The organism is Agriterribacter humi (genome assembly GCF_009192765.1).
Taxonomy (GTDB): Bacteria; Bacteroidota; Bacteroidia; order Chitinophagales; family Chitinophagaceae; genus Agriterribacter; species Agriterribacter humi.
On the sequence record NZ_VOHQ01000011.1, the window covers coordinates 57,672 to 115,342 of the forward strand.

The 57,671-nt window shown below is 41.4% G+C and carries 48 protein-coding genes (2 of these 48 cut by a window edge); 30 read left to right on the forward strand and 18 right to left on the reverse strand.

Annotated elements, in window-relative coordinates:
- Nucleotides 1-733: the 3' portion of a DUF1501 domain-containing protein gene (locus FRX45_RS17125; protein WP_152269678.1), read on the forward strand. Its footprint begins 707 nt before the window's first position; only the last 733 of its 1,440 coding nucleotides appear in the window; its start codon lies off the left edge, out of view; it ends in the stop codon at nucleotides 731-733.
- A gap of 207 nt (nucleotides 734-940) precedes the next feature.
- On the opposite strand, the gene FRX45_RS17130 is transcribed toward FRX45_RS17125, so the two are convergent.
- Complete coding sequence (locus FRX45_RS17130) at nucleotides 941-5,821, reverse strand: DEAD/DEAH box helicase (protein ID WP_152269679.1); 4,881 nt, start codon at nucleotides 5,819-5,821, stop codon at nucleotides 941-943.
- 161 nt (nucleotides 5,822-5,982) lie between these two features.
- Between FRX45_RS17130 and FRX45_RS17135 the strand changes: the two genes are divergently transcribed.
- The 3 genes from FRX45_RS17135 to FRX45_RS17145 all read left to right on the forward strand — a co-directional run bounded on the left by FRX45_RS17135 (nucleotide 5,983) and on the right by FRX45_RS17145 (nucleotide 8,387).
- Nucleotides 5,983-6,345, forward strand: a complete 363-nt coding sequence (locus FRX45_RS17135; protein ID WP_193311750.1) for a helix-turn-helix domain-containing protein — start codon at nucleotides 5,983-5,985, stop codon at nucleotides 6,343-6,345.
- A gap of 164 nt (nucleotides 6,346-6,509) precedes the next feature.
- The gene (locus tag FRX45_RS17140; RefSeq protein ID WP_152269681.1) at nucleotides 6,510-7,049 is read left to right on the forward strand and encodes a glycosyl-4,4'-diaponeurosporenoate acyltransferase CrtO family protein; all 540 of its coding nucleotides are present in this window, start codon (nucleotides 6,510-6,512) and stop codon (nucleotides 7,047-7,049) included.
- A 21-nt stretch (nucleotides 7,050-7,070) separates the two neighbouring features.
- On the forward strand, nucleotides 7,071-8,387 hold the full coding sequence (locus tag FRX45_RS17145) for an alpha/beta hydrolase family protein (RefSeq protein WP_193311751.1): 1,317 nt from the start codon (nucleotides 7,071-7,073) through the stop codon (nucleotides 8,385-8,387).
- A 21-nt stretch (nucleotides 8,388-8,408) separates the two neighbouring features.
- Here FRX45_RS17145 and FRX45_RS17150 read toward each other — a convergent pair whose 3' ends face one another.
- A complete protein-coding gene (locus FRX45_RS17150; RefSeq protein WP_152269682.1) occupies nucleotides 8,409-8,693 on the reverse strand; it encodes a hypothetical protein in 285 nt (94 codons plus the stop codon).
- Nucleotides 8,693-8,911, reverse strand: coding sequence for a hypothetical protein (locus FRX45_RS17155; protein ID WP_152269683.1), 219 nt, complete (start codon nucleotides 8,909-8,911; stop codon nucleotides 8,693-8,695). The genes FRX45_RS17150 and FRX45_RS17155 overlap by 1 nt, the downstream gene beginning before the upstream one ends.
- A 177-nt stretch (nucleotides 8,912-9,088) precedes the next feature.
- Between FRX45_RS17155 and FRX45_RS17160 the strand changes: the two genes are divergently transcribed.
- From FRX45_RS17160 to FRX45_RS17195, 8 genes are all read left to right on the forward strand, one after another.
- Complete coding sequence (locus FRX45_RS17160) at nucleotides 9,089-9,832, forward strand: glucosamine-6-phosphate deaminase (RefSeq protein WP_152269684.1); 744 nt, start codon at nucleotides 9,089-9,091, stop codon at nucleotides 9,830-9,832.
- A 33-nt stretch (nucleotides 9,833-9,865) separates the two neighbouring features.
- On the forward strand, nucleotides 9,866-11,191 hold the full coding sequence (locus tag FRX45_RS17165; RefSeq protein WP_152269685.1) for a sugar MFS transporter: 1,326 nt from the start codon (nucleotides 9,866-9,868) through the stop codon (nucleotides 11,189-11,191).
- 36 nt (nucleotides 11,192-11,227) lie between these two features.
- Nucleotides 11,228-12,412 carry an N-acetylglucosamine-6-phosphate deacetylase gene (gene nagA, locus FRX45_RS17170; RefSeq protein WP_152269686.1) on the forward strand — a complete coding sequence of 395 codons (1,185 nt, stop codon included), beginning with the start codon at nucleotides 11,228-11,230 and terminating at the stop codon, nucleotides 12,410-12,412.
- A gap of 120 nt (nucleotides 12,413-12,532) precedes the next feature.
- The gene (locus FRX45_RS17175; protein WP_152269687.1) at nucleotides 12,533-14,797 is read left to right on the forward strand and encodes a DUF7133 domain-containing protein; all 2,265 of its coding nucleotides are present in this window, start codon (nucleotides 12,533-12,535) and stop codon (nucleotides 14,795-14,797) included.
- Between the two features lie 94 nt (nucleotides 14,798-14,891).
- Entirely contained in the window at nucleotides 14,892-15,923 is a 1,032-nt protein-coding gene (locus FRX45_RS17180; protein ID WP_152269688.1) for a GntR family transcriptional regulator, read from the forward strand.
- A 407-nt stretch (nucleotides 15,924-16,330) separates the two neighbouring features.
- A complete protein-coding gene (locus FRX45_RS17185; RefSeq protein ID WP_193311752.1) occupies nucleotides 16,331-17,122 on the forward strand; it encodes a sensor histidine kinase in 792 nt (263 codons plus the stop codon).
- Nucleotides 17,119-17,826 carry a LytR/AlgR family response regulator transcription factor gene (locus FRX45_RS17190; RefSeq protein WP_152269690.1) on the forward strand — a complete coding sequence of 236 codons (708 nt, stop codon included), beginning with the start codon at nucleotides 17,119-17,121 and terminating at the stop codon, nucleotides 17,824-17,826. The genes FRX45_RS17185 and FRX45_RS17190 overlap by 4 nt, the downstream gene beginning before the upstream one ends.
- Nucleotides 17,827-17,970: 144 nt before the next feature.
- Complete coding sequence (locus FRX45_RS17195; protein ID WP_152269691.1) at nucleotides 17,971-18,351, forward strand: LytR/AlgR family response regulator transcription factor; 381 nt, start codon at nucleotides 17,971-17,973, stop codon at nucleotides 18,349-18,351.
- A 7-nt stretch (nucleotides 18,352-18,358) separates the two neighbouring features.
- Here the strand turns inward: FRX45_RS17195 and FRX45_RS17200 are convergent, their stop codons facing one another.
- Both FRX45_RS17200 and FRX45_RS17205 read right to left on the reverse strand, forming a co-directional pair.
- Nucleotides 18,359-18,706 (reverse strand): DUF4907 domain-containing protein, encoded by a 348-nt coding sequence (locus FRX45_RS17200; protein ID WP_193311753.1) that lies wholly within the window; start codon nucleotides 18,704-18,706, stop codon nucleotides 18,359-18,361.
- Nucleotides 18,693-19,721: a Kelch repeat-containing protein gene (locus FRX45_RS17205; RefSeq protein ID WP_152269693.1), complete on the reverse strand. Its 1,029-nt coding sequence runs from the start codon at nucleotides 19,719-19,721 to the stop codon at nucleotides 18,693-18,695. The genes FRX45_RS17200 and FRX45_RS17205 overlap by 14 nt, the downstream gene beginning before the upstream one ends.
- A gap of 323 nt (nucleotides 19,722-20,044) precedes the next feature.
- Between FRX45_RS17205 and FRX45_RS17210 the strand changes: the two genes are divergently transcribed.
- The gene (locus FRX45_RS17210) at nucleotides 20,045-21,373 is read left to right on the forward strand and encodes a DUF4270 family protein (protein WP_152269694.1); all 1,329 of its coding nucleotides are present in this window, start codon (nucleotides 20,045-20,047) and stop codon (nucleotides 21,371-21,373) included.
- Between the two features lie 12 nt (nucleotides 21,374-21,385).
- Nucleotides 21,386-22,642, forward strand: coding sequence for a hypothetical protein (locus tag FRX45_RS17215; RefSeq protein WP_152269695.1), 1,257 nt, complete (start codon nucleotides 21,386-21,388; stop codon nucleotides 22,640-22,642).
- 110 nt (nucleotides 22,643-22,752) lie between these two features.
- Here the strand turns inward: FRX45_RS17215 and FRX45_RS17220 are convergent, their stop codons facing one another.
- Both FRX45_RS17220 and FRX45_RS17225 read right to left on the reverse strand, forming a co-directional pair.
- Nucleotides 22,753-23,658: a glycosyltransferase family 2 protein gene (locus FRX45_RS17220; RefSeq protein WP_152269696.1), complete on the reverse strand. Its 906-nt coding sequence runs from the start codon at nucleotides 23,656-23,658 to the stop codon at nucleotides 22,753-22,755.
- Nucleotides 23,659-23,846: 188 nt separating this feature from the next.
- Complete coding sequence (locus tag FRX45_RS17225; protein ID WP_152269697.1) at nucleotides 23,847-26,291, reverse strand: TonB-dependent receptor; 2,445 nt, start codon at nucleotides 26,289-26,291, stop codon at nucleotides 23,847-23,849.
- A gap of 164 nt (nucleotides 26,292-26,455) precedes the next feature.
- Between FRX45_RS17225 and FRX45_RS17230 the strand changes: the two genes are divergently transcribed.
- The 4 genes from FRX45_RS17230 to FRX45_RS17245 all read left to right on the forward strand — a co-directional run bounded on the left by FRX45_RS17230 (nucleotide 26,456) and on the right by FRX45_RS17245 (nucleotide 33,453).
- Complete coding sequence (locus FRX45_RS17230; protein ID WP_152269698.1) at nucleotides 26,456-26,677, forward strand: hypothetical protein; 222 nt, start codon at nucleotides 26,456-26,458, stop codon at nucleotides 26,675-26,677.
- A gap of 269 nt (nucleotides 26,678-26,946) precedes the next feature.
- Entirely contained in the window at nucleotides 26,947-27,306 is a 360-nt protein-coding gene (locus tag FRX45_RS23625) for an SEC-C metal-binding domain-containing protein (protein ID WP_226805428.1), read from the forward strand.
- Nucleotides 27,307-28,177: 871 nt separating this feature from the next.
- The gene (locus tag FRX45_RS17240; RefSeq protein ID WP_152269699.1) at nucleotides 28,178-31,453 is read left to right on the forward strand and encodes a protein O-mannosyl-transferase family; all 3,276 of its coding nucleotides are present in this window, start codon (nucleotides 28,178-28,180) and stop codon (nucleotides 31,451-31,453) included.
- Between the two features lie 17 nt (nucleotides 31,454-31,470).
- A complete protein-coding gene (locus FRX45_RS17245; RefSeq protein WP_152269700.1) occupies nucleotides 31,471-33,453 on the forward strand; it encodes an ABC-F family ATP-binding cassette domain-containing protein in 1,983 nt (660 codons plus the stop codon).
- Nucleotides 33,454-34,090: 637 nt separating this feature from the next.
- Here the strand turns inward: FRX45_RS17245 and FRX45_RS17250 are convergent.
- Nucleotides 34,091-35,503 carry an MATE family efflux transporter gene (locus tag FRX45_RS17250; RefSeq protein ID WP_152269701.1) on the reverse strand — a complete coding sequence of 471 codons (1,413 nt, stop codon included), beginning with the start codon at nucleotides 35,501-35,503 and terminating at the stop codon, nucleotides 34,091-34,093.
- Nucleotides 35,504-35,838: 335 nt separating this feature from the next.
- On the opposite strand from FRX45_RS17250, the gene FRX45_RS17255 reads away from it, so the two are divergent.
- Both FRX45_RS17255 and FRX45_RS17260 read left to right on the forward strand, forming a co-directional pair.
- Nucleotides 35,839-37,059 (forward strand): MFS transporter, encoded by a 1,221-nt coding sequence (locus FRX45_RS17255; protein ID WP_152269702.1) that lies wholly within the window; start codon nucleotides 35,839-35,841, stop codon nucleotides 37,057-37,059.
- Nucleotides 37,060-37,153: 94 nt separating this feature from the next.
- Entirely contained in the window at nucleotides 37,154-38,347 is a 1,194-nt protein-coding gene (locus FRX45_RS17260; protein ID WP_152269703.1) for a Gfo/Idh/MocA family protein, read from the forward strand.
- Nucleotides 38,348-38,432: 85 nt separating this feature from the next.
- On the opposite strand, the gene FRX45_RS17265 is transcribed toward FRX45_RS17260, so the two are convergent.
- The gene (locus FRX45_RS17265) at nucleotides 38,433-39,755 is read right to left on the reverse strand and encodes an aspartate kinase (RefSeq protein WP_152269704.1); all 1,323 of its coding nucleotides are present in this window, start codon (nucleotides 39,753-39,755) and stop codon (nucleotides 38,433-38,435) included.
- Nucleotides 39,756-40,173: 418 nt separating this feature from the next.
- Nucleotides 40,174-40,596 carry a single-stranded DNA-binding protein gene (locus tag FRX45_RS17270; protein WP_152269705.1) on the reverse strand — a complete coding sequence of 141 codons (423 nt, stop codon included), beginning with the start codon at nucleotides 40,594-40,596 and terminating at the stop codon, nucleotides 40,174-40,176.
- A gap of 208 nt (nucleotides 40,597-40,804) precedes the next feature.
- Between FRX45_RS17270 and FRX45_RS17275 the strand changes: the two genes are divergently transcribed.
- From FRX45_RS17275 to FRX45_RS17315, 9 genes are all read left to right on the forward strand, one after another.
- Nucleotides 40,805-41,335 carry a YceI family protein gene (locus FRX45_RS17275; protein WP_152269706.1) on the forward strand — a complete coding sequence of 177 codons (531 nt, stop codon included), beginning with the start codon at nucleotides 40,805-40,807 and terminating at the stop codon, nucleotides 41,333-41,335.
- A gap of 149 nt (nucleotides 41,336-41,484) precedes the next feature.
- Nucleotides 41,485-41,967, forward strand: a complete 483-nt coding sequence (locus tag FRX45_RS17280; RefSeq protein WP_152269707.1) for a GtrA family protein — start codon at nucleotides 41,485-41,487, stop codon at nucleotides 41,965-41,967.
- A 598-nt stretch (nucleotides 41,968-42,565) separates the two neighbouring features.
- A complete protein-coding gene (locus FRX45_RS17285; RefSeq protein ID WP_152269708.1) occupies nucleotides 42,566-43,063 on the forward strand; it encodes a hypothetical protein in 498 nt (165 codons plus the stop codon).
- Nucleotides 43,064-43,155: 92 nt separating this feature from the next.
- Nucleotides 43,156-43,803: a hypothetical protein gene (locus FRX45_RS17290; RefSeq protein ID WP_152269709.1), complete on the forward strand. Its 648-nt coding sequence runs from the start codon at nucleotides 43,156-43,158 to the stop codon at nucleotides 43,801-43,803.
- Nucleotides 43,770-44,588, forward strand: coding sequence for a sensor histidine kinase (locus FRX45_RS17295; protein ID WP_152269710.1), 819 nt, complete (start codon nucleotides 43,770-43,772; stop codon nucleotides 44,586-44,588). The genes FRX45_RS17290 and FRX45_RS17295 overlap by 34 nt, the downstream gene beginning before the upstream one ends.
- Nucleotides 44,589-44,594: 6 nt before the next feature.
- Nucleotides 44,595-45,254, forward strand: coding sequence for a response regulator transcription factor (locus tag FRX45_RS17300; protein ID WP_152269711.1), 660 nt, complete (start codon nucleotides 44,595-44,597; stop codon nucleotides 45,252-45,254).
- A 231-nt stretch (nucleotides 45,255-45,485) separates the two neighbouring features.
- A complete protein-coding gene (gene dnaK / locus FRX45_RS17305) occupies nucleotides 45,486-47,393 on the forward strand; it encodes a molecular chaperone DnaK (RefSeq protein WP_152269712.1) in 1,908 nt (635 codons plus the stop codon).
- 191 nt (nucleotides 47,394-47,584) lie between these two features.
- Nucleotides 47,585-48,754, forward strand: a complete 1,170-nt coding sequence (locus FRX45_RS17310; protein ID WP_226805429.1) for a cytochrome-c peroxidase — start codon at nucleotides 47,585-47,587, stop codon at nucleotides 48,752-48,754.
- Between the two features lie 36 nt (nucleotides 48,755-48,790).
- Nucleotides 48,791-49,297 (forward strand): metallophosphoesterase family protein, encoded by a 507-nt coding sequence (locus FRX45_RS17315; protein ID WP_152269713.1) that lies wholly within the window; start codon nucleotides 48,791-48,793, stop codon nucleotides 49,295-49,297.
- 34 nt (nucleotides 49,298-49,331) lie between these two features.
- On the opposite strand, the gene FRX45_RS17320 is transcribed toward FRX45_RS17315, so the two are convergent.
- The 6 genes from FRX45_RS17320 to rpsF form a co-directional block, all read right to left on the reverse strand.
- Nucleotides 49,332-50,192 (reverse strand): universal stress protein, encoded by an 861-nt coding sequence (locus FRX45_RS17320; RefSeq protein ID WP_152269714.1) that lies wholly within the window; start codon nucleotides 50,190-50,192, stop codon nucleotides 49,332-49,334.
- A 56-nt stretch (nucleotides 50,193-50,248) separates the two neighbouring features.
- Complete coding sequence (locus FRX45_RS17325) at nucleotides 50,249-51,625, reverse strand: glycosyltransferase (protein WP_152269715.1); 1,377 nt, start codon at nucleotides 51,623-51,625, stop codon at nucleotides 50,249-50,251.
- Nucleotides 51,626-51,866: 241 nt separating this feature from the next.
- A complete protein-coding gene (locus FRX45_RS17330; protein ID WP_152269716.1) occupies nucleotides 51,867-52,259 on the reverse strand; it encodes an RNA recognition motif domain-containing protein in 393 nt (130 codons plus the stop codon).
- Nucleotides 52,260-52,528: 269 nt separating this feature from the next.
- Complete coding sequence (gene rplI, locus FRX45_RS17335; RefSeq protein WP_152269717.1) at nucleotides 52,529-52,975, reverse strand: 50S ribosomal protein L9; 447 nt, start codon at nucleotides 52,973-52,975, stop codon at nucleotides 52,529-52,531.
- 10 nt (nucleotides 52,976-52,985) lie between these two features.
- The gene (gene rpsR / locus FRX45_RS17340) at nucleotides 52,986-53,252 is read right to left on the reverse strand and encodes a 30S ribosomal protein S18 (RefSeq protein ID WP_152269718.1); all 267 of its coding nucleotides are present in this window, start codon (nucleotides 53,250-53,252) and stop codon (nucleotides 52,986-52,988) included.
- Between the two features lies 1 nt (nucleotide 53,253).
- Nucleotides 53,254-53,610 carry a 30S ribosomal protein S6 gene (gene rpsF, locus FRX45_RS17345; protein ID WP_152269719.1) on the reverse strand — a complete coding sequence of 119 codons (357 nt, stop codon included), beginning with the start codon at nucleotides 53,608-53,610 and terminating at the stop codon, nucleotides 53,254-53,256.
- A 332-nt stretch (nucleotides 53,611-53,942) separates the two neighbouring features.
- Between rpsF and htpG the strand changes: the two genes are divergently transcribed.
- Nucleotides 53,943-55,793 carry a molecular chaperone HtpG gene (htpG, locus tag FRX45_RS17350; protein ID WP_193311755.1) on the forward strand — a complete coding sequence of 617 codons (1,851 nt, stop codon included), beginning with the start codon at nucleotides 53,943-53,945 and terminating at the stop codon, nucleotides 55,791-55,793.
- 210 nt (nucleotides 55,794-56,003) lie between these two features.
- Here htpG and FRX45_RS17355 read toward each other — a convergent pair whose 3' ends face one another.
- Together FRX45_RS17355 and recJ are read right to left on the reverse strand one after the other, a co-directional pair.
- Nucleotides 56,004-56,660 (reverse strand): methyltransferase domain-containing protein, encoded by a 657-nt coding sequence (locus tag FRX45_RS17355; RefSeq protein WP_193311756.1) that lies wholly within the window; start codon nucleotides 56,658-56,660, stop codon nucleotides 56,004-56,006.
- Nucleotides 56,661-56,683: 23 nt separating this feature from the next.
- On the reverse strand, nucleotides 56,684-57,671 hold the 3' portion of the coding sequence (gene recJ, locus FRX45_RS17360; protein ID WP_152269721.1) for a single-stranded-DNA-specific exonuclease RecJ. The gene runs 722 nt beyond the window's last position; only the last 988 of its 1,710 coding nucleotides appear in the window; its start codon lies off the right edge, out of view — the gene reads right to left on this strand; its stop codon occupies nucleotides 56,684-56,686.

Genomic DNA, 57,671 nt, shown 5'->3' on the forward strand with positions numbered 1-57,671 from the left:
CGCTATAGGCGACCTGGGAAGCGATTACCAGAAAGAATCGCTTAAAAGATCCATGGAGCAGGCCTATATGCTGCTCAATTCGCCGGAGGCAAAGGCATTCGATCTGAGTTTAGAACCCAAAGAAGTGTACGATGTGTATAATACCGGCCGTTTTGGTTTGGGCTGTTTGCTGGCAAGGCGGCTTACCGAACAAGGCGCAAGGTTTATAAGCGTTACCACCGAATACGAGCCTTTTAAAGGATTTGATACCCATGAGAACGGTCATACCCGCATGGTGGATATGAAAAAAATGGTAGACGGACCTATTGCCCAACTGGTTAAAGACCTGGATAAGAGCGGCCACCTTGATCGTACCATGATCATTGTAGCCAGCGAGTTCAGCAGGGATATGATGGTGGAAGGACGGCCCGATGCCAAAGTAAAGGAACAGGTAAACCAGCCTGATATTTTGAACGACATGAAATTTTACGGTATGCACCGCCACTTTACAGATGGCTGTTCCATACTGATGTTTGGCGGTGGCATCAAAAAAGGATTTGTATATGGTAAAACGGCCGATGAACGCCCATGCAAAACAATTGAGAATCCCATAAAAATAGACCAGATCCATCAAACCATTTACCACGCCCTGGGCATTCCGCCCGATACCAACTACGTAGTGGAAAAAAGGCCTTTTTATACTACGCCCGATGGCGATGGTAAGATAGCAAAGGAGTTGCTGATAAAAGTGTAGGGGTTACAAGTTGCAGGGTACAGGTTACAGGGACAGGTTGCAAGTTATCTACATGTTCATGTGCAGGTACTGGCTTGTCCGGGTAATTGATGAAGGCAGACTTTCGGAATGGGTGTGTCAGCTCAAAGGGGTAAGCGCCCGTGAAAGGCCGGATTGATGCATTACGGGCAGGCGCCAGGAGCCTCCACAATTTCTTTAAGGATACATTTATTCAAACTTTACTTCAGGTAGCGCATTTACAATATCTACTGTTTGCACACTTACATTGATGATGCTTAAAAGCAGGTCGGGAATATAGCGTGGATTACCCACTTCTGCCGCCCAGTCATTGGGATTGTTGGTGATGCCGCTTTCTTTGTGTGTGGTTACCTGGTAGCGCTCCATGATCCATTCAATGGCGGATTTGCCGTTTACCACATATTCGTAGGCCTTTGCAGGAATGTTGGAAACCGTGATCCGGCTGTTGTAAATGATGGTATCCTTCTGACCTTTTTTAGGAAAGCGCATTTTCTTTACCGTATAAAGCCCCTCCAAAGAGGAGAGCGCATCTTCCTCAACTTTTACATCAGGATGAGGGGGTACTGTTTCATAATTCAAATGCAGCTCCGCCAATTGCCTGCCTGCTTTGCTGAATGCCCAGAAATCTTTTACTGACTCTACCAATGGCAACCGAGGCAGCATTTTCTTTAAATCGTTGGCAAAGGTTTCCCGGTATTGTTTGCTTTGCAGGAAGCCGTATACATAATAAAAAATATCTTCCCTGGTTACGTTCTTTCCGTACTGTTTTTTGGCTCTTTCAAAAATGAAATCACTAATGGCATCCCTGCGGGTATATTGTTGGTCGTTGTCTTCGTCAAATAATCCTTTTTGGATGGAATTGTTTTTTTCGTAGTAGTAGAGTGGGAAGCACTGACCATTAAACTGCATTTGTCGATCTGGAATACAGTTTGTAAGAATTGTCGAAAAATCTTTTGTTCCTCCTGATCCAGAAATACAAATTAATAGATTCTTTGAATCGTCTGTAGGAATTAATGATGGCAATTGATAACGACTCCAATTAAGATTTTTATTAAAATACAAATTCTGTTTAAAAAAGGGACGATATAATCCAATTCTTAATGATTGAGCTTCATAATTTAATTTCCGAAGTTTTATGGCTTCTTCCATTAAACCTTGATCCCACTTAATTCTTTTCGGATCTTTTGATACTATTGTATCAATTTTCGTATTCGTATTTATTTTTAGCGTCTCAGCGAGTTTGTCCACTTCGCCATTATAGTAGTCAATCAATGCTGTTACTTGTAACTTTAGCTTATTGAGTGAAAAAGAATAAACCCAAGACTCTCTATTAGTAATTACACCAGCAGAGTATTTAATGAAAATAGTTTTTTTATCGTGTTTTTTGTCCCCAAGTGAAATAAATGACTCAAATAAATTATTACGCATACTTATCCAGTCTCCATGTTCATTTGGTGTTAAATGCACCAATTGTAAATTGGAACTGAGAAAAGATTTATAATTTTTGATAATTTGTAGCTTTTCTTCTCTTCCCAAATAGCCACCAATATCATGATAATGTATAGTTGCCTTGTTTTTAACAGACGCAGGATTTTTTACCAACAATGTTATAGCTATAGGAGTGCGTGAACCACTACCAAATATTTTACCACCTTCTTTTCTACTCAATTCTCCGCTGGTACGTTGGTTTCCTCTTAAATTAAAAGCATATATGGATGTAAACTCTTTTTCAATAGATTTTCTAAAACCATCGGTGGCTTGACCATCAATCCAGGAACCATTTGAAACAAAACAAATAATACCTCCATTCTTGTCTAACCTGTCAGTACTCCATCGAAATGCTTTTATATAAGCATCATAAACTGCCCTTTTCATCGATTTCGTTTCTGCAGCATAAGTACTACCAATCCTTGTGTCCAATTTTGGATAAATTTGATTCTGAGCATCGTCATGAAAATCCTTCTGCCCTACTGAATATGGCGGATTCCCCATAATAATTTTCAATGGAGCTTTTTTTTGCCGCTGCACTCTTTCCGAATTTTGAGGGAACATTTCAGAAAATAGCTTTTCGCTGTCTTCCGTTTCACCCAGTTGAAAGGTATCGGTTAAACAAATTCCCTGGAATGCTTTATAACTGTCATTCATATCTTCCGGAGGAGCATCAGAAAGAATGATGTCATGATATGCATTTTCAATATTTACGGCTGCAATGTAATAGGCCAATAAAACAATTTCGTTACAATGAATTTCATGGTTGTATTTGCGCTCCATATCTTCTTTCCTGATCAGTCCGCTTTGCAATAAGCGTGTAATGAATGTGCCGGTACCCGTAAAGGGGTCAAGGATATGTATGTTTTCATCAGAGATGCTACGGTTAAATTCTTTTTGTAAAATATCGCTCACAGAATGAATAATGAAGTCCACTACTTCAATGGGCGTATAAACAATGCCCAGCCTTTCCACCATTTTTGGGAAAGCGGTTTTAAAGAACCTGTCGTATAATTCAATAATGATGCGCTGCTTTCCTTCCGCATTGTCAATACCGGAGGCCCTTGTTTTTACGGATGCATAAAACTTTTCAAGAACCAGAGCATCTTTTTCCAGCGATTGCTCTTCCAGTAAGTCCAGCATCTTTTGCATAGACTGGCTTACCGGGTTGTTCCGTACAAATGAATAATTTTCAAACAGGGCGTCAAATACAGGCCGTGTAATGATATGCTGCGAAAGCATTTCGTTGGCTTCCGCCTGTGTAATGGAAGTATTGATGTTTTTATGCAGCCCTTTTAAAAAATTGTCAAATGCCTGGTGATGCCTGCTGTCTTCATTAATGATCCTTGTTATCCGCTCTGTTTGCCGTTGTGCAATTTCGGCTACTGACTTTGCCCATTGTTCCCAATACCTGCGGTCGCCTACTTTTTGCACCAGCCTTGCAAACATTACGTTTTGCAGTTGCTCAAACTGCAAGCTCATTTGCTGGCTGATGCTCCTGGTATTATAAGGCGCTTCATCTTCGTTTACCATAGACGGCATACCATCATCATCAAAAGTATATTCAGGTCTGCCAACAAGGATATTGTTCGGTTTGCGTTTATTAAGCTCTATTTTATTGATCGTTGCATTAAAACGGTCGTCATGTGCACGGAGTGCGTTCAGCACGGTCCATACCACCTTATAGCGGGCGTTATCATCCAGTGCACTTGCGGCATCTACATCGGATGGAACAACAACCGGTATAATGATATAACCATATTTTTTCCCCGGCGCCTTTCGCATAACACGGCCAACGGATTGCACCACATCCACCTGTGAATTGCGTGCCGAAAGGAACATTACCGCATCAAGAGATGGCACATCCACACCTTCGCTCAGACAACGCACGTTGGTAAGCACACGGCATTCATTGCCATCGCTGTCTGCTTTCAACCAGCTTAATAATTCATCTCTTTGAGGGGCAGCCATCGTACCATCAATATGTTTGGATGCCACCGATACCATTTGCTCCTTTTTTTGATATGGTAATGCGTCAAGATAAACATCTGCGGTGCTGTTGTAGGCATCGGTAATTTTTTTTGAAACTGCAATGCTGGAACAGAATGCAACCGCCTTACGCATAGGTTCGGGGTCGGTAGATTGTATTATTCCTTCATCACCGAGAATTTGTTTTGACAACGCATTGATGCAGCCGATAAGCTTTGAAGCGTCATCAGTATTGATCTCACTTTTTTTATCAGCAATGATTTCCTGCACGGCAGGCGGTATATCTTTATCACTAAGGGTAAGGATCAGCACTTTGTAATCGCTGAGCAAATTTTTTTCTACCGCTTCGCCAAAACCTATCCGGTAAATCTCTTTTCCGTATAACCGCTCATCATCCATTGAGCATAAAACCGCCTCCGCCTGTGCAGCTTTGCTTTTTGTATCATCGTTGTACAGGCGTGGGGTGGCAGTCATGTACAGCCGCTTCCTGGCTTTGATGAAATGATTATCATGCACTTTGGTAAAGGCAGATTCATCTTCATCGTATAGGGTTACACCTGTGGTTCTGTGCGCTTCGTCACAAATGATCAAATCAAATTCGCCAAACCCGTTCTTGATGATCTCTTTTTGCGCTTCGGCTATTACTTTAATGGACTGATAGGTGGAAAACACTACCGTCATTCCCGCCGGGGGATTGGTCCGGATATGGTTGAATTGTCGGATGATATCCCCCTTGTTGGTGGAGGCGGGTAAAGCCAGGTCTACAACACTGAAATTATCACTATCATCATTCTCCGTTTTCTTTTTGGTGATTTCCGGGTCTGAACAGATACAAATGGCATGGATCGGCTCATTGGCATCTGAGGACCACTCCCTGAGCGTTTGCCCTAATAAAGCAATGGAAGGAACTAAAAATAAAACCAGCCCTTTGCCATTGGTTTCGTTTTCAGCAATACGTAACGAATTCAAAGTTTTACCGGTTCCGCAAGCCATAATAAGCTGGCCGCGGTCGGCAGTTTTGAAATATTGGTGTGTACTATTGAGCGCTTCTTTCTGGTGTGGGCGCAGCGATTTTTTAGGTGTGCGGGAAGCGTCGCCATGAATACCTTTATCTAATTTTTCCCAGTCAACCGGCGCTTCCTGTAAATCGTGAAGATTCAGCCTGGTTACGGCAGGGTGCTGGTTCCGGATGGCTTCTGTTGCGTTCGGCCCCCATTTGTTGCTTGTTGAGATCCAAAGCCGGTGGGAGAAACCGACTGTCTGCAAGTCTTCACTTTTGAACTTCCTGCCCGATGTGGACAGAAAGCTGTCAACTGCAGGTTTGTCAATCACTGCGTTTTCCTGGAAGCATTTGCATTGTATTGCCCAGTAATCACCATCAAGCGTTTGAGCAACCAGGTCAATGCCTGTGTCGCTTCCGCCCAAATCATTCCTGCCATGAAATTCATTCCATAGCCAAACCTTTTTCAAACGGTTCGCATACTGAGGATCGGTAAGCAGGTATGCCTGCATCAATCTTTCAAATCGTTCGCCTTTATCTTTCTCTGAAAAAGAGATAGTACGGTATTTGTCAAGCAGTGTATTAAAAGTCATTCGAATTGTTGATGTGGGATTTGGCTTATGGGATTTCGTTCAGTTACAATTTGTGTCGTAAAAGAGCAAAAATATACTTTAAAGATAATTTATCAACTTTAAAGAAATATAAAGGTTATTAAAGGAAAAAATCTGTGCTTACCTGAAAGGAAATTTGTGAGGTGAAGTACAAAATAGGATACCGGATAAGAAAGCTGCGGGAAAGCAAAGATTATAGCCAGCAAAATATGGCGGGCGAATTAGGCATTTCTACCAGCGCTTATTCCAAAATAGAAACAGGCAAAACTGATCCTTCTATCGGAAGGGTTGAGGAAATAGCAGAAATTCTTGAAGTAGATGTCTCCTATTTTTTCCAGGAGCAGAACATCGAAAGTAAAGTAGAAGATCCTAATAAAGCTTACGGTTTTGCCACTAAAAGTGATATTGAAGAATTGATGTCACTGATTGATGGCTTAAAGCGGGAAATTGAAAATTTAAAAGCGCGCTTTCAAAATCTTACAACTGCCAAAAGAAAGAAGAGATAAAGACTTTACTCAGATTTTCGTGGGACATTTATCTCCCGCGGATTTCCGCGGATTTGTTTTCAGCGTTCATCTTCGGGATACTATTCCACCTCGGGATATGCCATTCCATTAAGTCTGTTTTAGCCGAAAGCATTCATTTTACAGAAATTCAGTAAATTAATGGCGTGTACTCATCCGAAAAACTTGCAGCGGGTTATAATATGATACCCAACCTGGTGTGGTCTGTTATTCACCTGACACCCATTACCGTATATTGTTTTACGGAGATGGACCGGGTATGGGTGTATATTTTTTTAGGATTGAGTGTATTGGCAGCATTTGTGCCTAACCGTTTTTTTGACCGTATGCAATTGAGCAAAACAACGAAATTCTATAGAAAACTTGGCATCCTAACGGTAAGAAGGTTTAGCCAGGATGGTGATATGATCAACAGGCTGATCAGGAAAAAATACCCGGAACACAGGATCATCCGCGGCTATAAAAACAGGGAGGCATATATACAGCGTACTTATTTTTACGAAAGATTTCATTTTATAGTATTGGTGTTTATGCTGGCCGCATCCGTTTATGCCTTCCTGCAATTTGATTACTGGTGGGCGCTGACATTTATCATCAGCAATATATTATACAACATCTACCCCATGTTCCTGCAGCAATATAACCGTATGAGAATTGAGATGCTGGTTAAGCGGCAGAATACGTAATTTCATTCAACAATAATGACTATGCAAAACAAACGCAGAAAATTTTTAAAGTTAACCGGGCTTACGGGGCTTGGTGTTGCAGGAAGTAGCCTGTTAAAAGGGGCTGCTGCAGTAAAGGATTTTTCTGATCAATTGAACTCACCCTTTTCAAATATCAATAGGATGTCTGCTGAAAAAAATAACGCATTTGATGAAACGCAACTGAGTATGATCGGCATTTATGGCTCATGGGCTGCCGGTTTAACACAAAACAAGTTACCTGCTTTTTCTTTCCGCAAAAAGGAATGGAAACATATTGGTGAGTGGAGAAAAGCTGCGCGAACCCGGTTGCGGGAACGGTTAGCCATTCCTGTTATTGAAGGGGCGCCTGCTGTGAATGTAAAAAAACAATATGAGTATGATGGTCTGCATATTGAGGAAATAAGCTGGCAGTTACCTTATGGCAGGCCAACAGAGGCCATAGTATTAAAACCCCTGAACCAAAAAGGGCGTTTGCCCGGCATCCTGGCGTTTCATGACCATGGCGGCAATAAATATTTCGGCACCCGCAAAATAACCCGAACTTCCGATGAACGCCATCCCTTAGACGTTGCGCATCAGCAGGAATCTTATGAAGGTACTGCCTGGGCAAATGAAGTGGCTAAAAAAGGGTATGTGGTAATGGTTTCGGATGCCTTTCCTTTTGCCAGCCGCAGGGTAATGCTGCAGGATGTGCCTGAGCATTTGCGCAAAGGGTTAAATGACAATGATCCGGAGAAACCTGAAAACATAGAAGCGTATAACAAATGGGCTGCGGAACACGAGCATATCATGGCTAAATCGTTATTCAGCGCCGGCACTACCTGGCCCGGTGTATTTTTTGCAGAAGATCAGAAAGCCTTAGATGTATTGTGTGCACGAAAAGATGTGGATGCCAGTCGCATTGGCTGTGGGGGGTTATCGGGTGGCGGTATGCGTACCGTATTCATGGGCGGGTTAGATGAAAGGATCAAATGCGCGGTTTGTGTTGGTTTTATGACTACCTGGAAAGATTTTCTTTTACATAAATCATTTACCCATACCTGGATGACCTATGTACCCCTGCTACCAAATGAGCTGGATTTCCCGGAAATACTGGGGTTAAGGGCGCCGCTGCCCACTATGGTTTTAAATGACAATGAAGATGAGCTGTATACCCTGTCTGAAATGAAAAGAGCGGATGAAATACTGCAACAGGTGTATAAAAAAGCAGGTGCGCAAGACCGTTATAAATGTTCTTATTACCCCGGTCCGCACAAATTTGATAAGCAAATGCAGGGAGAGGCCTTTGCCTGGTTCGACCGGTGGCTGAAAGGGTGAGTGTTATTTTTATGTAATGTTTTACCAGAAAGGTTGCTGGTGGGTATTAAAAATCCGAAGTATGATAATAAGATTATCCGGAGCAATAGTGAAATGAATAGTGAATGGGAAGGTATCAATAAACTTCACCCGTACATTATCATAGCGAATAGCAGAAGCGGTTGGTACACTGACAATCTTTTTGAAATAAATATCCAGCGTATTTACAAATTCGAGACCGAGTCCATTGGAAAGTTCGTCATAATATTTGACCGCCTTATCAATATCTTCAGTCGCCTCTTCTGAAAGGACGATAACGTTAAGCATCAGGCGGTTTTATATTTTTGCCTCACAACATTCCAGGCCTGTAATGAGCCGGGGTTCTGTTGGGCCTGCAGTAACGTTTTTCGAACTGCGTCCTTTTGCCATTCGGGAATTTCAGTTACGGGTTCTTCAACAATCTCAATAGCTTCTTCTTTTCGCAAATGTTCAATCAAAGAAGCTGCATATGCTTTTTTTATGATTAAATGCAATACTTCAGACATAGGAGATAGTTTTTTAATTAGACACTTTTACCGGAAACAAACCTTTTATTTTATGAAAAATGCTTAAACAAATCTACAATTTTCTGATGTCTTTCTAAAAAGCTTTTCCCCGGTTTGTTTAAAGTCAGGTTTTCCACTATATTTAACGGGCTGCATTCAATGAAAATTACTGTTAGAATGAATATAAAAACCTTCAATTCCCCCCGGCAATTGGGCGAAGCAGCCGGTAAAGATGCTGCGGTTCTCATTTGTGAAGCCATTGAAAAGAATGGCGGCGCTAATATCATCCTGGCTACAGGCGCCAGCCAGTTTGAGACCCTTAATCAATTGATAGCAGAGAAAAGTATTGACTGGAGTAAAGTGGTCATGTTTCATCTCGATGAATATATCGGGCTACCGGTAACGCACAATGCCAGTTTCAGAAAATATTTGCAGGAAAGATTTCTGGCCAAGGTGCCGCCGCTCAAAGCTGCATATTTGGTAAACGGCGAAACGGATCCCATAGCCGAATGTGAACGCCTTGGCGAACTGATCGCGAAGCATCCCATTGATGTGGCGCTTGTAGGTATAGGGGAGAACGGGCATCTTGCTTTCAATGATCCGCCTGCTGATTTTGAAACAGAAGAGCCATATATTGTGGTTGAGCTGGATGAAATGTGTCGCAAACAACAGATGGGAGAGGGGTGGTTTGCCGCTGTTGAGGAAGTACCAAAGCAAGCTATCAGCATGTCTGTAAAGCAAATATTAAAATCAAAGCATATCATTTGTTCGGTGCCCGATGGCCGCAAAGCCGCTGCTGTAAGAAATACAGTGGAACAAAAGGTAAGTAATATCTACCCCGCAAGCATATTGCAAACGCATGTTGCCTGTACCTGTTACTTAGACAGGATGTCGGCTGCATTTCTTTCCAACAGCAATTAACCCCTTTTTAAAAGAATTGTTACTATTTATATTATGAGTACTGCTTTAACCAAAACCGTAGATGTTAGCGCTTTAACCAAACGCGATACGGTTATTTCCATATTGATCATCGGGCTGCTGTTTTTTATTTTCGGATTTGTTTCGTGGATCAACGCTATCCTTATTCCTTATTTTAAAATAGCTTGTGAGCTAACGAACTTTGAGTCTTACCTTGTTGCATTTGCGTTTTATATTTCCTATTTGGTAATGTCGGTTCCATCATCCTTCCTGTTAAAAAAAATAGGATTCAAAAAAGGCATCATGGTGGGGTTTTGGGTAATGGCGGCAGGAGCGTTTATTTTTTTGCCGGCAGCCCTGAGCAGAACCTATGAGATATTTCTTATCGGATTGTTTACCATTGGTACAGGACTTTCCATTCTTCAAACAGCAGCCAATCCTTATATTACTGTTTTAGGTCCTAAAGAAAGTGCGGCGCAGCGCATCAGCATTATGGGCATATGTAATAAGGGCGCAGGTATTTTGGCTCCGCTGCTGTTTGCTGCGGTAGTATTAAAAGCAACAGATACGGAATTGTTCAACGCCATAGGCACGATGAGTGAAATGGAAAAAAGTGCCGCTTTGGATGAGCTGATCAGGCGGGTGATTGTTCCTTATGCCTGTGTGGGCACGGTATTGCTGGCCCTGGGACTGGTGGTACGTTATTCGCCATTGCCGGAAATTAATACGGAGCAGGAAAGTACAGCAGTGGCTGCGGCTAACGCTGGTAAGAAAAGTATATTTCAATTTCCATACCTCATTCTCGGTGCGGTGGCCATTTTTTTGCATGTAGGTACACAGGTTATCGCTATTGATACCATCATCGGTTATGCCAATTCCATGCATATCAATTTGCTGGAAGCCAAAGTTTTTCCTTCTTATACCTTATTTGCTACCATTTGTGGTTATATACTGGGCATTATTTGCATTCCCAAATACATCAGCCAGGTAACTGTATTAAGGTTGTGTACCCTGCTGGGACTGTCCTTAACATTGCTTATCATTTTTGTAAACGGTCAAATTACAATGTTGGGGCATACGGCTGATATTTCCATATGGTTTGTGGTGCTGCTTGGTTTGGCCAATTCACTGGTATGGGCGGGCATATGGCCTTTGGCATTAGATGGTTTGGGGCGATTTACAAAGCTGGGGGCTTCGGTGCTCATCATGGGCTTATGCGGTAATGCTATTCTGCCGCTTTTTTATGGATGGATGGCCGATGTATACGATGTTCGCACAGCCTACTGGGTATTGTTTCCCTGCTATTTGTACCTTGTGTTTTATGCTTTTTACGGGCATCGTGTAAAAAGATGGTCTTTATAAAAAGGCTGCTATTTTTTAAAGATTAAAAACCGGATCATGCAAGGGTTGAAAATATACAACGGCAAAATAATAACCCCCGGGGGAATTATTAATAATGGTTCGGTACTGGTTACAGGAGATACGATTACTGCTGTTAGTGAAAATAATATAGAAGTAGAAAATGTTGCTGCCATAGATGCGAAGGGATTATATGTTTCACCCGGGTTTATTGATATACATGTACATGGCGGCGGCGGGCACGACTTTATGGATAATAGTGTGGAAGCCTTTTTGGCCATTGCTGAAACACATGCCCGCTATGGAACTACCGCCATGTGGCCAACCAGTCTTACCAGCAATAAGGAAGGTATTCTTCAAACGCTTGATACTTACGAAGCGGCAAAAGATAAAAATATCAATGGCGCACAGTTTATGGGCATGCACCTTGAAGGTCCTTATTTTGCCATGAACCAGCGGGGGGCGCAGGACCCGCGCTATATACGCAATCCCGACCCGGAGGAATATAAAGAAATTCTTGCTCATTCTTCTTCCATTAAACGATGGAGTGCTGCGCCGGAATTGAAAGGCGCGATTGAGTTTGGAAGATATATCCGGACCAAAGGTATACTGCCTGCCATGGCACATACCGATGCCATATATGAAGAAGCGTACGAAGCGTTTAAAGCGGGTTATTCGCTGGCTACACATTTGTACTCTGCCATGTCGGGCGTTACCAGGCGTAATGCTTTTCGCTATGCAGGCGTAATTGAAGCCGCTTTTCTCACCGATGATATGGATGTGGAGATCATTGCAGATGGTGTTCACCTGCCAGCTCCGTTGCTGAAGCTGGTATATAAAATTAAAGGCGCCGGCCGAACGGCTTTAATTACGGATGCTATGCGTGCTGCGGGTATGCCTGAAGGTGAGAGCGTGCTGGGCAATATTAACGATGGTATAAAAGTAATTGTGGAAGATGGGGTAGCAAAACTGCCCGACCGCACTTCATTTGCAGGCAGCGTAGCAACGGCCGACCGTCTCGTAAGGACTATGATCAATATGGCGGAACTGCCCCTGGAAAAAGCCATACAAATGATTACTGCTACCCCTGCGCGGATTATGGGCTTGCAGGATAAAAAAGGAGCGCTTGAGGCTGGTAAAGATGCTGATATTGTTTTATTTGATAAGAATATTCGGATTGAAATGACAATAATAAAAGGAAGGGTGGTGTACCAGCGTAAATGATAAAGAATAAACCGTATAAAATTTACATGGAGGTACAGGATGCATATTAAACGGTTTTTATGTACTTTGTAGCATGTATTATCCTCTGGGTTAGTTCATATAAATTTCACCCCTTCCCGAATGAATAAAACAAATTTTGTTTTTATTTTTTTATTGATTGCCACAACTTTCAATTGTAAAAATACAGATAACAACATTCCTGAAAAACCTGTACTACAACCGCCCGTTATCCAAAATCCTTCACCAGTAGCACTTTCCCCGGAAGAGAGCATGAAAGCCATGCATCTTCCGGAGGGCTACCGGATTGAGCTGGTAGCCGGCGAGCCTATGGTTGAAGAACCGGTTGCTGTTGTTTGGGATGGCAATGGAAGAATGTATGTGGCTGAAATGCTTACCTACATGCAGGATATTGAGGCTACCAATGAAAATGCGCCCCTTAGCCAGATCATCCGGCTGGAAGATACAAACGCCGATGGCAAAATGGATAAAAGAACAGTGTTTGTTGACAGCCTGGTGTTACCCCGCATGATGCTTACATTAGATGACAGGCTGATTGTACAGGAAACCTACTCAAACAATTTATACACTTACAGGGATACAACGAACGATGGTATAGCCGATGAAAAAGTGCGGGTATACCACAACGATACTCCTGATACCCGTAACCTTGAGCACCAGAAAAGCGGGTTGGTATGGAATCTGGATAACTGGATATATACCAGCCGGCAAATCAGGTATAAATGGACTGGTGACCAGTTAAAGATTGACAGTCTTACTGATGTACCCGGCGGGCAATGGGGATTAGGCAACGATGATTATGGAAGATTATTCCTTTCTTCGGCCGGTGGTGAAGTGGCGGCATTGGGTTTTCAGCAAATGCCAGCCTATGGCGAGCTTGATTTTGAGAACGATCAGTATGAAGGCGATTTTCACTCTCCCTGGCCTATAATAGCCACTCCCGATGTGGAAGGTGGTAGCAAACGCTTGCGTGCCGACAGTACACTAAATCATTTTACGGCTACATGCGGACAAACTATTTTTCGGGGCGACAGGCTTCCGGCAGGCATGAAAGGCGATCTCTTTATTTGCGAACCTGTGGGCAGGTTGATCCGCCGTGCAAAAGTGCTGAACAAAAATGGCATACGGGTAGTGAAGAATGCATATGATAAAGCTGAATTTATAGCTTCCACCGACATGAATTTTCGTCCGGTAAATATGACAACCGGTCCAGACGGTTGCCTGTATATTGTTGACATGTACAGGGGTATTATACAGGAAGGAAACTGGACAGGCCCCAAATCCTATCTTCGGCCGCAGATACAACGTTTTGGTTTGGATAAGAATATTGGCAGGGGAAGAATATACCGGGTTGTTCATGAAGCTATTCCGCCTGATGCGCGAAAACCAAACATGCTGAATGCATCGGCGGCACAATTGGTAAAATACCTTTCACATCCCAATGGCTGGTGGCGCGACAATGCACAGAAATTACTCATCGTCCGTAATGAACAATCTGTTGTTCCGGCATTAAAACAAATGGTGCTGGATGAACCTTCTTTTGGGGATGATCTTATGTTCTGGAAGGATAAGCCTTCGTTACTCGGGCGTATACACGCTTTATGGACGCTGGAGGGATTACAGGCCGTAGACAGGTCCTTTTTATGGCAGGTGATGAAGGATAAATCACCGGAACTGAGGCGCATGGCTGTATGGATCAGCGAAGCTTATATTAAAACGAAAGGCCAGGATGTGTATTTGCATTTAACCAAATTGATCAACGATCCTGATACAGATGTGCGCACACAACTGGCACAATCATTACGTTACAGTACACCCGAAAAAGCAAAGCCGATGCTTGAGGTGATGATTAAAACAGACAGCAATCGTAAGGGTATGGTGTACCAGGCCGCTCAAATGACCATTGGACATCTTACTACAAGCCTGCCTGTAGAGGTACAAACCGATCACCTTAAGCAGGCAGACAGGGCCTTAGTATTAAAGGGTGCGGAAAATTTCAAATCTCTTTGTTCTTCCTGCCACGGAGCCAATGGCAAAGGACTGCAATTTGGCGGATCAGGAATGATAGCGCCACCATTAGCAGGTTCAAAACGTGTGAACGGTGATCCCGGAAAACTGATCCGCATCGTTTTAAGCGGATTAACCGGTCCTGTAGATGGAAAAGATTATCCCAGCATTATGCCGCCCATGTTAAATAGTGATGATGAATGGCTGGCTGCTGTACTCAGTTATTTACGCACCAATCTCGGCAATTCGGCTTCAGTTATACAGCCCGCAGATATAAAAAAGGTGCGTGATGTGGTAGGAAGAAGATGGGATCCCTGGACGCTGGAAGAATTGGAAAAAGAAGGAAGCTCAAAAAAGTAGGCCTGTGCAGGCTGGAATGCTTCTACACTGTTAACCCATATAACAGGCACATACTTTATATTTGCTGTTTATATAAGAAACATAAAATATAGGGATGAAATTCAGTCATTTTTTTGAGCATGTGCATGTTGATGAATTTTCCGCTACACCCAAGTACCTGCAGCTTACCCACTCCATATTGAATGCTATAGAAGCAGGAAAATTAAAAAAAGATGACCTGGTACCTTCTATCAATGAGCTCAGTTTTGAACTGGAGATATCGAGAGATACTGCCGAAAAGGGATATAAGCATCTTAAAAAAATGGGTGTGTTGGGTTCAGTTCCCGGTAAAGGATACTATATTGTTAATGATGATATTAAACAAACCCAGCATGTAATGCTGTTGTTTAATAAGTTGAGTGCCCATAAAAAAATTATATACGATGGTTTTGTGGAAACATTGGGTGAGCATGTTGCTATTGATTTTTACATTTATAATAATGATTTCGCCCTTTTTAAAAAGTTATTGGGGAATGCCAAAGAAGATTATTCGCATTTTGTGATTATCCCGCATTTTATTGAAGGGGGCGAAAATGCGCATGAAATCATCAATACCATCCCCAGGCATAAGCTGATATTATTGGATAAAAAAATCTCTGGCGTAAATGGCGAATATGGCGCGGTATATGAAAATTTTGAGAACGATATTTATAATGCGCTGGAGCAGGCATTGAAGCAGTTGGCCAAATACCATACACTAAAAATTATTTTCCCTGAAAAAAGTTATTATCCCAAAGGAATATTAAAAGGGTTCAACCGGTTTTGCCAGGAATACGCCTTTACACATAAAGTGGTACACGATATTGCAAAAGAGCCCATCAATAGCGGCGAAGTGTACATTAATGTTATGGAAGCCGACCTTGTTATACTCATTGAAAGGCTTATTTCCATGAAATATAAAATAGGCAAGCACATTGGTGTTATTTCTTATAATGAAACCGTTATGAAAAAAATAATTTTAAACGGAATAACCACCATATCAACAGATTTTCATCAAATGGGTGTAAAAGCGGCCGAACTAATATTATCCGGCGCCAAGGAACATATTGAAGTGCCCTTTAAACTTACGCTGAGAGCGTCGTTGTAATTCCCGGAATTATTCATAGGTATGTTTATTGGTTTGATCTGTACATTTCCGGCGTTTATCTATAAACGCCTGCTTACATATGGCTTTCTTTATTTTTGATATATTTTGAAAGAGGTATCATGAACAAGCGGGCGATTACAATTGTTATACATATTACTTGCTGGGCATTATATCTTTTGCTGCCTGTTATTTTTTCTCCTGGTTTCAGTACGGGGACCAAAGAATTTGCACATATATTTGGCTATCCGCTCTGGTTTTTAGCCATCAATCTTTTTTTGGTTCCACTCTTTTATTTCAACGCTTATTTTTTGGTTCCGAAGTTTTTTTTTTATAAAAAACCGCTTCTCTATTTCGGATGCACATTTTTATTGTTGATTTTATTCCTTCTGATCCCGGAACCCGGCAGGATGATAATAACGGACTTTCGCGATATTCCATCCCCCTTTCAGCACCCGGAACGGCTGGAATTTATGCGCAACCGTCCGAATCGTTCTTTTATTGTGGGTTTCAGGATGACACCACGCATATTTTCTTTTTGCCTGGTATGGCTGCTGGGAATCCTGATTCAGGCAATTGAGCGGTGGCGGGTGGCTGATAAGCGCTCGAAAGAAAATGAACTGGAAAAGGTAAATGCGGAACTGTCGTATCTGAAATTGCAGATCAATCCTCATTTCCTGTTTAATACATTGAATAATATTTACTCATTGGCTTCGGCACAAAGCCCGCAAACGCCGGCCGCTGTAATGAAGTTATCTGAGATCATGCGCTATGTTACGCAGGAGGCCCAGGCAGATACAGTGCCACTAGAAAATGAGATCCGGTATATCGCTAATTACATAGAACTTCAGAAAATGAGGAGTAATGATAAGCTGGAACTCCGTTTTACGACCTCCGGTAATTTTTCATCCTGTTATATTGCGCCCCTGCTGCTGATATCTTTTATTGAAAATGCATTTAAGTATGGTACCAGCAATCATGAAAAAAGCATGATCACTATTGGTATCAGTGAAAACCAGAATGTGCTTTTTATGCATGTCCGCAACTCAATATTTGAACGCCCGGAAAACCGGAACACTTCCAGTATCGGCATATCGAATACACGAAGAAGGCTGTCCTTGTTATACCCCGGGAAATATTCACTGGATGCCGGCAAAAAAGATAATATTTTTAATGTTGAGCTCAAAATTGAGTTATTATGATTAAGTGTGTAGTAGTAGATGATGAACCATTAGCTATTTCTTTGCTCCATCAATACATCAGGCAATACCAGGGACTTGAAATGCTGGACGGATTTACAGATGCCATTGAAAGCATTGAATACATCAACAACAATCATATAGATATCCTGTTCCTGGATATACTGATGCCCGATATAACAGGAATAGAGGTACTTAAGAGGCTCAATAAAAAACCTGCTATAATATTTACCTCCGCCCACCGCGACTTTGCGGTGGATGGTTATGAAATGGGGGTGGCCGATTACCTGTTGAAGCCCTTTAGTTTTAACAGGTTCAAAAAGGCCGTAGAAAGAGCTGTAGATTTTATAAGGTTGAAAGAAAAAGACAATGGCGATTTGTTGCCAGGCATATTTATAAAATCGGAATATAAACTGGTGAAGATAAATTTCCAGGATATCATTTATGTAGAGAGCATGGATGATTATATTCGTATTCACCTGGAAGATAGCCGGCCTGCTATTACGCTGATGCGGCTGAAATCCTTTATTGAAAAGCTGCCGCCTGCAGATTTTCAGCGGGTACACCGCCGTTATATAGTGGCGGTAAAAAAAATTAATTCCCTCGGTAGCAAAAAGTTGGTGTTAAAAAATGGAACAGAAATACCGGTAGGTAATACTTATCAGCAAATTATACAGGCTTTCCGGAATGGCATTAAGGGTGCTTAAATCTCAAATCAGAAATTTTATATCCTCCCGTTTCCTGTTCGCCTATTCTTTTAAATGGTTTGCCGATTTTAACAAGTGAAATTGACCATTCGTATAGAAATTTATGGCGTTCAATAATTTCTGATCCCCGATAAATATTTTAATATGCCCGAAGATAGCCTGCTTATCAGCGAAACCAGCACTGCTTTAAATGGTTACATACATCATGATTTTGTTTTTGTAAAATCCGAATATAAAATCATTAAAATAAAACTGGAAGACATTCTGTTTTGTGCGGGCATGAAAGACTATACGCAGATATACGTTGCCGGTAAAAACCAACCCATATTAACCCTGCAGAATTTAAAAAATTTCCTGGCGCGTTTGCCTGCTAAAGATTTTGTGCGGGTACACCGCTCATTTGCAGTATCAATATTCCATATAGACTCTATTTCGAGAAATGAAATTGCCATTGGAAAAAAAACCGTTCCGATAGGTAATAGTTACCGTTCCGATTTTTTCAACATTGTGGAAAAATACTCCTGAACAGGTATTAAGGAACCGAAGGTGCGGAGCATACACCAAGCGCCATCACTTCTTTACATGACAGCGATGGGCGTTTTCCTGCAAGTAATTTTTTCATCACGGCATTGCCTGTTTTTAAAGCATCCTGCTCCAGCAGGAACCTCCGCTCTCCTGCCACTGCAGGTATGGTTTCCTGGTGAATGAATGTTTTGTTATCTACTTTTATTTCATAACCCCATCCTTCCATTGTTCTAAAAGACACGACTTCTACTTTCAGTAAATCGTTTCCGGTGTTGTGCATCACGGTATAAATTCCTGTTACTGCCATCAGTGATATGGCGATAACTAATAAAATAAGGTATCTACTGGTCTTCATATTCATTGTATTCCTGGTCAGGGAAAAACTCACGGATATCTTCGTATTGATAGGTGCTGCTTTTACCCAGCAACACAAACCCCCGGTTGTTGATACTAAACGCAGATGCTCCTGATCTTGCAGCTCCTTCAAAAGGCGTTTTGCTTTCCCACAGGTCGGTAGCAAAATCATATTCCCAGGTATCTTTATAAATACTTCCATTCTCACCGGAGCAGATATAGGCTTTGTTGTTCACTACAAAAGCCGCAGCTTTGCTGCGAACGATATTATAATCATCATCATAGCTATCATCGCTCGCATTGCTGATCTTTCGTAACATGCTCCAGGCCTGCCCTTCAGGCTGTGCCGGATCAAACACGTTAAAATCGTTAACCGTGCCGCCACTATAAGTGCCTGTGCATATATAGGCTTTATCATTATACACAAAGGCTACAGCACCCATCCGTTTTTCACCACTCATGCTTACCCTTTGTGTCCATTTTCCTTCTGTACCGTCGTTAGGGTCAAACTCCCATATATCTTTAAGGTAATTGCCATCAAACCCGGTGGAGATATACCCCTTTCCTGCAATACTGAAAGCAACAGCGTTATATCTTCCCGATCCGCCAAAATCGGCTTTTTGTGTCCATTCATCAGTAGTTGCATTGTATTCCCAAAAATCTTTAAGCTTATTATATCCGTCATAACCGGTTCCTATGTATCCTTTGTCGCCAATAGAAAAACCCGTTGCTGCGTTTCTTGCTGTTCCCGGAAGCTCCGCTTTCTGTTGCCAGAAATTATATTCCGGGTCAAACTGCCATAGATCTTTTAACCGTTTTGTTCCATCATACCCGGCAACAATATATCCTTTATTGCCTATGGTAAATGCAACGGCTTCGCTACGGGCCACGCCTTCAAACGAAGACCGGGTAATCCAGTTCCCTTCTGTGGTATCATCCGAATCTGTGCTTTTGGTACAGGAACTAAAGAGGGCGCTAATGGCTGTAATGCAAATCAATACTATTTTCGCTTTCATTATCAAAAAATTTGCAGCTAAACTATCCGAAAGCGAAACGGTAAAATCGTTAAAATGTAACTGTAATATGTATTTATAGATGAATAGTATTTTTTTCCATACCAATTACAGCTTAAGTGGAATGCACATTCCCCGCATTCATTAATTGCCACATTATCTCAGTTTCCATATGTTTTACATTCTGCTAAGCGTTCATCTATAAAAACAAACTCCCCGTATATGTATCAGCATCTTCTGTACACACTAACAAATTAGTAACACACAACGCTGATAATATTGCATTCGTAAGCCATTAACATATGTAGCTGTCTGCAATAAAAAGTATGAGAAAATTAATATGCACTGCCGGTGTTTTAGTTTGTATATATACTGCAGGGTGCAAAAAGGCCTATATACAATTCGGGGAGCAATTTGTTGATGCCGGCATAACCAATATAGTGGTTGTAGATACCATTACGCCGTTGCTCTCTACCGTATTCAGAGATTCCGTTCCTACTTCTCAATCCGGAACCATCTTAGCAGGAAGTTACCACGACAATATTTTCGGCAAAATGGCCGCATCCTCTTTTTTTGTACTTGCATCCGCATCCAATGTTCCTGACCTGCATGTTTCCGCTGCATACGATTCACTGGTGTTTCAAATGCGGAGTGACAGTTCTTTTTACGGGGATACCACTGTTGCCCAACGGTTCAATGTACATCAGTTATCGGGGCTAATTGAATTTGGTGAGGACAAAACCTATTTATACGACAAGAGTAATTTTCCGGTATACGCCACACCGCTCGGCTCCGCCATTGTAAATATCCGTCCCTCTTTAAAAGATAGTGTGACTATTCGTTTAAATGATACGAAGGGGCTGGAATTGTTTGCGTTGATTCAATCAAAATCGCAGGCTGTGCTTACCAATGCTGATTTTGAGCAATATTTTAAAGGGCTGAGGATCAGTCCGGACGATAGTAATGCCAATGCCGCCGTGTATGGCTTTTCCGATAGTGTTACCATGCGCCTGTATTATCATGAATCCAATCCATACCTTACTCAAAAATATATTGATTTCGTTTTAACGTCTAGAGAAAAGCAATTTAACCAGGTGCTGTATAACAGATATGGTACAGCGCTCAATGTAACTATTCCTGAAACAAAAGAAATGGCATCAGCACTTACCGCTGACGCAGCGTATGTACAACCGCTCACCGGTGTATTAATGAAAATACGTTTCCCTGCTTTACGTTCCTTGCTGGAGCGAAGTGATTACATTAAAATCATGAAAGCGGAATTAATTATTTCACCAGTAAAAGGCAGTTACAGCAACAATTATATGCTGCCTCCCCAATTGGTAGCATCTTCAACAAATATCAATAATGAGCTGGGCGGTTACCTGTCGGAAACGGGCAGTACCGGATCGCAGAACCTTCAGTATGGCAACTTAATTACCGACTGGCTATATGGCGAAGATACCCGATATACCTACGATGTAACAGCCTACCTGCAATCAGAAATTGAAAATAGCGCGGATAATACCAATGGCCTGATATTCGCACCTCCCTCGCCTGAATACAATACTAAATTGAACAGGCTTGTTGTGAGCAATAATGAGCATAGCATGGGAGGCGTGAAGTTAAAAGTGTATTATATATCTGTGCAACAATAATGCTGAATCAATATGAAAGAATGGAGAAAATATTTTTTTGCAAGTGGTATGATCCTGCTTGCCGTGCATTCAGGTTTTGCGCAAAATAACAGTTCGCCGTATTCTATACTCGGTATAGGTGATATAGAAGAAAGTTATTTTAACCGCACTTCAGGCATGGCCAATACCGGCATTGCATATCGCAATAAAAATTATCTGACACATAATAACCCGGCCTCAATTTCGGAATTGCAGGAGCAGTTCTTTACAGTGGAAGCCGCTGCGAGAGGTAAATTTGTTACCTATTATGCCAACAATTTAAATAGTACCGTTAACCAGACAAGAGATTTTAGTGTAAGCCGCTTCAGTATGGGTATAAAGGTAAAAAAATGGTGGGGAAGCAGCGTGGGTATGATGCCTTTCAGCACGGCTAACTATAGTTTTTCGGGGAAAAAAAGCATACAGGGTACGAATGTATTTACGTATGCGGATTATGAAGGCAAAGGCGGCGTGAACCAGTTTTACTGGGATAATGGATTTAAGATCGGTAAGCATTTTTCGGCAGGCATTGCTACTGCTTATTTAACGGGATCGCTTACACAAACAGAAAAGCTTTCTGATACAGACGCCACCGACATACTTACTACCACAAAAAATATTTATCTCCGCAACCTGTATCTTAATTATGGAATCCAGTATTACACCAGGCTGAATAAAAAATGGGATATCACCCTGGGTGCTACTTATGCGGCTAAAACAAATCTTGCAGCAGAATATACTACAGATGTTGCAGCCGGTGAAATTTCCGTTCATAGTGAGGTTACTAAAAATGATTATTTCAGGTTGCCTGAAGCATTGGGGCTGGGGATAGCGCTTACGAATAACAAGCAACTCACCATAGCAGCCGATTACCGTTATCAAAACTGGATAGCCCTCCAATACAGGGGAGCGGGATATGCATTACAAAACAGCCGGCGGGCTTCCATAGGTTTTGAATATTCAAAATTGCAGCAGGTATGGCCTTTAACCATAGAAAAAATGTTTTACCAGGGAGGATTATTTTATTCCGATTCTTACCTGCAGGTATACGGGCAGCGATTAAAGGATATGGGTATTTCGGCCGGCATTGGATTTAATTCAAAAAGAAGCACTATGAGTTATCTTATCGCTTTCGAATATGGCATCAGGGGAACAAGGGAAGAAAATTTAATAGAGGAACGATATGCAAGATTTACCCTCACCCTGTCATATAAAGATTTCTGGTACACCAAAGGCATTAAATATTATTAATCGTACTAACGGTGAACTGCCGGCTGCATTTTCAATTTTTTTTTATAGATTAATAGAGGGTCTATAAGCGGGGGAATAGTCTTGTTCCCCCTATTCTTTTCATATAAATGTTACTTGTTGTGTGTGGTTACAAATGCGTTACTTAATCTTTTTGCCAGGTTTTTGAATTTGAGCATTGCAGATAAATGCGCTTCCCCGCATGCACCATCAAAAACTTCTCCCCGTCGTATAAATTTTTTAGAAAAGGTACTGGATGTCATTCCCCATTTGCTGATGAACTGGTAATAGCCTTTATTCTTTTTTACTCTCTTTACCGACACCGACCCAAAATGATATACCCTGCTGGCGGCAATACCTTTAAAGAGGCGAATACCTGCCTGCCAGAGTTTCATTGAAAAGTCGGGGTCGGAATACATGCCGGGCGAGAACTCAATACTGTAAGCCCCCACCAGGTTCCAAATGCTTTTATGTACTATATTGGGCGGCCAGGTAGCGCCCATCCAATCCTTCATAGGCAATTGCACATACCCGTTCAGTAATTGCTGTTCATTAAAATTAGTAATAGCCTCACCATAGTTTTTGAGTATAGAACAGTTGTTTCCTGGCCGTGGTTCAATGGCGGTGGCCGATAAAAAGAAATAAGGATGACCAATGGCTTCAATTTCCTGCCAGAGCGCCGCATCCCAGCCGGGGCATGCATACATGTCATCATTCATATACAAAATATAATCGGTGTTTGCCAATTGGCTGCAGGCATTTAAAGCATAGCAAACACCAACATTTTCTTTACTGTATGTATAATCTAACCGGGTTTGTTGCTCAATCCATTCTAAGGACCCATCATTTCCTTCATTAATATGCACAATGATCTGGTGGGGATAGGTTGAATTTTTTTGAATGCTGTTGATACACAATTTTAAATAGGGAAGGTTATTCCAGGATGGAATGAGAATGGAAAATAAGCTATCATTTTTTTCTGTTCTCTTAAAAGACTGAACGGAAATACTGCTCATCATATAAATAAAGATAGGGTATTCTGTTTTTTGTAAAATAAGAGGACCGAATTAATATTTTGATGTGCCCGATACCCTGGTTCGTGTCCGCACGAAACATTAGCTGCTGCCAGGTATCATTATTATACCCCATCGGGAACGTCAGGTGACGGATGAAGTACAGACCCCACGAACAAATAGTATGATCTGGTTTAAAACGATAACGGAATATTGATCTTTATACTAAAATTCCTTCCCATATTATATACACCCTGCCGGCCGGTAACATTATTTACAGCCGTATATTTCAACCTGCTTAAATGATTTTGATAAGCGGTGTTGGCGAGGTTATTGCCGGTTAGGAAAATAGAAAACAGTGTTTTTTTATGATGCATGATATCCCCTCCAATAAAGGCATTCAACAGCGAATAGCCGCTTGTGGGTGTTTCCGTGTCATAAGCGGTAAACGCCTTGTTTTGCCTGAACGTATTATCTAGCTCAGCAGTGATGGAAAGATTACTGATCCTTTTTCCTTTCTTTAGAAATTCAGCTTTTAATTGTGTGATAAGCCGTGCGGCAGGGATAAAAGGAATATTCTTTACCCCTTCTATTGGCTGGTTAAATGCTCCTCTTACATAAGAAAAGGTGTTTTCAAAATGCAGCCAGTCTAATGGGTGGGGATGGATATCAATATATAATTCCGCCCCGTACAACAAGGCTTTCGCCTGGTCGAATGTAAAAGCGGTTATATCTTCCCCATCCACATTTACCAGCGAATCTCCGCCGTTAACATTGGAAAGCTTCCTGTAAAAAACAAAATGATCAATGTTGTTTATAAAACCGGTTGCACTTAAAGACAGATGTTCTGTGTTGATCTCTGCGCCTATATCGGCTTGCAGGCTGGTTTCGGACCGTAAATGCTGATCGCCGTATTCATACCGGTTGGTGCCTTCATGCGTGCCGTTGGAGGCCAATTCGGCAATGCCCGGTGCACGGAAACCTCTTGCTATATTCAGCTTCAGCGTGGTAGTCTTACTGGTTTCGTAGCTGATGCCGGCGCTCCCAGAAACATTACGGAATGATCTGGTAAAAGCCTCAAATTTGGTTTCATTATTTTCCAGCAACCTTTTTGAATCAACGGTTCTGTTATCAAACCGTATCCCACCGCTAATGGTAAAGCGATCGTAATTGCGTTGTGTGTATACAAAAGCGCCCACATCAAATAAATGATATTCAGGGATCAGCACTTCATCCGCTTTGTTTTTATTGCTTTGCTGCATACCGGTAATACCAACAGCGGTTTTCCATTTGTTGTTATCCGGCAGGTGGTATTGTACATTATAGGTAAATGTATTAAGATCAAAAAACAATTCGGGCGTATTTGGATCAAGCACATCCGCGAACTCTTTTCTTTTGTTGTTTTGAAAGCCGAGATTAACAGAGAGCTTTCCGTTTCCAACATTGAACCTGTTATCGGCGGCAACTTTAAAATGCTGAATATGCTGCCGGGGCATATCGGGGTGAATACCCGAAAAATCACCGCTTTCCGCAATTCTTGTTTCTGCTATGCCATTGTTATTTATTTCACGGATAAATTTTCCGGTAAGCGCATCCCGATCGCCTTCTATCAATCCTGGCTCCTGGTTAAAGCTGCTTACAATAATATGACTGTACCCCCAACTCCCATTGTAACCAATATACCCCCCAATATTCTTTTCATTAAACTTTGAATTGAATACGTAACCATCGTATTTGTTTTTGTAATCCTGTGCTCCTTTAAATGATCCGTACACATTCCAGTTCAGCCCGTTTTTATTGCCTGCCAGGTTAGCGCCAAAGCCACGCAGCCTGTTGTTGGTCTGGTAGTTCGCCATTATATTTCCTTTTATCGTTCCTTCTGCTGCAGGTGTATTGGTTAAAATATTGATTACGCCGGCCATGGCATCGCTTCCGTAAATAAGAGAAGCGGGGCCCTTTAATATTTCCACCTTCTGTACACTGTATTCATCTATTTCAATGCCGTGCTCATCGCCCCATTGCTGGCCTTCCTGGCGGATACCGTCATTAAGCACAATTACCCGGTTATAACCCAGTCCTCTTATAATGGGTTTTGAAATGGATGGGCCGGTGGATACTTGCGATACGCCCGGATTTTTGCTCAATGCATCAATGAGGTTGGTTGCAGCTACCTGGGTAAGTTCTCTTTTGCTTACAATAGTTACCGGTGTGGGCGTTCTTTTAATTTTAGTGGCTGTAGAAACACCGGTAACGGTTACACCTTCATTTTCAAGAACAGCAGGCGACAAAGCAAAATCTTTTTGCAGGTCTCCGTCAAGCCTTATATGTTCCGTAATGCTGCTGTACCCAACAAAAGAAACTTCGATAAGATAGCTTCCCGCTGCGATATTCCTGATCGTGTATTCGCCGTTTGCATTGGTTATGGCTCCTGTTTTGGCATCGGCAAAATATACGGAAGCTCCCGGCAATGGCTCTCCAGTGCGGGCATCGCTTACCCTGCCTGAAGCAGATACTTTGGTTATAGCAGACCGGCTATTTTTTACAGGTCCGCCCGAAATGTTTTGCGTTTGTGCAAAGCCGGGGCACTGCATTAATAAAATAAATGGAAGGAAGAATTGCCAGATATAATTGAATTTCAAAATAATATGCTTGAATAGTGAGGAATGCTCCTGTTAAACAATGTAAATAAAAAACACCGCCTGGTAAAAGGCCGTATCAATGGTGCCTTTGTGTGAATAATAATGATACAGTGTTTTATTGTTTCGTTTAAAGAAGATGACGGTTAGTATTCTATATCTATGCTATGAAATGTGGAGGTCCCCGTAGCGTAGTATGTTTCGGCATATTAGAATGTACTGCAACGGAAGAAAAATGGCAGATCAGGAAACTATTGCGGCTATTGTTTTCCTGGAGCGGGGAGGTGAACAGGAAAACTTTTTCTACATGGATGCTGCATGCCAGGCAATGGTCCTTTTTTGTAGCAAGATGTGATTTATGCTGGCATATATCCGTTCCCCGGCTATAATCACTGCAAACCATGGTGGCGCCGTGATTATGAAAAAGCTCAAAAGGAAATTGCGTTGCCGAAAAGCTGATAAGCAGCAGCAGCGCAATACAGAAGCGATATGATGTAAACAATTTAACCACGATGCATAAAAGTAGCCGGGCAAAGGTATATAAAAAATGAAACAATGATGCATTTTTTGAAAGTGGTTATTTTTCTAGGAAGTAAAGCAGATATGTCTTTTTTAAAATTATCAAATGAGATTGGGGTAAAGTGGTTTATTTTGTTGAATGAGTAAAGTTGGCAGAAACGATCCCTGCTATTGCGGCAGTGGAAAAAAATACAAAAAATGCTGTTTGTTAAAAGACGAAGAAAAGAACCTGGAAGAATTGAAGGGGGATGCTATAGTGGAAGAAGGAGAAAAATGGGAAGAAGAGAATGAGACCCGAAGGATGGCAATAGACGATAAGCCGGAAGGTATAGAAGAAGATGAAGCGGAATTTGAAGAAAATGAAGAAGGTGGCTATGAAGCTAAAGACGAAAATGACATTCGTTACAATACAGGGAACGGTAAAGATATTTTTTCCGTAAGGGATGGCCCTTACCCTGCTATTTCAAAAGAAGAAGAGCGGATAGTGGATGAATGGTGAGAGCTGTATAGGGAAATGGGTGATGACCCGGATGAAACACACAGGCATTTACAACTGTTTATGGATAAATATTCGCCAGAAATGGTGGAGAACATTGGGATGGAACATGAAATTTGTAACAATTGCTTCGCCGGAAATAATTAGTGCTATCCCATCACTGTTCCGTTAATAACTCATATCATGTTGGGGTATTTACGACCGGACTATACCGAAGCGGATTTGGAAACAATGGTAAAAGATATATCCATTGAATTTAATGGCAGTGAAGTTGAAAATGTTGCGTTTTAGGAAAACAAGATTTGATCAGATATTCCGTTCATTTACATTGTGGGACGAAAGCATTCCGCTTAAGAAATCGCAGGTTGAAAAAAAATCCTCGCAGTATCCTTTAATTATATGCGGTATTTGCATGAGTATAAAAATATTTCATGGATAAGCGCCCACTATTATTCGCACCTGATGCAGAAATATTTATTTGAGTACGTGGAGTTGTGTAAAAACAGACCCAAATATCTTTTCAATTTCTCAGAAAATGATGGATACAATCGTTAACAGGCTTTCAACGGATTTTATTTTTTCAGATTTTGTCAGAGCGGCAACAATGTTGAACAGCATCTGGCATTCTCAGGAATACCTGCATGTATGCGGAAATACAAACGAAGCCAGGAAAAATGAAATTCAGCTCCGGTGCGCTGGTATATACAATACAATTTATCTGCACCATCAAAAAGACAATATTGAAGCGCTTTGTTTTCCGGAATTCCCCTTTTGGGAAGGAAAATATGCTAATAGCGGGTCAAATTAATTCAGCGGTTTTGTAGCTTATTAAAATTCGTGTAGGTTTGCCAATCTTATAAAAGACAGTACTAATATGAATTTCAACAAGGTTAATAACATTACCGGATGGATTGTTTGTATCATTGCCTGCGCCGTATATATTTTAACGGCAGAAGCAGGAGGAAGCCTGTGGGATTGCGGTGAATTTGTGAGCAGTTGTTTTAAGCTGCAAATACCCCACCCCCCGGGAGCGCCTCTGTTTGTGATCATCGGGCGTATTTTTATAGTATTGTTTGGCGATAACCCACTTACCGCAGCTAAAGCGGTGAATATAATGAGCGCTTTGGCCAGCGGGTTTACCATATTATTCCTTTTTTGGACGATCACTCATTTTACCCGTAAAATATACCAGAAAGCGCATACCACATTAAGCGCTGAAAAGATATTTACCATTATGGCTGCCGGAGTAGTGGGTGCATTGGCCTTTACTTTCAGCGACTCCATGTGGTACAGCGCTGTAGAAGGTGAAGTATATGCCTTCTCCTCATTTTTGACAGCACTGGTATTCTGGATGATGTTGAAATGGGAGCACAATGCCGATGAACCCGGGGCAGACAGGTGGATTGTGCTGCTGTTTTTTGTTATTGGATTATCCATAGGTATTCACCTGCTTAACCTGCTTACTATTCCCGCTATTGTAATGGTGTATTATTTTCGCCGGTACAAAACTACCCCCTGGGGAATCTTCTGGGCTTTTATAGTGGGCTGCATCATTACAGGGTTTGTGCAAAAATTTGTAATTCAATATACCATAACCGGCTCAGGCATATTTGACCGTTGGTTTGTTAACGGGCTTGGATTGCCCTTTTTCTCGGGCTTCACCGCTTATTTTGTGTTACTGGGAATTGTAATCTTAATAGGCATCCGCAGGGCCGACAAGCTGATCAACAATTTTACAGGATTCGCCATTTGGCTCTCTGTGTTTATTTTCCTTTTTTCGTTTCCTTATATTACCTCTTTCTTTTCATTTATCCTATTTGTGGCAGGCACGGCTTTAGTAGTATATACAGCCTATCACAATAAAAGCAGGATCCTTAATTTTCTTAAGCTGGGACTCTGGTGCTTCGCGTTTATACTTATTGGTTACTCTACCTATCTTACTACCATGATCCGTTCTGCGGCCAATCCTTCGGTGGATATGTACAATGTAGATAATCCCATGAGCCTGGTGGGCTATGTAGGCCGCGAGCAATATGGTGATTTCCCATTAATATATGGTCAAACCTTTTCCGCCGATGTAAAAAGAAACCCTGATGGTACGCCAATGATCAAAGAAAAAGGCTACCGCTGGCAGAAAGGTGATAAGAAGTATATTAATATCGGCAAGAACTTTGAATATGAGTATGAACCTGAGGATATGATGTTTTTGCCCCGTATATGGGATGCCAGTAACGACCAGGGGCACGCCAATTATTACAGGAGCTGGCTGGGATTGGGTAAGGATGAAAAGCCTACATATATTGATAATATCCGCTGGGCTTTCGGCTACCAGATAGGATGGATGTACCTGCGTTATTTTGGATGGAATTTTATTGGTAAGCAAAACGACTTGCAGGGAACCGGCAATGTACGGGACGGCAATACCATTACGGGCATTTCCTTTATTGATAATTTGTTTTTGGGCGACCAGTCTAAGCTGCCCGACAGTATTAAAGAGAATAAAGCCAATAATAAATTGTTTGCCCTGCCTTTTATATTAGGTCTTATTGGTATGTTTTTCCACTACCACCACCACCGTGGAGATTTTTTAGTAAGCTTTTTGTTATTCTTTTTTACGGGTTTTGCCATTGTGTTTTACCTGAATGCGGCCGGTCCCCAGCCCCGTGAACGTGATTACGCGTTTGCCGGTTCTTATTATGCCTTTGCCATATGGATTGGTATTGGTGTGATGATGGTGAAACAATGGTTTGAAAAGGTGATGAATGCTAAGCTGGCCGGTTATGCCGCGGCGGTGATCTGCACCTTGGCTGTTCCCGTTATAATGGGCTTCCAGGAATGGGACGACCACGACAGAAGCAAAAAAGAATTAGCACGCGACCTGGCTACCGATTACCTGGAAAGTTGCGCCCCCAACGCCATACTGTTTACATTTGGCGATAATGATACCTATCCCCTGTGGTATGCCCAGGAAGTGGAGGGTATACGGCGCGATGTAAGGGTGGTGAATTACAGCCTGCTGGGGATTGACTGGTATATTAACCAGATGCGCTATAAAGTAAATGACAGTGAGCCTATAGATCTGTTGTGGGGCCCCGAAAAAACAGAAGGCGATAACCGCAATGTGGTATATTTTGAGGCCAAGCCCAATATACCCCAGAACCAATATGTGTATCTTGGAGAGGTATTAACTAAGATCATTGGCAGTGATGACCCTGCTTATATGATAACCTATGGTGCAGACAATACATTCAATACTTTCCCGGTAAGGAAATTCAGTGTACCTGTTGACAGCGCACTGGTGCGCAAGAACGGAACAGTGAATGCCAATGATACCATTGTAGATGAGTTGCGATTCGATTTGCCACAGGGTAAAAACGCGCTGATGAAGAATGATCTTGCTGTTCTAAATGTAATTGCCGCCAATAAATGGAAACGTCCTATATATTTTACGGCTCCGTTTAATGAGCTTGGATTTTCACAGTACTTGCGGGCCGATGGATTGAGCTACCGCCTGGTACCGGTTCAGCCCAAACAGGATAATGCAAATAACAATGTAAACAACGATGCTGCTTTCGGGAATATGATGAAAAAGTTTGCATTCGGCAATGCCAACCTGCCGGGCGTATACTTTGATGAAGAGAACCGCCGCCATTTATTGACCATACGCCAGGCTTATGCAAATGCCGCTGAAAGTATGGCCAAAGACGGAAGAAAGGAAGAAGCAAAAAAATTACTGGAAAAAAGCGATAAAGGTATCAACGTTGTTAATATGCCTTACGCCATGGTAAGTCGTGGCAACCAGCACAATATTATTGGTATATCCGTAATGGAAGCTGCATACGAGGCCGATTATAAAGAGTTAGGCGACAGGGTGTTGAAAGACCTGAAAAAGGATATTGACCAGCAGTTGAAATATTATGCAGCTTTGGGAAACATGTCGGTTCAGGAAATGACGCAGCACCTGCAGGATCCGGAAGGCTTAAGCGCAAAGCAGCGTACGTTGTACAGCGAGATTGACCAGACCTTCAGGGTGCAGAATTATCTTAGTTTTGTTGAAGGAAAGTATAAAGAACCGGCTGTTAATCCCGAAACGCCTGCTATAATAAAAACAGACAGTCCCGGAGCCAATCCGGATTCTATAAAAAAATAAAGCTATTATTTGGAACTATGCTGGCAGGATTGCAGGATGTGACTTTTGAATTTGGCGCGAGAACCATTGTACGGGATGCCACCTGGCATATACAACCGGGCGAACGGATAGGGCTGATTGGTTATAATGGTACAGGAAAATCAACCTTACTAAAAGTATTGGTGAGCGAATACCTCCCTTCATCGGGCACTGTGGAAAGGGGCAGGGGCACTACTATTGGGTACCTGCACCAGGACTTGCTAAGCTTTGATACCAATGAATCTATATTGCAGGTTGCGCTCGGCGCCTTTGAAAAGATATTGTTATTAGAAAAAGAAATTGAGATACTGGGCAACCGGCTCGAAAAGGAACATGAAGATGAAGCCCTGCTGCATGAATATTCCGATAAGCTGCATGAGCTGGAAATGCTGGGCGGTTACAATATCCATCATCAAACCGAAGAAGTATTGCAGGGACTGGGCTTTGCCAACAGTGATCTGCAAAGACCGTATAAGGAATTTAGCGGGGGATGGCGTATGCGGGTGCTGCTGGCCAAAATGATATTACAGCAACCCGACCTGCTGCTGTTAGATGAACCTACTAACCACCTCGATCTTCCTTCCATTGAATGGCTGGAAAAATACTTGTTGCATTACAAAGGATCCGTAGTAATTGTAAGCCACGATAAATATTTTTTGAATCGCATGGTTACTAAGATCGTGGAGCTATACCAGCAGCAACTGCATTTTTATAACGGCAATTTCGACTTTTATGAAACGGAGAAAGAAATGCGGCTGGAATTGCAGCAGCGGGCTTTTGAGAACCAGCAGGAATATATTCGCCAGCAGGAAAGATTTATAGAACGGTTTCGTGCCAAGGCCACCAAGGCCGCGGCCGCACAAAGTGCCATGAAAAGGCTGGATAAATTGGGCCGCATAGAAGACGTATCCGTTGACCGTCCTGAAATAAAGATCAACTTCCAGTTGGATAAAGTGCCCGGGAAAATTATTTGCACTTTAAAGCACCTGAGTAAAAGTTTTGGCGATATCAGGATCATTGAAAATACATCCGCCGAAATTAACCGTGGCGATAAAATTGCATTGATCGGCGCCAATGGTAAAGGTAAATCCACTCTGCTCAGGATCGTGGCAGGCACAGAGTCATTTAAAGGAGAAAGGATTTGGGGCCACAACGTGGAAGAAAGCTTTTATGCCCAGCACCAGTTAGAAGCGCTTAATGTGCAGCAAACCATTTTGGAAGAGATGAGAAATTGCGGCAGTCAGAAAACAGAACAGGAGTTAAGAACGCTGCTGGGGTGTTTTTTATTTAGTGGTGATGATGTAGAGAAGAAAATTAAAGTGCTGAGCGGAGGCGAAAAAGCAAGAGTAGCGCTGGCAAAAACCATGGTAAGCAAAGCGAATTTTTTAATATTGGATGAGCCTACCAACCACCTGGACCTGCTTTCTATTGACCTGTTGATTGAAGCGTTGAACCGCTACCAGGGCAGCCTCATCATGGTAAGCCACGACAGGCATTTTATTTCGAAAGCCGCCAACCGGATATGGGAGATTGAAAATTATGAAATCAAAGATTTTGCAGGCGGATACGAAGAATGGATGGAATGGAAAGAAAGAAAAAAAGCAGAGGCGGCAAAGAACAGTGTGGCTGTAAAACAGCAGGAAAAAAAAACTTCGCCGGAAGAAAAGAAAACAACTGAAAGACCAAAATCTGCCGCTCCTGTTAAGCCGGTAACAAATACACCAATTGACAAAGAGTTAAAAAGAGAGCTGCAGAAACAGCAGAAAAACCTGCAGCAACTCGAAGAAAGAATTGCCACCCTTACGCAGCAAAAAACAACGCTTGAAGCACAATTGGCTTCTCCTGATATTTATTCAGATAAGAACAAATTCCTGGCTGCCGAATCGAACTATCAAAAGAACAGTGAAGCGCTTGCTGCCGCAAACAGCGAGTATGAACAAACTTTTGAAAAGCTGCTGGAGTTAGAGGAGAAGAATAAATAACGGCGGATGCGAAGCGCGAAGCCTGAAGTTCGGAAGCTGAAAAGAAGCACTAAAAACCAAATCACAAGAACCAAACTTGCCTACCGCAGGCAGGCCTGTCCGCCGAGCCGGATAAATCACAAAATCCGAAGTCTTAAATCCGAAACCCTAAACCCGAAGCCAAATGTAACCATAAACCACAAACGATAAACCACAAACTAATCCTATCGTTAGTAGTTACTCCCAGAAACCTGCACTTTGCAACCTACCCCCAAACACAATACCACAGCGTCTTTATCGTTAAATAATGTGCAACCCCGTTTTGAGAAGCCAATATCCAATTTACTCCGTATACCGCTCTGAAAACTTCAGCTTAAAGAAATTTGATCCGACCCTGTAATTTTTAACCCTTAAAAAACAGTGTCTATGAAAAAGTTATTTACCATGCAAAATGCTGAAGAGATGCAGGCATATATTATAGCCTGGGCCTTCTTTTCAACCATGACAGTATTTGCCCTGTTGTTCGTTTAAAACATCAGTCATTCAAAATGATTAAGGCGAAGTGTATGCACTCCGCCTTTAATTGTTTATCATAAGTGTTCCCGGGTAATCAGCCGTAAATTTCTTACGCTCATACCTCATCCCTTATCCCTTCCCCTCATATCTTTACCAATTTCCATTTCCCTTTTCTGAATATTAAAAAAGAGACAATGGTAATGGCTGTTTCGGCTACCGGTATGGCTGTAAAAACCCCTGCCGGTCCCCAGTTAAAGGTATTGGCCATTAACCATGCTATAGGAATCTGGAAAAACCAAAATCCAAAAAGGTTTACCCAAGTGGGTGTACGGGTATCACCTGCACCATTAAACGCATTGGAAATTACCATACCGATGCCATAAAAAATATAGCCGGCACTGATAATGCGCATTGCCAGTACGGCATAGGCTTTTACATCGGGTTCCTGTGTAAAAAAGGAAACGATCCATTCTGCAAACAACAGGAAGATGCAGGAAACAACACCCATGAATATGGCATTGTATTTTACGGTTTTGGCTACTGATTCCTGAGCGCGTTGGGGCAAATTTGCACCGAGGTTTTGTCCTACCAATGTGGCTGCGGCATTGCTCATGCCCCAGGCAGGCAGTATAAAAAACATTACGATTCTCAGTGCAATCTGGTAGCCCGCAGAGGCCTCGCTATGCCCCGTATGCGCTACTATAGCCGCCAGTACAATCCAGCTTCCCGAGCCGATAAGAAACTGGGATGCGCCCGGCCATGCAATGTTAGCAAGCGCCCGGAGTATACTCCATGCCGGCTTAAAATGCTGCAGCGCGAGTTGCATAACACCCTTGCCGTTAAATAAGTGATATAACTGGTATAACACACCGATTCCTCTTCCCATAGTGGTGGCTAAAGCGGCACCGGTTAATCCAAAGGCAGGCACAGGTCCCCATCCACGAATAAGTAAAGGACATAAAATAATATTGCAGATATTGGCCAGCCATAAACTCTTCATTGCGATCATGGGATTGCCTGCTCCCCTGAATATACCATTGATCAGGAAAAGCAGCATAATCACCACACTTCCCCCCATAATAATACGGGTATAGGTTGTGCCTTCCGCTATCGCTGCCTGCTCTGCGCCCATCATACGCAGAATGTCTGCTGCAAATACTACACCCAGTACACTTATTACAACGGTAATGGCAATGGATAAAATAATAGATTGACCGGCTGCACGGGCTGCACCCGGCTTGTTTTTTTCGCCAATGCGCCTGGCCACCATAGCGCTTGCCGCCATGCTGATGCCCATAGCCAGCGAATACACGATGGTTATTACCGACTCGGTTAGTCCCACAGTTGAGGTAGCGTGTTTACCCAGATGGCTTACAAAAAATATATCTACAACGGCAAATACACTCTCCATGCTCATTTCAAGCATCATAGGGATAGCCAGTAATATTACTGCTTTGCGTATGCTGCCTGTGGTGTAGTCCTGCTCCTGTCCGCTGATAGCTTCTTTTATTAAGGTCCAGGCAGAAACTTGTCGCCTGTTGCCTGTTTCAGTCATGATAAATAAATTGGATGCTAAAAAATACTATAATTGAAATGCAGAGCCGCTTAACCCCGGGAGGCGTAATAAGATTGGCCTGATATAAGAAGAAGGCTTCCCGGAGCCTGATTACATTTTCATAATGCGTTCAATTGAAGGATGTAAAAATAATCATTCGGTCTGGATTTCAAAATTTGCGTAGCGCCACTCATCAAAAAATCATTTTATTTTTTGGTGTGGGCAATCAATCTTTTTGTAATTTCCTTTTTTTGAATGGATATATTTGAAGTGACACAAATAATGCCGGTTAAGCCGGGCCGGGGGAATTAAGATTAAATTATCAAATTTTTATTATGAGAGCCAAAGTCCGGTTTCAGCTATCGCTGATGATGTTCCTTGAGTTTTTTGTATGGGGAGCATGGTATAGCGCCATAGCGGTGTATATGTCATCAAATGGTATGAAGAGTTTAACGCATTGGCCTTTTACCGTAAATGCTATTGCAGCCATTATTGCTCCTTTTTTTGTAGGGCTTATAGCCGACCGTTATTTTGCCACGCAAAAAGTGTTGGGCACACTGCATATACTGGGAGCGCTTTTTATGTTTATTACGCCTTCTTTAACCAATAACCCGCTATTGTTTATTTTATCGCTGCTGGCCTATAATATTTGTTATATGCCCACCATGAGCCTTGCCAATACACTGGCCTTTCATCAAATGACGCAGCAGGAAAAACAGTTCCCGTCTATCAGGGTGTTTGGCACCATTGGCTGGATAGCGGCAGGCTTAACCATTAGTTTTATACTGGTTGGGTTTGTGCAGGAGGATTTGAAGCCCGAAGCCACCGCGCTTCCTTTGTATCTTACTGCAGGCGGCAGCCTCTTGCTGGGTTTATATAGCTTCTCCCTGCCGCATACGCCGCCGCCCGCGGCAGGAAAAAAAGTAAGTGCACGAACAATTATTGGAATAGATGCATTTAAGAAATTAGGCAGCCGCTCTTTTTATGTGTTTTTGGCCAGTTCTCTGTTGATATGCATTCCATTGGCTGTATACTATAATTACACGCAGTTATTCCTTGAAAATTCGCAGTTTGAAAACATTGCCGCCACACAAACTATAGGGCAGGCTTCCGAAATGATATTTATGCTTTTGATGCCGCTGTTCTTTAGAAGGCTTGGCGTGAAATGGATGCTTGCTGTGGGTATGCTGGCCTGGGTATTACGATATGCTCTTTTTGCCGCCGCCGCTCCCGAAACAACCACATGGATGATTATGGCCGGCATTGCTTTGCATGGTATATGCTATGATTTCTTTTTTGTAACCGGGCAAATTTACATGGATAAAAAAGCAAGTGTGGAAATAAGGGCACAGGCCCAGGGGCTAATGATATTTATAACCTATGGTGTAGGAATGCTTATAGGCACCCAAATTGCAGGTGAACTGTACAATAGCTTTCTTGAAGACGGTGCTTCTCTTTCATTATTGCAATGGCAGCATTTTTGGTGGATACCAGCGGCTTTTGCCGGGGGGGTATTGCTTTTCTTTGTAGCGGCTTTCAACGAAAAAATTAAATAGGTGAATAGTGAATGGTCAATTGTGAGTTAGCCCACTGACTGCTGACCACTCACTACTCACCATAATGATCTTAACATCTCAAATTAATAATATCATGCAAAAAATTGCTATGCTTGGTTCCGGTTTTATCGGAAGATTTTATGCAGACTCACTGCAGGGATACCGTAATAAGGACAAAATTGTAAGCATTTACTCCCGCCGCGAAGAAAGCGCTAAAAAATTTGCGCAGGATTATAATGTACAGCATTGGACAATCAATATGGAAGAAGCCATTGCCCGGCCCGAAGTAGATGTAGTATGTATCTCTTTGCCCAATAATTTGCATGAAGAAGCAGTGTTGCTTTGCTGCAAACATAAAAAGGCGGTGATTACCACCAAGCCCCTGGGACGCAATGCGGAGGAAGCTAAACGTATGCTGGAAGCGGTGGAAAAAGCCGGGATTTTTAATGGTTATCTCGAGGATCTTGTGTATACGCCAAAATTCATTAAAGCCCATGAAAGTGTTAAGAACGGAGCGTTGGGAAGAATACTGTGGGCCAAGTCGAGGGAAACACATCCGGGTCCGCACAGCAACTGGTTCTGGGATATAGAGCAGGCAGGAGGCGGATGTATACTTGATCTGGGTTGCCACTGCGTGGAAATTACCCGCAGCTATATTGGTAAGGATATTAAACCAGTAGAGGTAATGTGCTGGGCCGATACACAGGTAAAGCCTATTGATGCAGAGGATCATGGCATTGCTTTGATCAAATATGAAAACGGCGCTATTGCCCAGTTTGAAGTAAGCTGGACATTCCGTGGCGGACTTGATCTTCGTGACGAAGTAATGGGAACGGAAGGAACCATTTGGATAAATAGCTTTTTGCGTACCGGCTTTGAAATGTTTACCACAGGTAAAGGCGCCGACTATGTGGCCGAAAAGGCGGAAAGCAACAGCGGATGGTTATTTCCGGTGGGTGATGAACTCAATGAGCTCGGCTATAACCATATGTTCATGGATATGTTCAATTCGCTGGAGCAGGGCAAAGATCCAAAAGAGACCTTTTATGATGGCTATGTGGTGAATTGTATTCTGGATGCGGCTTACCGTTCGGCCAAAAGTAAATTATGGGAACCCGTACAATTGGATATATGGAGAGGAAAAACAGGGGTAACGAAAGACAGTCATTTGGTGGAGTACGATAAGGATCACTATTTGGTGAAAGAAGAAGTGACACATTATGGTGCAAAAAAATTAATACTGAAAGAAAAACAGTCGGGTAAAATAATAGAAAGAGTTTTGGATTAATAACCAGCAATATTATATCCGCATATAATAAACGGCTTCCTATGTTGGGAGCCGTTTGTATTTTAAATGATTTTTCGCAAAGCGATCAATCCAAACCAAACACACCTTTATTGAGCAATTGGAGGGTTTGTATTTTATATGCCGATGGAACCAGTACCGAAATATTATGACTACTGCCGCCGTAGCTTACCATCCGAACCGGTACCTGCGATAGTGAATCAAATAACTTGCTCAATACATCCGGAGTTTGAGCTATCTGGTTACCTACAATGGAAACAATGGTCTGGTCTTTGTCTATTACTACGGTGCCAAATGGTTCCAGCTCTTTTAATATCTGTTCAAGATGAGCATCATTATCTATGGTAACCGATACGGCAACTTCCGAAGTAGTAACCATATCAATAGGTGTTTTGTATTTTTCAAATACCTCAAATATTTTTCTTAAAAATCCATAAGCGAGCAGCATGCGGCTGCTTTTAATTTTAATGGCAATAATGCCGTCTTTTGCTGCTACTGCTTTTACGCCTACCGACCCTGCTTCCTGCATAATAGTAGTACCCGGCGCTTCGGGCTGCATGGTGTTGAGGAGTTTTACAGGAACTTTTTCCTGCTGCGCGGGCCAAATACAGGTAGGATGTAAAATTTTAGCGCCAAAATAAGCCAGTTCCGCCGCTTCGTCAAAGCTCAGTTGCACTATCGGTTTTGTTTTATTTACGATGCGGGGATCGTTGTTGTGCATGCCATCTATATCGGTCCATATTTCGCACACGCTGGCATTGACGGCAGCGGCTATTAAAGATGCTGTGTAATCACTTCCGCCGCGCTTCAGGTTATCTACTTCCCCTTTTGAATTGCGGCAGATATAACCCTGGGTAACAAATAATTTTGTATCCGGATGCTGATGCAGAATGCGGTTCAGTTTAACCCGGATCGCATCAAAATAGGGTTCGTCATTCACGTCAATCTGCATAAAATCCAGGGCTGGCAGTAGTGCATGATCAATGTTTTTTTCCTCCAGGTATACGCTGAATATTTTTGTGCTCATGAGCTCCCCCTGGGCCAATATGTCCTTGTTCAGCGCTTCGTTAAAAGATATCTTCAGAATTATATTCAGGAAATCAAAATGTTCGGTAATAATAGCTTCCCCCTTTTTAAGGGTGGCTTCATTTTTCAGCAGATCTTTAATGAAAACATGGTAATGCGCTTCCAGTGCGTCTATTATTTGTTTCGTGTGCTGCTTATCGCCTTTGGCCAATGCTTCGCCAATTGCAACCAATGCATTGGTAGTGCCGCTTAATGCGCTTAATACTACAATCTTCGGTTCTTTATCCAAAGTTATTAGTTTCGCTACCTGTTCCATCCTTTCCGGCTTTCCTACGGAAGTGCCGCCAAACTTCATGATTTTCATGATCTGCCGCTTTATTTTTTGATTTTAGCGTGCAAAGATAATGGGAAAGAAAGAATCGGATAAATACAAAATCCGAAACCGGAAATCCGAAATCCGAGGGAAATACAAAGCACCAAAAGACAAATAGCAAGAAACAAATAAAATTCGAAAGACAAATTTCAAATCTGAAGACTGAAACTCGAAATCCGAAGCCAAATGCAACCAGGAGCAGGTGAGGTGAAAAGAGAGGTGTAAGATCAAAGGTGAAAGGTGAGAACTGAGAGGTGAAAGGTGAATAGTGAAAGGTGGCAAGGTGAAAGATGTGTATTGTTAGTAAGTACTTAGCTGATACCTAACTGACGGCTTCAGACTAATAAAAAGGTGAAACATGTAAGCACTTGCTTTATTCATGTTTCACCCTGTGTTAAATTAAAAATGATTAAAAGGGCAAATCATCTACTGCTGCCGGAATCTCCCCGGAAGATGTTGCCTGGTTAGAAGCAGGTTCGTTGTAAGCATTACTCGTTTCAGACTGTTCGTTCCGGTTTCCGCCACCTAAAAGTTGAACACTAAATACCCGCATTGTTAAGGAGGCGCCTGCGGTTCCATCATTCCGGGTAAAATTCCTTACTTCCGGTGTGCCTTCTGCATATACCTGCGTGCCCTTTTTCAGATAAGGTGCAATACCGGTTTTATCGGTCCAGTAGGCACATTCTACCCATGTGGTTTTTTCCTTTTGCTGACCCGAGGAATCGCGGAACTTTTCAGTATGAGCAACGCTGAAATTAATAACGGATTTACCGTTTACTGTGTTGGTAATGCAATCTTTACCTAAATTTCCAATTACTTGTAACTTGATCATAGCATTCGCTTTTATGTTTTTAATGATCCAAGATAATAATTTTTATTCTTTTTGCCCAGGATTAAATAAAAACAGAAACTCGGTATCATTAAAGATAAACTACCTTTGTGCGTCAATCTGTCAGCTATAGAAATGGCATATTTGTTGATGATTAATGTTTAAACATTGAGATGTAGGTAAAAGGTATAAACAATTAAAACTAAATATTATGGCTGTAACAAAATGGGTATTGGATCCCGCTCATACCGAAATAACTTTTAAAATAAGGCACCTGATGATAGCAAATGTGACGGGAAGCTTTAAAAAATTTAATTCGGAAGCCGAAACCAATGGTGATGATTTCGGCAGCGCTAAAGTAACTTTTACTGCGGAAACGGCATCTGTTACGACCAATAACGAACAAAGAGATACGCATTTAAAAAGTGATGATTTCTTTAATGCTGAAAAGTATCCCGAAATTAAATTTGAATCCACAGGGCTAAAGAAAAAGAATGATGATGAATACGAGTTGGAGGGTAAACTTACCATCCGTGATGTAACTAAAGCTATAAAATTGAATGTAGAAGCCGGTGGTGTAGTAGTAGACGGATATGGACAAACGAAGGCAGGCTTTTCTGTAGCAGGAAAGATAAACCGAAAGGATTTTGGCTTAAACTGGAACGCCGTTACCGAAGCCGGTGGCATAGTAGTAAGCGATGAAGTGAGAATGATAATTGAAGTGCAATATATTAAGCAGTAGAAGTTTGTAAAGACTATACTTTCGGTACGGCATGTCATTTATGTATAAAATGGAGTATTTCCCGTTGGTATTGCCAGCGCAGATACTCCATTATTTTAAGGAGCTTTTTATTAATTTTGGGCCTGCCAGTTAAGAATAATAGAAGTGTTTTGAAGAAATTTATTATTTCCGTTCTCGACTTTTTTTATGTTCCGTTTCAAAAAATAATGGACAGGCAGACCTTCCGGTATATTGCCTGTGGCGGCGGCAATACTTTAATGGATATTGTAATTTACTTTATTACCTACAATTTTATTCTTCAAAAACAAATCGTTCATACACCGCTTATCAGCATCAGTCCATATATTGCTGCCTTTATCATATCATTTCTGATAACATTTCCTACAGGCTTTTTTTTAATGAGAAACATTGTGTTTACGGGATCATCTTTGAGGGGAAGAGTACAGTTATTCAGGTATTTTATGCTCGTAGTAATATGTGTGTTCCTGAATTATATTTTTATAAAGTTATTCGTAGAGGGATTTCATTTCTACCCAACCATTGCTAAAATATGGACCACCGCTATTGTAATTTCATTCAGCTACCTGACACAACGGAATTTTACATTTAAAGTAAGGCAGAAAGCGGAATAAAATACTTAAGCCGTCATCTTTTACTTTTTTCGGGATAAAAGAGAAAATAAGGAGCGGTGCTTTTGCTTGGCTTATTTATGTGTACCCCGGCCTAAGTAAATTATTCCTTGTAATAGGCTTACTCACAGGAAGGTTGGTGTTAGGATAGCAACAGCCAGAACAGAAAAAAGGATAAGGTTTATTTGTAGAATTGCATAAAAGTGATCTAAAGTTTTATTGTTTTTGGCTTGGTATTGATTAATATTGAAAATGATTAAAATAGTGGCACGATTCAAGCTAAAAGTGAATCTGGGTTAAATATCTAAAAAATATGAAACAAACGGCATAAATTTTAAACGGTATTTTGCTACCGTTTTTTAACGGTACTTTTGCTACCGTTTTTTAACGGTATTTTGCTACCGTTTTTTAACGGTATTTTTTCCTATAATCAACGGTTTTTTTAAGCGGAAATTACCATTTGTTATTGGGTATCTTAACGATATAAATAATTTTAATTTGTAATTAATTGAATTGCAAATATTTGTAAGCGTGTTTGTATTTCTTCTTCTGGTAGTTTTACTGTGAATTAATTATTCATTCACTTTAAACCATTTAAATCATGCTTACAATTGAGAAGAAATCACTAAAAGTTGGAAAGTACGTTAGCACAGAACATGTAGACACTGTTATCCGCACCTACAAACAAGAAAGGTGGGTACACAATTCAGAACGCCTTGGAAAAGAAGATTCATTAAGCGTTTGGTACAGCATTGAAGAATTAGAAGAGTTCCTTTCACGCTCCAAAGCTCACGGGGGCGATGGTATTAAATTCTACTTTTCGGCTTACCCCGAAAACTATACCGAACGTCCTGAATTTGCCGGTCGCCAAACGTTGGTGCTGGTAGCTACCAAAACAAAGGAGTTGGAAACTGGTGTAACAAATAAGGATATATATATTAAAGGCGAAGAAGGAGTAAAAATATTGGCTTATAACGCCGGAAGTATTTGCCCTCCAATTTGCGGAACAAAACCGGGAACTGGTGTTTCAGGCGATGACTGGGGCGGTATTGGCGTTACTATTGTAGACAGGGGAGAAAAGGGTTTGACCGTTATATAGGCGCATTAACATACATCACTTAATTTAACCCCTTTTACAAAAGGGGTTTTTCTTTTATATTTTCTCACTGCTGCCAATTACCTTGCAGCAAAATGAACTGGAACATTTATATATGGCTTATTTTGCTGGGGAGCATTACTGGTGCATTGGTATATTTTAAAAAAGGGATGCCGGTTTTTCTCAGGGCTTTTCCCGTTTATCTGTTAACAACATTTATAATTGAATTCATTGGAGGGTGGCGAAGCGATAAAGGGTTAACAACCGTATCTCTTTACAATGTGTTTACTACTATTGAATTTGTTTTTTACTTCTGGATGCTTCGCTACATGATCAACAACCGGTTTGCGAAAAAAGTTTTACTGCATAGTTTATGGCTTTATCCGATACTGGTAACTTTGAATAAGCTTTTTTTGCAGAAAGGTCCGCAATTTCATACAATAACGTTTAGCATTGGGGGGTTTCTTATTGTAATGGCCACTATAACCTATTTCTTTGAGCTGTTCCAGCTAAACAAACCGGTTAACCTTACCCGTGAGCCACCCTTTTGGATATGTTCGGGATTGTTGTTTTTTTATGCCTGCACTTTCCCGGTGTATGCGCTTATCAATTTTTTCCAGGACCCTTCCAACATTATCATTAAAAATATAGCCTTCGTTTTCGCCATCGTGAATATTTTACTATATTCATCTTTTATCATAGCCTCATTATGCAGGATCAGAATCAGGAAATCCTTTTCTTAGTTGTTATAGGTGGGCTGCTGGCCCTGCTGCTGGTGGGGTTTATTGTTACCATTCTTTTTTTATACCAGCGCAAACAATATCGCCAGGAACAGGAACTGGCAAGAGTAAAAGAAGAATATGACCAGGAAGTGCTGAAATCGCAGTTGGAAATCCAGGAAACTACTTTAAAGACCATAGCGCAGGAATTGCATGATAATATTGGACAGGTGCTGTCGGTGGTAAAATTATCATTAGCTGTTTTGCCGCTCGAAAAGGAACACCAGGCTTATACGCCTCTTCAGCACATACGGGAAGTACTAAATAAGGCCGTTTATGATCTTGCAGACCTTACCAAGAGTTTACATACAGACCGCATAGCCCAGATTGGATTGGTAGAGTCTATCCGCTTTGACCTGGAAACACTCCGTAAAACAGGATTGATGCAGGTTAACCTGGAACTTCAGGGAGAAGAATATCGGCTGGGAGAGCAAAAGGAAATTTTTATTTTTCGTATTTTTCAGGAGTTGGTTAACAATATTCTGAAACATGCGAAGGCTACTGAGATAGCGATCTTACTGGATTACTTATCCGATAAGGTTTTTGTTTTTTCGGTAAGAGATAATGGGGTAGGATTTAATATGCAGGAAAAAAAGAATTCCCTTTCTCCTTTAAATGGAGTTGGGTTAAAAAGTATGCGCAACAGAGCTAAACTGATAGGGGCTACAATGCTTTTTACTTCAGAACCGGGAAAGGGTACCTTTGTACATATGGAATTGCCATTACTCAGGAATCAGGAAAATGATTAATCAATTATGGCCGACAGCAGCAAAAAAATACAGGTGGCGGTAGTAGACGATCATACACTTTTACGCAATGCCTTAGCCAAGCTTATTGATTCGTTTGATAATTTCTCAGTATTTTTTGAAGCGCAAAACGGGGAGGAGCTAAAAGAAAAATTACGAAAAAACCTTATCCCTGAAATAATACTGCTTGATGTGAATATGCCCGGTATGAATGGCTTTGAAACGGCAGAATGGTTATTCGAAAATCACCCTCAGATCAAGGTGCTGGCTTTGTCTATGTTTAGCGATGAAACTACGATCATACGCATGCTGAAAGCAGGCGCTAAGGGCTACATTATGAAGACGGCCGAACCAGAAGAGCTAAACCTGGCATTAATGTCAGTGGTGCAAAAAAATTTTTACCTATCGGAATATATTTCCGGAAAGGTTGTTGGCGGACTGAATAAAAACATGGAGTTGTCTGATGAGAATGTCATTCTTACAGATAAAGAGGTAGAGTTTTTAAAGCTCACCTGTTCGGAGCTATCGTATAAAGAAATTGCCGAAAAAATGTTTGTGGGTATACGCCGGGTAGAAGACTACCGCAATGCTTTATTTGAAAAGCTCAAAATGCGATCGAGGGTAGGATTGGTGCTTTATGCCATAAAAAAAGGAATTTTCAAGATATAGTAAAGTACTTAACCGGAACCTGAAAATTCAGGTTTTATAATGAGTTTTTCACTACCCGCACCCTATATTTCATAACGTCAATAATATATATTTTCCTGTCCTCAACAAAAATGCTGAATCCTTTTCTGTGGAAATAAGAAAAGGACTGCCATTTTTGCATTTTCTGGTTTGATGGCATAATGCTTGCCTGTTAGCTTATAACTTTTAACTTTTAAAGGAGGATTTAATAATATGGGAAAAATAATAGGAATAGATTTAGGTACAACCAATAGTTGCGTTGCCGTTATGGAAGGCAATGAACCTGTGGTTATAGCTAATGATGAAGGTCGCCGTACTACGCCTTCTGTTGTTGCTTTTATGAAAAACGGAGAGCGCAAGGTAGGAGACCCGGCTAAACGGCAGGCAATTACCAACCCCATTAATACCATAATGTCAGTTAAGCGCTTTATGGGACGCCGGTATGACGAAGTGGGAGAAGAAATTAAACATTGGAGCTATAAGGTAGTAAAGGGTGACAATAATACTGTTCGGATAGACATAGATGGCAGATTATACACCCCCCAGGAAATTTCTGCAATGACCCTGCAGAAAATGAAAAAAACGGCTGAGGATTATTTAGGACAGGAAGTAACAGAAGCGGTTATTACTGTTCCTGCTTATTTTAATGATGCCCAGCGGCAGGCAACGAAAGAAGCCGGAGAAATTGCAGGATTAACTGTTCGTCGTATTGTAAATGAACCAACCGCGGCTGCATTGGCTTACGGCTTGGACAAAAAGCATAAGGATGAAAAAATAGCAGTGTTCGATCTGGGTGGTGGCACTTTCGATATTTCTATTCTCGAATTGGGAGATGGCGTATTTGAGGTAAAATCTACAAACGGAGATACGCATTTGGGAGGAGACGACTTTGATAAAGTAATTATAGACTGGTTAGCTGATGAGTTTAAAAAAGATGAAAATATTGATCTGAGGAAGGATCCCATGGCTTTACAGCGTTTAAAAGAAGCGTCCGAAAAGGCTAAGGTTGAATTGTCTTCTTCCAGCGAAACCGAGATAAACCTGCCCTATATTACTGCTGCAGATGGCGTTCCCAAACATCTTGTAAAAAAGCTGACCAGGGCCAAATTTGAGCAATTAGCAGATAATCTGCTGGAAAGGTGTTTGAAACCCTGTGAACAGGCCCTGAAAGACGCAGGCTTAAATACCAATCAGATAGATGAAGTGATATTGGTGGGCGGAAGCACACGTATTCCTAAAGTTCAGGAAATTGTTGAAAAGTTTTTTGGTAAAAAACCCAATAAGGGTGTAAATCCTGATGAAGTTGTAGCATTAGGTGCAGCAATTCAGGGAGCCGTATTAACCGGTGAAGTAAAAGATGTATTGTTGCTTGATGTAACCCCGCTTTCGCTGGGCATTGAAACAATGGGTGGTGTAATGACACGCCTTATTGATTCTAACACAACGATACCTACAAAAAAATCAGAAGTTTTCTCAACTGCTTCCGACAACCAGCCCGGCGTTCAGATTCATGTATTGCAGGGCGAAAGACCAATGGCTTCCCAGAATAAGAGCCTGGGCATGTTTAATCTTGATGGTATACCGCCGGCACCGCGTGGCGTTCCCCAGGTTGAAGTAATATTTGATATTGACGCGAATGGCATTTTAAATGTTACCGCAAAAGATAAAGGAACCGGCAAAGAACAAAATATACGCATTGAAGCGGGTAGCGGATTAAGCAAAGACGAAGTGGAAAAAATGAAAGCCGAGGCTAAAGCCAATGAATCTTCGGATAAGGAAGCACGTGAAAAAGTAGAAAAAGTGAACCAGGCCGATAGCCTTATCTTTCAAACAGAAAAGCAACTGAAGGAATTTGGCGATAAAATACCGGCAGATAAAAAGGGACCCATAGAAGCGGGGCTCAATAAATTGAAAGAAGCGCATAAACAGCAGGATATTGCCGGCATAGATACAGCTATGGCAGAATTAAATACCGCCTGGACGGCAGCTTCAGAAGAAATATATAAGGCCCAGCAAACAGGGGCTACTGCTTCCAATAATGCAGGCCCCGAGCAGGAACAGCAAGGTGCTAAAGCAGATGGAGACAATGTAACTGATGCCGAATTTGAAGAAGTAAAATAAGAGTTTTTAAAATTTAATCGTAAGAACTCCTGAATTTTCAGGAGTTTTTTTATTATAGTGAAATCTAATATAAGCGCAGATGGCTAAGTAATTTTTTTTCAGGAATAGAGGATATATTTGTCCTTTATTATCTGTAGCTTTATATAAAAATATTTGAAATAGTGCGGCGCAATATCATTTTAATTATTCTCTTGATTATTGGTTTAGGCGTATTACTAATACAAAGCTGTGCACAGCGCAATGATGAAAATGAAATTATACCGGTATCTAAAGAAAAGCCTGCCGATTTAGGATCTGTTTCAGCATTGCCATTAACATGTGATGCACCTGAAAATAATCCCACAACAGAAGAAAAAATTGAACTGGGCCGTTTGCTTTTTTATGACCCGATTCTTTCGGGCAACAAGGATGTTTCCTGCGCTTCCTGCCACCATCCCGAATTTGGTTACGCCGAGAGCCTTGAATTATCAATTGGGGTGAATGGAAAGGGATTTGGATCTAACCGGCAATTTGTTCAACCTAACGATATCCCGTTTACCAAACGAAATTCACCTGGTTTACTCAATGCCGCGTTTAATGGTATTGATATAAATGGCAATTATAAGCCTGAAGATGCGCCGATGTTTTGGGATATGCGGGCCAAAAGTCTCGAAGAGCAGGCGATGAATCCTATTAAGCAGCTTGAGGAAATGCGGGGACGTGACATAGCGGAGCATGATATGTTGAATGTGATCATTAAAAGGTTAAGAGCTATTCCTGAATATAAACGCTTATTTACAAAAGCTTTTAATGAAGAAGATGCCATTACCGAAACAAATCTGGGTAAAGCATTAGCCAGCTTTCAACGCGGTTTGCTGGCCAATAACTCCAGGTTTGATGAATTTATGCGCGGTAACCCTGCTGCATTAACCCAGTCGGAGAAGGAGGGAATGCAATTGTTCCTGGAATCGGGATGCGCACGTTGCCATAACGGGCCTATGCTTTCCGATTTTAAACCGCATGTACTGGGTGTTGCTGATAATGAAAAAACAGGGATCGTTGATTCAGGGATCAATAACAGTTTTGCATTTCGCACGCCAACATTAAGAAATCTACGCTTCTCTGCTCCTTATATGCATAGCGGTAAATTAAAAACACTTGAGCAGGTATTAACCTTTTATGAAGATCTGCACGGCAAAGCTTTGCCTAATCCGAACGTCAAAAAGGAGCAATTGGATACGCTTGCTATACAAACCCGCGTAGCATTTAAAAATATTCCGCGAATAGTTGAATTTTTAAATACGCTCAATGATGATAAGTACGACAGAAGAATACCGGATGCTGTGCCCAGTGGGTTGAGCGTGGGTGGCAACATTAAATAATACCTCTTACATTTATGGAAACAATCTGCCGCACGAATGACAAAAATTGGTTTAATATCCGATACCCACGGCTTTCTCGATGAAACTATTTTCAGGCATTTTGAACATTGTGATGAAATATGGCATGCAGGCGATTTCGGCGATCATGCTGTGGCAGATGCGCTTAAAACCTTTAAGCCACTGAAAGCTGTATATGGCAATATAGATTCGAATGATATAAGAAGTATTTATCCCGAAAAACTTCATTTTGCAACAGAGCAGGTACGTGTTTTTATGCAGCATATTGGCGGGTACCCAGGGAGGTATGCACCGGGGGTAAAGAAAGAAATTATAAATAATCAACCGGCATTGTTTATCAGCGGGCATTCGCATATTTTGAAAATAATATACGACGATCAGCTCAATTGTCTGCACATCAATCCGGGAGCTGCGGGAAGGCAGGGATGGCATAAAGTAAGAACGATAGTACGGCTGGTAATTGATGGCAATACAATGAAGGATTGCGAAGTAATTGAATTGGGTAAGAACAGCAGCAGGTTATAATGTATGGTTATTATTTTGTTTCGGTAATGCTTAATTATGCCTGTTCGGTAGTTTTATCAAAAGTTAATACCGGAATTTTTGAAGCGTACGACAATAATTTATTGGTAATCCTGTTCCATAAGCCGGGCAGGCGAAATTCTTTTATTGACTGTCCAAGGATAAGATCTGCATTGATCCGTTTCGAAAAATCAAGCGTGCTCTTGGCAAGATTTTTTCCTTCTAATAAAAAACATTGAACAGGAATGGAAGAAACGCTTTGCACCAGTTCGAGTGTTTTATCTACTATATTGTTTCCATTGCTGTTGTTCAAATAGCTTCTCAAAGAAACCAGGTAAACAGTTGATTTAAAAGAGCGGGCCAGCATCGTGGCAAGTTTAATCCGTTCTACCGGGATATCATTGTACAGGGGTAATACGATCTTCTTGAAATGACTTACCAGGCCGCCAGACCTGACTGCCAGAATGGGGATATTGGTTTTGCGGGCCAACATGCTGATAGAAATAGAAGAAATGATACGTTGCAGTAAGTTAAATTTAGATAGTCCCAATACCACCATATCCATATTATAGGACTCAATATATTGTTTGAGCTGCGCTTGCGGGTGTCCTTGCAACAGGCTGATCTCAATTTCTCCTTCCCCACACAATTGACTTTTATATGCTGCTTTAAGCCTGGCAAGTTTTTCGCGGCAGGTTTGCATATTAATATGCGATGCATAGGGCGTAAAGCGGCTGGCATCTATTGGCAAAAATGGGAAAACAGGGTTAAATACAACATGTACCAGGTGAATATTGCAATTAAAGCTATTGGCCATCTCTATAGCTTTGGCAATGGCCCATTTATTTTTGGCTGTAAAATCAACCGGAACGAGGATATTGTACAATTTGTTTTGCATAGAAAAGGTTTTTTTGGTTTATAAAAGTTTTCATTCGGATATGGATATATATTAGATCATGCTATAGTCAGCAAGGGTTTAAAGGCTTTTTCCTTTATGGAAATATAGGCAATTTTTTCCAATAATTCATCCCCTGTGCAAAAAGCAACTCCCTTGCCTGCATGTGCCATAATACACCTGTCATCCCTGTCATCACCTACCACAATGCAGTTCCGTAGCGATACATTATATTTATCGCATGCGTATTGTAAAGCATTGGTTTTACAATAAGAATGCCCGCAAATACTTTCAGGAGAGGCAAAGAAATAGGAGGGCATATTTACTTCGCCGGTTGCCTTGCCTTCATAAATATCAAGCTGGTTAGCATATGCAAAATCGCCACCAATATTTTGCCGTACATAATTTGCAATCAGCAGGTAACTATGGCTGATGATACCGACCAGGTATTCTTTTTCCTTTAATGCCTGCACTACAGCCTGTATATCTTTTACCATTTCAATGCGTGAAACGATATTCAGCAGATCGTCCATTGTTTTACCTTTTAACAGTAAGCCAATTCGTTTGGTTAAGATAATCGGATCTTTTTCATTGAACCTCAGGTCTTCCAATTGACGGGTAAAGCCAAAAGCAATAGCGCACTCATCAATAAAGCGGCCATTGAAAATGGTGTCATCCAGGTCAAAAACAATGAGTTTATGATATTTCGAAAGATTTTCCTTAAGTGTATTGTGCATTTCCCGCTGAATGGTTTCTATAGAAGATATTTCTTCTTCCGGCAGGTTAAATTCCGATTGAGGTTGTGCTTTGGCAATAATGGCCCGCGATACCTCTTTACTCATTTTCCCCAGGCTTTCCCAAGGCTTGCTGTTATTTTCTATATAGCCGATATTCACTTCTTTAATTCTGGCTTTCATCAGGTACATGTCAATGAGAATGCCTATATCTACACCGTAATCATTAAAAAAATCAATTCTTTTAAAAAAGTTTTTCCGGCCGGAGATCATTCCGCTCAATGGTTGTGAGAAACCCGACAGCCCGGGGTAATAGATATTAAGCAACGGCTTGGCAACCAGCTCTGTTACCCGGCCTGCGTTTCTGGCAAAAGTGGCCTTTACAAAATCTGCTTCATCATCAATTAGGGGGGTGGCAAGCAGGTTAATCGTCTCAGGAGGATATGGGTCAATATCGCCGTCAAGGAAAATCAGTATTGCATTGCCGGCCATTTGAACTCCTTCTTTCATAGATATTCCTTTTCCTCTTGTTTTGCTATTGATAATTTTAGCCCCCGCCTCCAATGCAACTGCAACCGTTTCGTCTTCCGAATTATCATCTACAACAATAACTTCATTTACGAGGGAGTTTCCCAGGCAGAAACGCACAATATTACCAATCGTTTTTGCTTCATTCAGCGTTGGGATAATTACAGTAACCATTAATTCTTCTTTGTTTTATACGTTTAAGCACAATATAAACATAGGGAGGCCAGGCAAGTTACTTAACAGCGATGTAAATCAAAAGGCATACCCTAAAATATAGGTCTCTTATTATTTTACATGTATCAAACAGGATTGTAAGTGTAAACCCCGGGTATTACCTGCTGGTTTACTTTAAATTGATGTAAAATAAAAAATCCCGAAGATTTCGGGATTTTTAAATGAGATGAACAGGTAATTATTAATATTCGTTATTGTAATCTCTTTTGTTATAGCCACCGCGATCACGATCACGGTATCCACCGCCACCGCCGCCTTTGTTGTAGCCGCCGCCACCGCCGCCACCACCAAAGCTTCTCTTTTTAAAACCACCGCCACCGCCTGGTTTAGCTGGTCTTTCCTGAGCTTCGTTGATAACGATTTTTCTCCCCAGAATCTCCTTGTCATACAGGCTACTGAGCGCATTTTGTGCTTCAGTATCATTTTCCATTTCTACAAAACCAAATCCCTTGCTTCTTCCGGTTTCGCGGTCTTTAACAATTTTGATTGAAGTAACAGTACCATACTGTTCAAATAGATTTCTAAGGTCGTCCTCTGTCATTGTCCAGGAGAGGTTGCCTACGTACAGGTTCATTGTAACTAAAATTTAAAAAGTGAAAATTGAAAAATAGTAATGGAAACTTAGTCGCTACAATGATCTGAGAACCGGAGGTTAGCCGTAAAACCAGCCAGAATAGGAACTAATGGTGCATTACTGCATTGTGAAGATAATGTTTTCCAAAATAATACCATATAAAATGGAATATATTTATATTAATTCTATCGGTAGGAAAAGACAAGAAATATGAAATAAAGAATATATAAAAAGAGGCTGCTAAATCAGCAACCTCTTTCTTTTAATATTTATTCAGCTACTACTTCAAAGCTTAACTCTGTTTCGTTTCCGTTACCAAAGTCAATTTTAGCCTTGTGTGTGCCCAGCTCTTTTACCTCATCCAGAATATGAATGCGGCGGCGGTCTATTTCATAGCCTTTCTGATCGCGGATGGCACGGGCAATTTGAACGGTAGTAACACTACCGAAAATTTTGCCTGAAGTGCCTGTTTTTGCGCCGATGCGCAATGGGCTTTCGTTGAGTTTGCTAATGACCAGGTTAATTTCAGCCAGTAGTTTTTCTTCCTTCTTCTTTAGCTGCTTAAGCTTTTCTTCCAACTGTTTAAGGTTAGAAGGCGAAGCTTCAATGGCAAATTTTTGAGGAATCAGATAATTGCGCGCATAACCGCTCTTTACCTTTACTTTTTCGTTGGCTGAACCTAAGTTATCTACGTCTTGTATTAAGATTACTTCCATGATTGCCTCCTTACTTTAAAAGATCAGTTACATACGGCAATAGCGCCATTTGACGGGCTTTCTTTATCGCGTCTGATACCTTGCGCTGGTATTTAAGCGAATTGCCTGAAATACGGCGGGGTAACATTTTACCCTGTTCATTGAGGAATTTTTTCAAAAACTCAACGTCCTTGTAATCAATGTACTTAATACCGTACTTTTTGAAGCGGCAGAACTTCTTCTTAGGCTTCTCTGTTTTGATAGCCGTAAGATATTTAATTTCATTAGCTTTTGCCATACTATTCAGCCTCCGCTTTTTCGTTTTTGTAACTTACACCACTTCTCTTTCTGGCATTGTACCCGACGGCGTATTTATCGAGTTTTGTAACCATGTGACGTAATACCTGCTCGTCACGTAACAGTTGAATCTTCAAAGTTTCATTGAAGGTGGATGGCGCAATAAATTCCACAACCCAGTAAATACCCGTGGTCTTTTTCTGGACGGGATACGCCAGTGATTTCAACCCCCAGGGGTTAGAATACACGATCTCGCCACCGGCTTCGGTAACCAGGTCTGTGTACTTTTTCTGAGCAGCTTTAGACTCTTCATCGCTCAGAACAGGGGTAAAAATCACCATCAATTCATAATTGTTCATTACCCTGAATTTTAGTTAAAAAAAATATGGGGTGCGAAGGTAGTTTTTTTTTGTTATATTTTATGGAAATATTTGTGAAGGTGAGAGGCGTAGGATATAAGGCCTAAGGCGAACCTGGGACCTGAAACTTGCAACCTGTATATGCATAGAAATATAAAGGTTTGGAAGATAAATCATAAAAGATGCGATACACCATGCCGGGAAAGACACTTATACCTACACCTTACGCCTTACAGCGTATACCTGATTGCCAACCTGTCAGTAATTCTTTCAATGGCATTTTATTTGCCGGCAGATTGTTGCTATTTATAACTTTAATTGAATCAAGCATTATGCAAAAAGGAAACATAAGGGTACAAACGGAAAACATATTCCCGATCATTAAAAAATTTCTTTACAGCGAACATGATATCTTTTTAAGAGAATTGGTCAGCAATGCCGTTGACGCCACTCAAAAATTAAAAACATTGTCTTCCATTGGAGAGGCTAAAGGCGAATTGGGTGAATTACGGATAGATGTGAAACTAAATGCCGGGGATAAAACCCTCACTATTTCTGACAAAGGTGTGGGCATGACCGCTGAAGAGGTGGATAAATATCTTAACCAGGTGGCATTTAGCGGTGCAGAGGAATTTTTGGAAAAATATAAGGGGCAAAATGAAAGCACTATTATAGGTCATTTCGGGCTGGGATTTTATTCTTCCTTTATGGTGAGCGATAAGGTTGAAGTTATAACAAAATCATACCAGCAGGATAAGCCGTCAGTTAAATGGGAATGCGATGGCAGCCCCGCATTTACGCTCGAAGAAACAGATAAACCGGATAGAGGTACCGATATTGTGCTTCATATTAATGAAGAAAGCAAAGAATTTTTAGAAGCAGGAAAAATAAGGCAGATACTGGAAAAATTTTGCCGGTTTTTACCCATTCCTATTTTCTTTGAAGACAAACAGATCAACAATACCACTCCTGCATGGACTAAAAAACCTTCTGACTTAACAACGGAAGATTACCAGAATTTCTATAAGGAGCTATATCCATTTAACGAAACACCACTTTTCTGGATTCATCTGAATGTGGATTATCCCTTCAATCTTACCGGTATCCTGTACTTCCCCAAAATAAAGCAGAGTTATGAAATACAAAAAGATAAAATTCAGCTATACAGCAACCAGGTATTCGTTACCGAAGAAGTAAAAGACATTGTACCCGAATTTTTGATGTTGCTGCAGGGGGTAATTGACTCTCCGGATATACCGCTGAACGTAAGCCGTAGCTATTTACAGGGCGATCCCAATGTGAGGAAGATCAACAACCATATCACTAAAAAGGTTGCCGACAAATTAGAAGAGATATTCAACAAAGACAGGAAAGCGTTTGAAGAAAAATGGGAACATGTTGGACTGTTTGTGAAGTATGGAATGATGACCGATGATAAGTTCTTTGAACGGGCCAATTCATTTCATCTTTTTGAAGATGTGGAAGATGGAAAATTTTATACGCTCGAAGAATACAGAACTACCACAGAAGCTTTACAGAAAAACAAGGAGGGCAAGCTGGTTATATTGTATACTACCAATCCTGTGCAGCAGGATGCTTATATTCAGCAGGCCAAAGCCAAAGGATATAAGGTTGTAAAAATGGAAACCCTGGTAGATGCTGCATTTATAAGCCAGGTAGAAACCAAATGGGAGAATGTTCATTTTACCCGTGTAGATGCTGATATTGCTGATAACCTGGTTGATAAACAGGAGGCCGGGGAAACCGTACTCAACAAAGAAGAAGCCGATGCGTTAAAAGATTTGTTTAACGTGCAACGGCCCGAAATCAATATGTCTGTTGAAGTGAAAGGGCTGGGTGCTGAAGCACCGCCGGTAGTTGCCACGCGCCCGGAGTTCATGCGACGCATGAAAGACATGGCCCTGGCAGGCGGACCTATGGCCGGATTTTATACTAATATGCCGGATGAGGTAACACTTACCGTAAATGGTAATCACCCCGTTTTTCAGACTATATTACAGGAAGCCGATGAAATTAAAAAAGAAAAGGCTATTCACAACCTGGCCGATCTGGCTTTATTGTCGCAGGGGTTACTGAAAGGAAATAATCTTACTGATTTTATTAATCGCAGCGTGGAACTGATGGGTGGAACACAGAAAAGTAAGATTATCCTGGAGAGCTGATAATGCGTTTGATTCATATATACTAAAAGCAATGGGGCTGTCTAAAAAGTAATATTTTGCCACACAGACCCGCCTGAACCGGACGGGCAGGCACGAGGGCACGAAGAAAATAAAACTTAAAGATCAGGACTTCGAGTCTTAGTGGACATATCTTCTATACCGGCTCTTTTGAGACAGCCACATTGTTTTTATGCTTTTCCGTGGAAAGTGTTATGCTGTAATATCTTTTTTCAGTATAACACCATCCAGCCATTTCAATTTTCTTTTGCGGTATACCGGCTCATATTCAAACTCGAAAAATGTTTCTATGTACCTGGGGCTCACATATAAAAAATAAACCGGGCGGGGATGTTGTTCTATTGAAACGTTTACCTTTTCCAGGAACCTGGCAATTGTATCATCGCTAAAAGGGTTGAACATAAAGAAAACAGATTCGTTGGGCTGTATATCATATTCCAATACGTTTTTACATAAAACCCGGTATTCCATTTGAGGAAATAGAGAACTGATCTTTTGCATATGCTGTTCTGCAATGCTGCATACCTCCTGCGCAAAATCTACACCTTTAATTGTTATAAATCCGTAATGAGCGGCCACTACCATTGCCCTGCCTTTTCCGCAGCCAAGGTCTGTAAAAGATCTGTCGTCACAAATTTCGCACAACCGCTTTAGCAAAGCTTCCAGTATGTAAAAGTTTACCGCCTCGTATCTTGATGAATGCGAGATATCTCCGTTAGCAATAGTAAGCTGTGTTAACTCAAGAGGTTTGGAAGTATCAACCCCAAATTTTTTTTCCCCTCTTATTTCATGCATCAAAATAAAACCGGCAAGAACAGGATTCCAGTTGAAGGCGAAATACCCATACAATTTTATATAGTTAAGCCATTTTTTCAATTGCCGCTCGGTCTGAGATCAATCACTTTTAGTTGCAGGCTTTTTTCACCGTTCCATTCATTTTCATCAATTGTAAAAACAATATCAGCAGGTTTTTTGGATTGCAATATGCTGAAATGTTGTGCCATATTAAATCCAATGCCGCTTATCACTGTATTATCCTGCTTTATTGAAAATTTAATATGTTGTTCTTTCACAACCCTGGAATAGCCGGTGTCTGTAATATTTCTGCATACAAAAACAGGCCGCAGGTTTTCGGGGCCAAAGGGCTCCATCTGGCAGATAATTTTATATAGAACCGGTTTAATATCGGCAAGTTCAATTACTGCATCAATGAAAAGAACAGGGATTAGTTGGGCGGGCTTAATCTGAGCCGCAACCACTTCTTCAAATTTGTTGCTAAAAGCCTCCACATGTTCAGGAAGCATTGTCATACCCGCCGCTGCAAAGTGTCCGCCATATCCTAATAAATGCTGCCTGCAGGCATGAATGGCTTCGTATAAATTAAAACCCGGCACACTTCGGGCGCTGCCGGCCACTATTTCGCCACTTTGCGTTAGCACTACGGTGGGGCGGTAATATTTTTCAATAAGCCTGGAAGCTACAATGCCTACCACTCCTTTATGCCAGTGCGGCTGATAAACAACGGTTGTTTTTCGCTGTACCAGTATTTCATCACTTTCAATAATACTTAAGGCCTGCCCCGTAATGCTGCTGTCGGCCTCTTTTCTTTCGTCATTGTCGGAGTGAAGCATCCCGGCATATTCAATAGCTTTTGCATAATCTTCTTCAATAAATAACTGAACGGCTTTACGGGCATCGTCCATACGCCCGGCAGCATTTATGCGCGGGGCTATCACAAAAACAAGGTTGGTAATATGGATCACTGACTTTTGAAGCCCGCTTAATTCAATAAGCGCCTTTATGCCGGGAGAAGGATTTTCGTTTACCTGCTTTACACCATAATAGGCAAGTATCCTGTTT

What these genes read in the sequence shown, in the direction of transcription:
- FRX45_RS17130 (WP_152269679.1), bottom strand. Translation starts at nt 5,821, where the DNA reads ATGACTTTTAATACACTGCTTGACAAATACCGTACTATCTCTTTTTCA.
- FRX45_RS17145 (WP_193311751.1), top strand. Translation starts at nt 7,071, where the DNA reads ATGCAAAACAAACGCAGAAAATTTTTAAAGTTAACCGGGCTTACGGGG.
- FRX45_RS17150 (WP_152269682.1), bottom strand. Translation starts at nt 8,693, where the DNA reads ATGCTTAACGTTATCGTCCTTTCAGAAGAGGCGACTGAAGATATTGAT.
- FRX45_RS17155 (WP_152269683.1), bottom strand. Translation starts at nt 8,911, where the DNA reads ATGTCTGAAGTATTGCATTTAATCATAAAAAAAGCATATGCAGCTTCT.
- FRX45_RS17160 (WP_152269684.1), top strand. Translation starts at nt 9,089, where the DNA reads ATGAATATAAAAACCTTCAATTCCCCCCGGCAATTGGGCGAAGCAGCC.
- FRX45_RS17165 (WP_152269685.1), top strand. Translation starts at nt 9,866, where the DNA reads ATGAGTACTGCTTTAACCAAAACCGTAGATGTTAGCGCTTTAACCAAA.
- nagA (WP_152269686.1), top strand. Translation starts at nt 11,228, where the DNA reads ATGCAAGGGTTGAAAATATACAACGGCAAAATAATAACCCCCGGGGGA.
- FRX45_RS17175 (WP_152269687.1), top strand. Translation starts at nt 12,533, where the DNA reads ATGAATAAAACAAATTTTGTTTTTATTTTTTTATTGATTGCCACAACT.
- FRX45_RS17180 (WP_152269688.1), top strand. Translation starts at nt 14,892, where the DNA reads ATGAAATTCAGTCATTTTTTTGAGCATGTGCATGTTGATGAATTTTCC.
- FRX45_RS17185 (WP_193311752.1), top strand. Translation starts at nt 16,331, where the DNA reads ATGATAATAACGGACTTTCGCGATATTCCATCCCCCTTTCAGCACCCG.
- FRX45_RS17190 (WP_152269690.1), top strand. Translation starts at nt 17,119, where the DNA reads ATGATTAAGTGTGTAGTAGTAGATGATGAACCATTAGCTATTTCTTTG.
- FRX45_RS17195 (WP_152269691.1), top strand. Translation starts at nt 17,971, where the DNA reads ATGCCCGAAGATAGCCTGCTTATCAGCGAAACCAGCACTGCTTTAAAT.
- FRX45_RS17200 (WP_193311753.1), bottom strand. Translation starts at nt 18,706, where the DNA reads ATGAAGACCAGTAGATACCTTATTTTATTAGTTATCGCCATATCACTG.
- FRX45_RS17205 (WP_152269693.1), bottom strand. Translation starts at nt 19,721, where the DNA reads ATGAAAGCGAAAATAGTATTGATTTGCATTACAGCCATTAGCGCCCTC.
- FRX45_RS17210 (WP_152269694.1), top strand. Translation starts at nt 20,045, where the DNA reads ATGAGAAAATTAATATGCACTGCCGGTGTTTTAGTTTGTATATATACT.
- FRX45_RS17215 (WP_152269695.1), top strand. Translation starts at nt 21,386, where the DNA reads ATGAAAGAATGGAGAAAATATTTTTTTGCAAGTGGTATGATCCTGCTT.
- FRX45_RS17220 (WP_152269696.1), bottom strand. Translation starts at nt 23,658, where the DNA reads ATGATGAGCAGTATTTCCGTTCAGTCTTTTAAGAGAACAGAAAAAAAT.
- FRX45_RS17230 (WP_152269698.1), top strand. Translation starts at nt 26,456, where the DNA reads ATGAAATGTGGAGGTCCCCGTAGCGTAGTATGTTTCGGCATATTAGAA.
- FRX45_RS23625 (WP_226805428.1), top strand. Translation starts at nt 26,947, where the DNA reads ATGAGTAAAGTTGGCAGAAACGATCCCTGCTATTGCGGCAGTGGAAAA.
- FRX45_RS17240 (WP_152269699.1), top strand. Translation starts at nt 28,178, where the DNA reads ATGAATTTCAACAAGGTTAATAACATTACCGGATGGATTGTTTGTATC.
- FRX45_RS17245 (WP_152269700.1), top strand. Translation starts at nt 31,471, where the DNA reads ATGCTGGCAGGATTGCAGGATGTGACTTTTGAATTTGGCGCGAGAACC.
- FRX45_RS17250 (WP_152269701.1), bottom strand. Translation starts at nt 35,503, where the DNA reads ATGACTGAAACAGGCAACAGGCGACAAGTTTCTGCCTGGACCTTAATA.
- FRX45_RS17255 (WP_152269702.1), top strand. Translation starts at nt 35,839, where the DNA reads ATGAGAGCCAAAGTCCGGTTTCAGCTATCGCTGATGATGTTCCTTGAG.
- FRX45_RS17260 (WP_152269703.1), top strand. Translation starts at nt 37,154, where the DNA reads ATGCAAAAAATTGCTATGCTTGGTTCCGGTTTTATCGGAAGATTTTAT.
- FRX45_RS17265 (WP_152269704.1), bottom strand. Translation starts at nt 39,755, where the DNA reads ATGAAAATCATGAAGTTTGGCGGCACTTCCGTAGGAAAGCCGGAAAGG.
- FRX45_RS17270 (WP_152269705.1), bottom strand. Translation starts at nt 40,596, where the DNA reads ATGATCAAGTTACAAGTAATTGGAAATTTAGGTAAAGATTGCATTACC.
- FRX45_RS17275 (WP_152269706.1), top strand. Translation starts at nt 40,805, where the DNA reads ATGGCTGTAACAAAATGGGTATTGGATCCCGCTCATACCGAAATAACT.
- FRX45_RS17285 (WP_152269708.1), top strand. Translation starts at nt 42,566, where the DNA reads ATGCTTACAATTGAGAAGAAATCACTAAAAGTTGGAAAGTACGTTAGC.
- FRX45_RS17290 (WP_152269709.1), top strand. Translation starts at nt 43,156, where the DNA reads ATGAACTGGAACATTTATATATGGCTTATTTTGCTGGGGAGCATTACT.
- FRX45_RS17295 (WP_152269710.1), top strand. Translation starts at nt 43,770, where the DNA reads ATGCAGGATCAGAATCAGGAAATCCTTTTCTTAGTTGTTATAGGTGGG.
- FRX45_RS17300 (WP_152269711.1), top strand. Translation starts at nt 44,595, where the DNA reads ATGGCCGACAGCAGCAAAAAAATACAGGTGGCGGTAGTAGACGATCAT.
- dnaK (WP_152269712.1), top strand. Translation starts at nt 45,486, where the DNA reads ATGGGAAAAATAATAGGAATAGATTTAGGTACAACCAATAGTTGCGTT.
- FRX45_RS17315 (WP_152269713.1), top strand. Translation starts at nt 48,791, where the DNA reads ATGACAAAAATTGGTTTAATATCCGATACCCACGGCTTTCTCGATGAA.
- FRX45_RS17320 (WP_152269714.1), bottom strand. Translation starts at nt 50,192, where the DNA reads ATGCAAAACAAATTGTACAATATCCTCGTTCCGGTTGATTTTACAGCC.
- FRX45_RS17325 (WP_152269715.1), bottom strand. Translation starts at nt 51,625, where the DNA reads ATGGTTACTGTAATTATCCCAACGCTGAATGAAGCAAAAACGATTGGT.
- FRX45_RS17330 (WP_152269716.1), bottom strand. Translation starts at nt 52,259, where the DNA reads ATGAACCTGTACGTAGGCAACCTCTCCTGGACAATGACAGAGGACGAC.
- rplI (WP_152269717.1), bottom strand. Translation starts at nt 52,975, where the DNA reads ATGGAAGTAATCTTAATACAAGACGTAGATAACTTAGGTTCAGCCAAC.
- rpsR (WP_152269718.1), bottom strand. Translation starts at nt 53,252, where the DNA reads ATGGCAAAAGCTAATGAAATTAAATATCTTACGGCTATCAAAACAGAG.
- rpsF (WP_152269719.1), bottom strand. Translation starts at nt 53,610, where the DNA reads ATGAACAATTATGAATTGATGGTGATTTTTACCCCTGTTCTGAGCGAT.
- htpG (WP_193311755.1), top strand. Translation starts at nt 53,943, where the DNA reads ATGCAAAAAGGAAACATAAGGGTACAAACGGAAAACATATTCCCGATC.